Genomic DNA, 57671 nt, shown 5'->3' on the forward strand with positions numbered 1-57671 from the left:
CGCCCGTCCACGGTGTCCTTGCCGTAAAAGGTGCCTTGGCCATTCTTGAAAGATCCCTGCATCGGGTCGGTCATCAACCCGTTGGCCAGGTTTGCGAAATGCAGGGTCCATTGCCCGGTCGCGGGCTGGTACAGGCGCAGCGACACGCCCGCGATCCGTCCGCTGCTGCCGCGCACATCCAGCTCGACGAGGTTGGCCTGCCCGCCCATCACCGCCTTGACGACCGACGTGCCCGTGTACTCGACCCAATCGGCTTTGCCGCTGAGCGGCTCGCGCAAGCGTTTCAGTTGCGTATCCCAGGTGCCGATCTCCCAGTCGAAATCGTGTTGGCCGTCATGCGCCGCGGCGGACGTCTTCGTGGCGGGATTGTCCGGCCCCGCCGCGCTTGACTGCGAGAACGCGAGGACTGCAGAGATCAGGAGCGCAATAGATGATGGTTTCATGGTCGGTCCCCGTTCCAGATCATACGGGATGCAGCTGCCCGCAGCACCATTCAGCCTTCTGCAATCTAAAAACAACGAAATAAAAAAGGTTTCGAAAGCTTTCGAAAGTTGCTTGTGTTTTCAATTGCATTTTATTACTATCCTATAACAATACATAAGAGGAGAAGTAGGCATGCCAAGGAGACACGAAACAAGAGCCCGCCGCACCCTGATCGCCGCCGCGGTGGAAATGGCCCTGTGCACCACTGCGTTCGCGCAGGCCCAGCCCGATGTCGCGCCGCCGGCCACCGTATCCACGACGCCGGAACCGCAGGGCGCAGTGGTCGTGGTGACGGGTGCGCGCGCCGCGCTGGCAAAGTCGCTCGATTTGAAACGCAATGCGGACGTCATCCAGGATTCGATCTCGGCCACGGAACTGGGCCGTTTTCCTGACGATAACGTGGCCGACTCGCTGACCCATATCTCCGGCATCTCGGTATCGCGCACCCGCGGCGGGGAGGGGCAGTACATCAATGTGCGCGGCCTGGGCTCCGGCTACAACATCGTCACGCTGAACAAGCGCATCCTGGCGACCGACGGCGATGGACGCGACTTCGCTTTCGACGTGCTGCCGTCGGAAGTGATCAGCGGCGCCGACGTCATGAAGTCGGCCGAAGCGGCGCAAATGGAGGGCAGCATCGGCGGTTCGGTGAATCTGCGCTCGGCGCGCCCGCTCGATATCCCGGGCTTTCGCTCTTCCGTGCGGTTCGAAGGCGAGCATAACGACCTGTCGCGCAACAACGGCGGCAAGCTGTCGGGCGTCGTCAGCAACACGTTCAACAACAACACCATGGGCGTGCTCGTCGGCGCCGTTTTTTCCAAGCGTAAGGTGCGCACGGACTCGCTCGGCTACCAGACCTACAACGCCGACTCGCCGGGAAGCGTCGACGTCAACGGTGACGGCGCCATCGGCCCCGGCGAGAGCAACCTGCTGGCGCCATGCTGCATCTCGTTCGGCTCGGTATTCGAGGAGAAAAAGCGCTCGGCGCTGTCCGGTGCCTTCGAATGGAAGGTCACGCCGCAGTTCAAGATGATCGTCGATGGCTTGGCGACCCGCCTCGACTCGCCGCAGGTCGGCTACCAGCAGTCCTATTACGTCGAGCATGCGCCCGGCCGCTGGTCCGACATCGTCGTCAAGGACCGCCTGGTGACCGGCATGACGGTGCACGACCTGGTCCCGGAGATGTCTAACGTGACCACCGACCGCGTGGTCGACACCATGCAATTCGGCTGGCGCGGCGAATGGAAGCCGACCAGCAGGTTGAAGCTGAACGGCGACATCTACCGTTCGACGTCGAAGCGCGACTCGGGCGGCAAGGACACCTTCGTGGTTGCCGGCATCGCCGGACACAATACCGGCTATTACCGGGCCAACAATGGCGCCTTTCCCGACATCCGCGTGACGCTCGAGGATGGCCGGGACCTGGCGACCGAACTCGCCGCAGGCCGCCTGGGCAACAAGGACTACGGCATCCATTTCACCGGCCTCACCGGTAACGACATCAAGGACACCATCGACGGCGCCTCCCTCGACGGCCGGCTGGCGATGGACGGCACCTGGCACATCGACGGCATCCAGTTCGGCGCCAGCGGCACGTCGCGCAAGAAGGATCGCAATTCGATCGGCAACGAGAAGAGCGGCGGGGCCTGCCAGTACTGCGACATGTACTCGACCACTTTCGCTTCGCTCGGCGCCGACGTGGTGCGCCCGATGACGCTGCCGAACTACATGCGCAATGCGGGCGGCAGCTTTCCCGGCAGCTTCATCGCTTTCGACGTACCGGCCTATTTTCGTGCGCTGCAGAGCCTGAACGGCAAGCCCGTGCTCGACGCCGAAGGCAACCCGACCGGCGACACCTTCGACGTGGCGCGTTCCCAGCCGGTGTTCGTGCCCACCGATTCCTACTCGGTGCGTGAGAAGACCGCGACGTTGTACGGCCAGCTCGAACTGTCCGGAGACAACTGGAACGGCAACGTGGGCATGCGCGTGGTGCGTACCAGGACCACGTCGAAGAGTGCGATCGACCAGATCGTCGCGATCGACGACCCGACGCCGAACATCCCGACCAGCAGCCCGACCGTCACCTACAGCCCGGCCGTGCCGGTGTCGGAAGACGGCAGCTATACCAAGCTGCTGCCGTCCGCCAACCTGAGCTGGTGGGCGCGCGAGGACTTCGTCGTGCGGGCCGCGGTGGCCAAGGTGATGGCCAGGCCCTCGCTCGACAAGCTGGCGCCGACGCGCACCGACAACACGCTGGACCGCACCTACCTGCTGAGTATCGTCGGCGATCCCAAGCTCAAGCCGACCGAGGCGGTGCAGCAGGACATTTCGGTCGAATGGTATTACCGCCCGAAATCGGCGATCACCGCCGCGGTCTTCGCCAAGCAGATCAAGAATTTCGTGACCTACCAGACCGACGAGCACGTCGATATCGGCGTACCCGGCTACCTCTATACGGTGACGCACCCGGTCAACGGCGACAAGGCACGCGTGCGCGGCATCGAGATCGGCATCCAGCACCTGTTCGACAACGGCTTCGGCATCAACGCCAAATTTGCCAAGACCCTGACCCGGGCGTACCAGAACGGCGCCTACGTCGGCCAGCTCGAAGGCGTGGCGCCGACCGCGTCCTCGCTCGGCTTCCTGTACGAGCGGAACGGCATCAACGCATCGATCTCCTTCGATTACACCGGCGAATACACGCAGAGCACCAACGTGATCGCCGGCTTCCCGAACAAGGTCGATGCGCTGACCTGGGTGACGGCGTCGGCATCGTGGGACGTGACGCGCAACGTCACTGTCTTCGTCGAAGGCAAGAACCTGGGCGACGCGGAGATGCGCTCCAACCTTGGGCGGCCCGATGCGCTGTACGGCTTCGAGACCTGGGGCCGCACGTACGTGGCCGGCATGAGTGTGAAGTTCTGATGGAGCGCGCGATGGAACCGACGACGACGATGGAAGCGAAGGCAGGCGTACGCCCGGCCGGCTGGCTCGGCTACGCACTGGCCACCACGCTGCTGTGGGGCGTGTGGGGCGCCTTCGCCGGGCTGCCCAGCCAGCACGGCTTTCCGGAAACGCTGATCTACGTGGTGTGGGCGCTGACCATGGTGCCGCCGGCCCTGGTCGTGCTGGCGCGCGCCGGGTGGCGGATACGCCGCGATGCCCGCGCGGTCGCCTATGGGCTGTCGATCGGCCTGCTCGGCGCCGGTGGACAGATGGTCCTGTTCTACGCGGTCAAGGCCGGGCCGACCTACCTGATCTTTCCCCTCATCTCGCTGTCGCCGGTGATCACGATCGTGCTGTCCTTCCTGTTCCTGCGCGAACGCACCGGGGGCCTCGGGACGGCCGGCATCCTGCTGGCGCTCTGCGCGCTGCCGCTGTTCGACTATGCGCCGGGCGGCGCGCCCCAGTCCTACGGCCTGTGGTTCGTGCTGGCGCTGGGCGTGCTGGTCGCATGGGGTTTGCAGGCTTACCTGATCAAGCTGGCCAACGCCAGCATGGACCCCGAGAGCATCTTCTTCTACATGACGGCCAGCGCGCTGCTGGTCATACCGGTCGCGCTGGCCATGACGGATTTTTCCCAGCCGATCAACTACGGCCCGTCCGGGCCATTGCTCGCCGCGGCGACCCAGGTACTGAACGCCATCGGCGCCCTGACCCTGGTGCATGCTTTCCGCCAGGGCAAGGCGCTGGTGGTGTCGCCCCTGGTGAACGCCGGCGCACCGCTGCTGACGACCGTCATCGCGATCGCCCTGGCGGGGACGCTGCCGGGGGGCGCCAAGCTGGCGGGCATCGTGCTCTCGCTGGTGGCGGCCATGCTGCTTGCGCTGCAGCCCGACGACAACGCATCCGCGTGAAGCGGACGACTATACGGAACCTGACATGGAATATTTGTTGAACCTGGTCCAGCGCCACAAGGCGGGCACGGCGCTGGGCATGCATTCGGTGTGCTCTGCCCATCCCCTCGTCATCGAAGCCGCGATGGAGGCTTCCGCGCAGCGCGGCCTGCCGGTCCTGATCGAGGCGACCTCGAATCAGGTGAACCAGCATGGCGGCTACACCGGCATGACGCCGGCGGCCTTCCGCGATTTCGCGCACGCCATTGCCGACCGTGCCGGCATGCCGCGCGAACGCGTGCTGCTCGGCGGCGATCATCTTGGGCCGAACGCCTGGCAGGACCTGCCCGCCGATGCCGCCATGGCCAGGGCAGAGGTGCTGATCGACCAGTACGTGGCGGCGGGATTTCGCAAGATTCACCTGGATTGCTCGATGTCCTGCGCCGGCGACCCGGTGCCGCTGCCCGACGACGTGGTGGCGCAGCGCGCGGCGCGCCTGTGCGCCGTCGCCGAGCGTGCCTGGCGCGCCGCCGGCGGTCCGGCGCCGGTCTATATCGTCGGCACCGAGGTGCCGGTGCCGGGCGGTGCCCACGAAGACCTGGACGAGCTGGGCGTGACCACGCCGGGCGCCGCGCAAGCCACCATCGACGTGCACCGCGCCGCGTTTGCCCGCGCCGGGCTGGAGGGCGCGTGGCCGCGCGTGATCGGTCTCGTGGTGCAGCCGGGCGTCGAATTCGACCACCACAAGGTGATCGACTACCAGCCCGGCAAGGCCGCGGCCTTGAGTGCCTTCATCGAAGGCGTGCCGGGCATGGTCTACGAGGCGCATTCGACCGACTACCAGACGCCGGCCGGGCTGGCCGCCCTGGTGCGCGACCACTACGCGATCCTGAAGGTCGGTCCCGGGCTGACCTTTGCGCTGCGCGAGGCCTTGTGGGCACTGGCCGGGATCGAGGACGAGATGTCGGGCGCGAAGGAAGGCTCGGCATTCAAGGACACGGTGCTGGAAGTCATGCGCGCGGAACCGGGCTACTGGGCCAGGTACTACGGCGGACCGGACGCCGACGCGGCGCGCGTGCGCTTCGACCAGCAGTACAGCCTGAGCGACCGGATCCGCTATTACTGGCCGCATCCGGCCATCCAGGCGGCGCAGGCACGGCTGCTGGCCAGGCTGGAGCGCGAAGCGCCGCCGCTGACGCTGCTGAGCCAGTACCTGCCGTTCCAGTACGAGGCGGTACGCGAGGGCCGCGTGCGCAACCGGCCGGCCGATTTGCTCAAGGATGGCGTGGCCAGGGTGCTGCGCCAGTATATGGACGCCTGCACGGCGGTCCCCGCAACGAAGGAGTTGGAAACATGCTAGTAGTAAACAGGGAAATTTTTGGAATCGGCGAAGACCGCCTGGAGCAGGCAGGCGCATGCCTGACCGCGCGCGAGATCGCACAGCAGCCGGAGGTGTGGCGCGAGATCGATGCGCTGGTGGCGCAGCGGCGCGGCGCCCTGGACGCTTTCCTCGGTCCGTTGCTGGCGCGGCAGGACCTGCGCATCGTGCTGGCCGGCGCGGGTACCTCGGCCTTCATCGGCGAGTGCCTGGTCCCGTCCATGCTGCGCCAGGGACTGCGCGCCGAAGCCGTGCCGACCACCGATATCGTCTCGGGACCGCAGCGCTTCCTGCAGCCCGCGGTGCCCACGCTGCTCGTGTCGTTCGCCCGTTCGGGGAGCAGCCCCGAGAGCGTGGCAGCGGTGGCGCTGGCCGACGAGCTCCTGCCCGACGTGCACCACCTTGTCATCACCTGCAATCCCGACGGCGAGTTGTACCGCATGGCACAAGGCCGCGCCGGCGCCCTGGCTCTCCTGCTGCCGGATGCCACCCACGACCGTGGCTTCGCCATGACCACGAGTTTCACGTCGATGCTGCTCGCGGCCGCGCTGGCCTTCGGCGTGCTGGCGCCGGACGTGGTGGCGGCAACGTCCGCGGCAGCCGCGCAGGTGCGGGACAGCGCCTTGCCGCTGCTCGAAGCGCTGGTGGCGCGGCGCTTCGGGCGCGTCGTCTACCTCGGCAGCAACGAGCTGCGCGGGCTGGCCCGCGAGGCCGCGCTCAAGCTGCTCGAGCTGAGCGATGGCCGCATCGTCGCCCTGCATGACTCGCCCCTGGGTTTCCGTCATGGCCCCAAGACCGTGGTCGATGCCGACACCCTGGTCGTGGTGCTGTTGTCGAACGATGCGCATGCACGCCGGTATGACCTCGACCTGCTGCGTGAACTGCGCAGGGACGGTCATGCCGGCCGCGTGCTGGCCCTGAGCGGCCGGCCCGAGCCCGAGCTGGGCGACGACTGCCTTGCGCTGGACGGCGCCGGCGCACTCGCCGAACCGGCGCTGGCCTTGCCCTTCGTCGTGTTTTGCCAGGCCCATGCGCTGCTGCAGTCGCTGGCGCTCGGCCTGCGTCCGGATACGCCGAGCATGTCGGGCACCGTCAACCGCGTGGTGCGCGGCGTGACCATTTATCCGTTCACCCAGGGAGCGAGCGATGTTTCTCGGCGTTGATGGCGGCGGTACCAAGACGGCGTTCGCCCTCATCGACGAGCAGGGACGGGTCCTGGCTCGCCACGAAGAGGGCAGCGCCTACTACCTGGAGGTCGGTATGGATGGCACCGCCGCCATGCTCGAACGCGGCTGCCGGGCGGTGTTGCACGCGGCCGGCGCCGGGACCGGCGACGTCGCCTTCGGCTTCTTCGGGCTGCCGGCCTATGGCGAAGACCGCGCCGTCCAGCCTGTGCTCGACGCACTGCCGCGCGCGATCCTCGGATCGCAGCGCTACTTGTGCGGCAACGACATGGTGTGCAGCTGGGCCGGTTCGCTGGCCTGCCGCGACGGCATCAGCGTCATTGGCGGCACCGGTTCGATGGCGTATGGCGAATTTGCCGGCGCCAGGGCGCGGGCCGGCGGCTGGGGCGAGTTGTTCAGCGACGAAGGCTCGGCCTACTGGATCGCGCGGGCCGGCCTGGCGCTGTTCTCGCGCATGAGCGACGGCCGAGCCGTGCGCGGCCCGCTGCACGGGCTGCTGCGCGCACGCCTCGGGCTGCAGGAGGACCTGGACCTGTGCGGCGTCATCTATGGCGAAATGAACGCCGAACGCAGTCGCGTGGCCGCCCTGGCACCCGTGGTCAGCGCGGCGGCGGCAGCGGGCGACGCGCAAGCGCAGGCGATCCTCGACGCCGCGGCCGGCGAGCTCGCGGGCATGGTCGACGCCGTCCGTGCCGCCCTTGGGGTGGCGGCCGGCGTGGAGGTCGCGGTGTCGCATAGCGGCGGGCTGTTCTCCGCCGGGGGGCCGCTGCGCGAGCCGTTCGCGCGCGCGCTGGCCGCGCGCGCCTTGCCCTACCGGCTGGCGCGGCCGCGGCTGCCGCCCGTGCTCGGCGCCGCGCTGTATGCCGCGCGCTGCGCCGGCCGGCCACTCGCCGCCGTCGCCGTGGAACGGCTTGCCGGCGCGATCTGAGCGCCCCGCCGCCGCATTCATCCAAGGAGGAGATTCCCATGCATTCGATCCTGATCCGGGCGATCCTGGCGGCGCTGCTGGCGCTGCCGCCGGCATTCGCCGCCGACACGTACACGATGGCCGACTTCGACAAGGTGCCGAAGGTCGATGCCCACCTGCACCTGCACGGCGCCAGCCAGGATGCCTACCTGGCGCTGGCACGCCGGGACAACTTCCGGGCACTGACGATCAACGTCGACTATCCGGATTTCCCGCCGCTCGAACGGCAGCGCCGCATCGCCAGCGCCGCCGCCCACGCACATCCGGACCGGATCGCCTGGGTGGCGTCGTTTTCGACCCAAGGCTTCGAGCGGCCCGGCTGGACCGAAGCGACCCTGAAGGACCTCGACGGCGCGCTGGCCGACGGCGCCGTCGGCGTCAAGGTCTGGAAGAACATCGGCATGGCGTTGCGCGATGCGCGTGGACGGCTGGTCATGGTCGACGACGCGCGCCTGGCGCCCCTGTTCGACGGCCTGGCGGAGCGCGGCACGATGGTGCTTGGCCACCAGGGCGAGCCGCATAACTGCTGGCTGCCGCTGGCGCGGATGACGGTCAACAACGACCGCGAGTATTTCAAGGCGCATCCGGCCTACCACATGTACCTGCATCCGGAGATGCCCGGCTACGACCAGCAGATGGCGGCGCGCGACCGCCTGCTGGCCCGTCATCCGCGGCTGCGCTTCACCGGCGTGCACATGGCATCGATCGAATGGGACGTCGACCGGCTGGGACACTGGCTGGACGCGCATCCGGGTGCATACGTCGACGTGGCGGCCCGCATCGGCCAGGTCCAGTACCAGTCGCAGCGCCGCCGCGAGCGCGTGCGTGACTTCTTCATCCGTTACCAGGACCGCCTGATGTACGGAACCGACCTGGCGCAGTCGGACGAGCAGCCGGACGCGGGTTTCGCCAGCGATCTCGACACGGTTTGGCGACGTGACTGGCGCTACTTCAATACCGCCGACACCTTCGCGGTGCCGGAGCTGGACTCGCCTGTGCGAGGGCTGGCGTTGCCGCGCGTCGTGGTCGACAAGCTGTACCGCCTGAATGCGGAAAAGGCCTATCCGCGCGCGTGGCAACCGCCACCCGCCGGCTGAACGACGTAGCGCCGGCGGCGCGGGCGGCCGGCACCGATCTTTCGTTTCATTTCGGATGGAGCCTCCTGTATGATCTGGCTCTCCACTACGGGGCGACGACGAGGCCCGAAAGATCGGCAATGAAAGAAACAAAGAGAACGGAAGCGAAACCTTCGACGCAAAACCTTCCCGGTGCGCCGTCCGACCCCGACCTGCTGGTCGAGGAAAGGCGGCGCCGCATCCGCGAACTGGTCGGCGAACGCGGACGGATCACGGTGGCGGAGCTGGCGGACATGTTCGACATCTCGCAGGTTACCGCGCGCAACGACCTGAACGCGCTGGCGGAGATCGGCGCCGTGGTGCGTACGCGCGGCGGCGCGCTGGCCCAGCGTGACGACGAAGACCTGCCGATCGGCGTCAAGCAGACCTTGCGCCGCGCCGAGAAGATGCGCATCGCCGAAGCGGCCGTGAAACTGATCGGCGAGGGCCAGACGATCGTGCTCGATTCGGGCACGACCACGGCGGAAATCGCCAAGCAGATCCGCGGCCTGAAGCTGCAGTCGGTGAACGTGATCACGAACGCGCTCAACATCGCGGTCCTGCTGGCCGGCGCGCCCCACGTCACGCTGATCATGCTTGGCGGCGTGCTCAGGCCAAGCTCGTATTCGCTCGGCGGTCCGCAAGCGGAAAGCGCGCTGCAGGGCCTGCATGCCGACATCCTGTTCCTCGGCTTCGACGGCCTGGATCCGGAGATCGGCGTGATGACGCCGCACCTGCTGGAAGCGCGCCTGAACGGCCGCATGCTCGAGATCGCACGCCGGGTGGTCGCGGTCGGCGATTCGTCGAAGCTGGGGCGGCGCAGCCTGTCCGTGATCGCCCGGATCGAACAGGTCGATTGCATCATCACCGATACCGGCGCGGTACCGGAGACAGTCGAGGCGCTGCGGGCACGCGGCGCGCAAGTCGTGCTGGTGTAGGGACGGCAGTGCCGGCCCGGCGCCGGCCATGTAGTCCAAACATTGACATGACGAGGAGACTTATGAAACGAGCGCATGACGAACGCCGGCGTACCCTGCTGCAGTGGCTGGCAGGGACCGCCGTCGCATCGACGGTCGGACCCGCGGCGGCAGCGGGCAACGGCAGGGACGTGGCGCGGATCGGCGACGCCGCGATGGCGCTGGAATTCGACGGCGAGTTGCGCTGCCGCCTGCTGTCGAAGCGGGGAGCGCGCGCGACGGCCGTCACCGCCTTCGCGCCGAGCGAGCGCCTGCGGCTCGCGAACGGGCGCTGGATCGAGCGCTTCGCCATGTCCGGCCAGGCTGCCGACCGTGTCGACGGACCGCATGGACCGGGCCTGCGGCACCGCTTTACCGGCGTGGCGCCCGACGGCATCGAAAAGACCGTCGCCGTCACGTTCCATGACCGGCATCCCGGTTTCGCGATCATCCGGGTCTCCTACCGCAACCTGGGCAGCAAGCCGCTGGACATCACCGCCTGGGCCAACAGCGCGCATACCCTGCGTCCCGCCGCCGGCCGCAAATCGGAATTCTGGACCTTTTCCGGCGCCACGCACCAGGACCGGCGCGACTGGGTGCTGCCGATGGCGCCGGGCTTCGAGCAGCGCAACTTCATGGGCATGAACGCGTCCGACTATGGCGGCGGCACGCCGGCCGTGGACGTCTGGCAGCGGGATTGCGGCGTGGCGGTCGGGCACCTCGATACCGTGCCGCGCCTGGTCGCGTTGCCGGTGCGGGCGACGGCCGGCGGCGCCTCGCTGGCGGTCGAGTTCGAGCGCGCCGCCACGCTGGCGCCGGGCGGCACCCTCGACACGCTGGACACCTTCCTGGCCCTGCATACCGGCGATTATTTCGCGGCGCTCGACCGTTACCGCCAGGTCATGGCCGAACGCGGCGTGCGCGCGCCGGACGCGCCGTCCGAATGCTACGAGCCGATCTGGTGCGCCTGGGGCTACGAGCGCGACTTCACGATCCCGCTGATGGTCGGCACGCTGCAGAAAGCGAAGGAACTCGGGCTCGAGTGGGCGGTGCTGGACGATGGCTGGCAGAACAATGAGGGCGACTGGAAGCTCGACACCAAGAAATTTCCGAAAGGCGAGGCAGACATGCGCGGCCTGGTCGGCGCGGTGAAGGAGGCCGGATTGAAGGCGCGTCTGTGGATCACGCCGCTGGCAGCCGATCCGGGCACCGACCTGCTGCACGAGCATGCCGACATGCTCTTGCTGGACAAGGACGGCGCGCCGCAGCTGATCTCGTGGTGGAACAGCCTGTACCTGTGCCCGGCCTATGAACCGACCATCGAGATGACCCGGGCTTTCGTGCGCAAGATCCTCGGCGAGTGGGGCTATGCCGGCCTGAAGATCGACGGCCAGCATCTGAATGGCGTGGCACCCTGCTACAACCCGGCGCACAAGCATGCGCGGCCGGAGGAATCCTTCGAGAAGCTGCAGGATTTCTGGAAGATGGTCTACGACACCGCGCGCGAGGTCAATCCGCATGCGGTGGTCGAATTGTGCCCCTGCGGCACCGCCTACGCCTTCCATAATTTCCCGTACATGAACCAGGCGCCGGCCTCGGATCCGCTGTCATCCTGGCAGGTCCGGCACAAGGGCAAGACCTTGAAGGCGCTGATGGGACCGTCGGCGGCCTATGCGGGCGACCACGTCGAGCTGAGCGACGGCGGCGAGGATTTTGCCTCGACGGTCGGCATCGGGGCGGTGCTGTCGACCAAGTTCACCTGGCCCGTCGATCCCAAGCCGAAGGACAGCTTCCTGCTGACGCCGGAACGCGAGGCCAAGTGGCGCAAATGGATCGGCATCTACCGCGACAAGATGCTGGCCAACGGCGTCTACCGTGGCGAACTGTATGACATCGGCTTCGACAAGCCGGAGGCGCACGTCGTGGAAAAGGATGGCAGGTTGTACTTTGCCTTCTTTGCGCCACGCTGGGACGGGCCGGTCGAGATACGTGGCCTCGGTCCGGGCCGCTATCGCCTGCGTGACTACGTCGACGAGCGCGAGCTGGGACAGGTCCAGTCCGGCGCCAACCGGATCACCGTCCGCTTCGAGCATGCCTTGCTGCTCGAAGCCGTGCCGGCCTGAAAAACAGAAGGCCGCACGAAGCGGCCTTTGTCACGCGCGCGTCGAGATCACGCCAGCGCGTGCATCACCGCATCGACCGGAATCGCCTTGACCCAGTCCCGTCTCTGATCCGCCGTGATGACGGTGGAGTTGGCCTTGTCGACCGGGGCCCATTCCGGCGTCTTCTGGCGCATCAGCGCGACGACCGGCACGCCCACGGCATTCGCCAGGTGCATCACGGCCGTCTCGACGGACACGATCAGGTCGCACTGCGCCAGCATCGCGGGCAGCTGGAAGAAGTTTTCGTTGGCGCTGAACAGTTCCGTGCGGTCGAGCTGGCGGCGCGCCAGCATGGCTTTCACGTTGTCCACTTCCTGCGGCACCGCGTTGACGATGAAGCACGCGTCGCGCCATTCCGGCTGGGCGCGCATCGTCGTGATCAGTTCGGCCACGCGCTCGACGGGCCAGCAGCGCTTGCGCGTCTTGGCGAACGGGTTGATGAAGACGAGCTTGCCCTGGCGGCCGTCGAAGCCCCATTCGTGCAGGCGCGCCTTCGCGCCCTCGACGAACTGCCCGGGAATGTGCACGAACGGGATGCGCCCGGCCGGCGGAATGTCCACGCCGGCCAGCTGGCGGAACCAGTCAGCATGCACGTCGCTGATGTGCGGCGCGCTCGCGCGGTCGGCCACGTCCGGGTCGAGGCTGGCGTCCAGCTTGCGGTAGCTGAACCAGTGGATCAGGCCCTGCAGGCCGTGCGGCTTCTTCAGGCCGAGCACGAAGCCGTCCGGGCTGATCTCGCGCGCGAGGTCGGCGTAGAAGTGCGGACGCAGGGTGCCCAGCGAGACGACGATCGGGTAGTGCTCCTGCTGCGCTTCCCGGATGGAAGCCTGGAACAGCTCCGGCGAGTAGTTCTGCTTGTAGACCTTCTCGATGAAGTCGCAGGCGTCGAGCCAGTCGTACAGGACGTTCTTTTTCAGGTGCGGCCACTGCGAGGCGTCGCTCGTGCGGCGCACTTCGTCCACCCACAGGTGCAGTTTCAGGTGCGGGTAGGCGCGCGCGAACGCCTGGAAGCAGTTCTGCAAATAGGTGTAGTCGCCCAACGCCAGGTGGGCGATGAACAGGATCTTGTCCGATTTCTTCAGCAGATCGGTAGGAATGAGAGGTACGTTCATTGTCTCTTACGGGTCGCCTGCCAGTTGTTGTCCGACGCCGCCAGCGGTATATCAGGGTCTGCGATTCAGCAGCGCTAACCGGTCGGCTGGCTGCGCATCTGCCTGGTGAGGATGCACACTACCGCCAACTCTCGAAATCTTCAACAAATTGTCTCGAATTGTAGTCCAAACCGGGACACTGCGTTGCCCCTGACCATATTTTTAGACGCATTGTCCTGTGCGAGCAACATGAACTGAACAGGATGACAAATCCTTGTCATCCACACGGCGAAACTGGCGTATAAATTTCACATCACATCAGGATGACGTCGTACTGTTCCTGGTGATAGCCGCGCTCGACCTGCAGCGAGATCCGCTTGCCGATGAAGTCGCCGAGCATGGCCAGGTGCTGCGACTCTTCCTCGAGGAACAGGTCGACCACTTCCTGCGACGCGACGATGCGGAATTCGCGCGGGTTGAACTGCTTGGCTTCGCGCAGCAGTTCGCGCAGGATCTCGTAGCAGATCGTCCGGCTCGTCTTGACCTGGCCCTTGCCGCCGCAGGCAGGGCAGGGCTCGCACAGGATGTGGGCCAGCGATTCGCGCGTGCGTTTTCTCGTCATTTCGACGAGGCCCAGCGCCGAGAAGCCGCTCACGGACACCTTCGTGCGGTCGCGCGACAGCGTCTTCTTGAGCTCCGCGAGCACGGCGTTGCGGTGCTCGGTGTTCTCCATGTCGATGAAGTCGAGGATGATGATGCCGCCCAGGTTGCGCAGCCGCAGCTGGCGGGCGATGGCGTGTGCCGCTTCCAGGTTCGTCTTGAAGATCGTGTCGGCGAAATTGCGCCCGCCGACGAAGCCGCCCGTGTTGACGTCGATGGTCGTCATCGCTTCGGTCTGGTCGACGATCAGGTAGCCGCCCGATTTCAGGTCCACGCGCCGGCCCAGCGCGCGCAGGATCTCTTCCTCGACGCCGTACAGGTCGAACAGCGGGCGCTCGCCCGTGTAGTGCTGCAGGCGCGACAGCACGCTCGGCGTGTACACCTGGGCGAATTCGACGAGTTTCAGGTAGTTCTCGCGCGAGTCGACGAGGATCGCGGCCGTCTCGTCGTGCACGAAGTCGCGCAGCACGCGCTGGGCCAGGCTCAGGTCCTGGTACAGCAGGCTCGTCGCGGGACGCGTGCGCGCGCCCGTCATGATGGCGCCCCACGTCTTGCGCAGGTAGTCGACGTCGGCGGCGAGGTCGGCGTCGGACGCGTCCTCGGCCTGCGTGCGCACGATATAGCCGCCTTTTTCGTCCGGCGGCAACAGGCCCGCGAGGCGCGCGCGCAGGGCTTCGCGCTCGGATTCCTTCTCGATCTTCTGCGAGATGCCGATGTGTTTATCCTGCGGCAGATAGACGAGCATGCGGCCCGCGATCGAGATCTGCGTGGACAGGCGCGCGCCCTTCGTGCCGATCGGATCCTTGATCACCTGGACGGTCAGCACCTGGCCGTCGAACAGGATTTTTTCGATGGGCGTCGGTGGCGCGCTGCTGCTGCCGTTCGCGCCGTCGTGCGGCCTGGCTTCCCAGATGTCGGCCACGTGCAGGAACGCGGCGCGTTCGAGGCCGATGTCGATGAAGGCCGACTGCATGCCCGGCAGCACGCGCACGACCTTGCCCAGATAGACGTTGCCCGCGAGACCGCGGGTGAGCGTACGCTCGATGTGCAGCTCTTGTACGGCACCCTGAACCACCAGCGCGACGCGCGTTTCCTGGGGGGTGATGTTGATCAGGATGTCTTCAGTCATGAGGCCGGGTTTTAATTGTTGTCTCGGGTCACATCATACACGCAGGGTGGGGTCATTGATGCCGGGGGCATCGATTACCCCGCGCTACAGCGCGCTGACGCCCGCTTTCTGCAGTAACTGCGCCGTCTCGAACACGGGCAAGCCCATGATGCCGGAATGGCTGCCTTCGATGTGCTCGATGAACAGGGCGGCGAGGCCCTGGATGCCATAGGCGCCGGCCTTGTCGTAGGGCTCCGGCGTCGCGCAATAGGCGCGGATCGCTGCCGGCGTGAGCTGGGCGAAACGCACGTTCGACACCTGCGTCACCTGCTCGAACACGTCCGTGTAGTGCAGCGCGACCGACGTCAGCACCTGGTGCGTGCGGCCCGACAGGCGTTCCAGCATCGCATGCGCTTCCTTCGGATCGGCCGGCTTGCCGAGGATCTCGCCGTCGATGGTGACGGTCGTGTCGGCCGACAGCACGGGGCGCAGCGGCATGCGGCGCATGTGCAGCACGTTCCACGCGAACGCGCCTTTTTCGCGCGCCACGCGGGCCACGTAGTCCATGGCGGGCTCGCCCGCGAACGTGTCTTCGCTGACGTCGATGCCGCGGGCCGGATCGGAGCGCAGGCTGAGGATGTCGAAATCGATGCCGACCTGGCGCAGCAGTTCGCGGCGGCGCGGGCTCTTCGAGGCGAGGTAGATTTTCTTGTCGGGCTGTTTCATCGGCTCATACCCGATGGTAGGGGTGGTTCTGGGTGATGGACCAGGCACGATATAACTGTTCTGCCAGCATCACGCGCACGATACCGTGCGGCAGCGTCATGCTGGAGATGCGGATCAGACCGTCCGCGCGTGCCTTGAGCTCCGGATCGAGGCCGTCGGCCCCGCCGATCAGGAAGGCGATGTCGCGCCCGTCCTGCTGCCAGGCCTCCAACGCTTGCGACAGGCCCACGCTGGTGAGATCCTTGCCGCGCTCGTCGAGGGCGACGATGCGCACGCCTTTCGGCAGCACGGCCTCGATGCGCTCGCGTTCGAGCGCCATCGCGGTGGCCGCCGTCTTGCTGCCGGACCGTTCGACCGGTTTCACTTCCTTCAGCACGATGCGCAGCTCCGGCGGCATCCGCTTCGCGTATTCCGCGAAGCCGGTCTCGATCCAGGCCGGCATCTTGTGGCCGACCGCGACGATGAACAACTGCATCGCAGCTTATTCTTCGGTTTTCTTGATGCGGCGGATGACTTTCTTGGCCGGTGCGTCGCCCTCGGCTGCGGCTTTCGTCGCGCGCTTCGGTGCGGCAGCGGCCTTGGCGGCCTTGGCAGCTTTGGCGTCCGCGGCAGCGGTCTTGGACACGGCAACCTTCACGGTGGCGCCCGTCGGGATCTTCTTGGCGGCAGGTTTCCGGGCGGCCGGCTTGGCGTCAGCCGCCTTCTTCGCGGCCGGCTTGCGCTCGCGCACCGGCTTGGCGTCTTCCTGCTCCTGGTTCGCGGCGAGGTGCTTCGACTTGGTCTTCGGCGCGGCCGCGTCCTGGCCCTCGGTCGTCGACTTGCGCTTGGCGGCGCCCAGCTTCACGGGCTTGTCGCCCCAGATTTCTTCCAGGCGGTAGTACTGGCGGATGGCCGGCTGCATGATGTGCACGATCATGTCGCCCAGGTCGACGAGGACCCATTCGCCCGTGTCTTCGCCTTCCAGCCCGACCACGTCGCCGCCTGCTTCCTTGACCTTGTCGCGCACCGAGGCGGCCAGCGCCTTGGTCTGGCGATTCGACGTGCCCGACACGACCGCGATACGGTCGAACAGGCTGGTCAGGTGCGTCGTGTCGAACAGAACGATGTCCTGGCCCTTGACGTCTTCGAGGGCGTCGACGACGAGCGTTTGCAGTTTCTTGATATCCATTAGTTTTTGTACAAGTTATGTTGTTGAATATAGTCTAGCACTTGCGGCGCAACGAGCGCGCTTATGTCAGTACGGGGTTCGGCGTGCAGGGCAGCGCGCACCTGCGTGGCCGAGATGTCGATGGCCAGCGTGTGCGCCAGGCACACCTTGCCCGCCGGGCTGGCGCGCACGGCGTCGAACGACGCGCGCCGCTGCGCCAGTTCGGCTGCCACGGCGGGCGGCAGCGCGGCGTCGTCGAGCCGGTAGCCGGGGCGGGCGGCGACGCCGAAATTGGCCAGCGCGAACAGGTCGCGCCAGTCGCGCCAGGTGTCCAGCTTCTGCAACTGGTCCGCGCCCATCACGAACACGATGGACGTATCCGGCCCGAGCTCGGCGCGCAGGCCGCGCAGGGTTTCGACCGTGTACGTGGCGCCATGACGGTCGATCTCGCGGGTATCGATCGTCACGGGCGCGCTACTGCCTGCAAACGCCAGCTTCAGCATGGCCACGCGGTCGGCGTCGCCCGCTTCCAGGCCACGCTTCTTTTGCCACGGCTGGCCGGCGGGCAGCACGCGCAGTTCGTCCGGGTGGAGCTGGCGCGCGAACAACTCGGCCAGCGCGACGTGGCCGTGGTGCACCGGGTCGAAACTGCCGCCCAGCAGAGCAACACATCTGGTCACGGGGCGAGCCAATCCCGGTGCGGCAGGAAGTCGGTGGTCAGCTTGTCTTCGGGGCTGCCCGGTTCCGGATGCCAGTCGTAGCGCCATTTGACGATGGGCGGCATCGACATCAGGATCGCTTCCGTCCGGCCGCCCGACTGCAGGCCGAACAAGGTGCCGCGGTCCCACACGAGGTTGAACTCGACGTAGCGGCCGCGCCGGTACGCCTGGAAATCGCGCTCGCGTTCGCCGTACGGCTGGTCCTTGCGGCGTTGCAGGATCGGCAGGTAGGCATCGAGGAAGCCGTCGCCGACGCTCTGCACCATCGCATACGACTGCTCGAACCCGAGTTCGTTGAAGTCGTCGAAGAAGATGCCGCCGACGCCGCGCGCTTCCTTGCGGTGTTTGATATAGAAATAATCGTCGCACCAGCGCTTGAAGCGCGGGTGCAGGTCGTCGCCGAACGGCGCCAGCGCGTCGTGGCAGACCTGGTGGAAGTGGCGCGCGTCGTCCGCATTGCCGTAATAGGGCGTCAGGTCCATGCCGCCGCCGAACCACCAGACGGGTTCCTTGCCCTCGGCCGTCGCTTCGAAAAAGCGCACGTTCATATGCACGGTGGGTGCGTACGGATTGTGCGGGTGCAGCACGAGCGACACGCCCATCGCTTCCCAGGCGCGGCCCGCCAGCTCCGGGCGCGCGGCCATCGCCGAGGCCGGCAGGCTGGCGCCGCGCACGTGCGAAAAATTCACGCCGCCGCGCTCGATCACATTTCCACCTTCGATGAGGCGCGATACGCCGCCGCCACCTTCGGCCCGTTCCCACGTGTCGCGCAAGAAAGGCTTGCCGTCGACGTCTTCCAGCGCTTGCACGATGCGCGCCTGGAGGTCGAGCAGCCAAGCCTTGACGGCGGCCGGATTAATTGTAGCCATGTGGAAATGTGAGAGAAAAAAAGCGAACGGGGATTGTACACTGATGAACTGGATCGTGACAGGCACCCGCCGACACCGATTCCAGCACCCCGCCGGCGCGAATAAAAATCCTGCGCAAATCTCTACAATTTTCTGCATTTTTCTAGCTTTCGTCGTTACGAATGCAAGAAACGCGTGCGTATTACTAATAGTCTACGTCGAAAGAAACCGATTTCACGCCAGCCGCATAGGCCGGTGTCGGAACGAGTCAATAACGAAAACGACGGAGACCTTCATGGAACATACGATCCCCCCTCGGCCGCGACCTTGACGCGCCAACTTGTCCTCTCCCATCCAATGTCTTCATCGTGACGGCCCGTCCGTGGCCGTACCGACGGGGATGGTGCATTGCAGCAAACCGGTAATCCCGGTCCAACACTTTCTTGGAGTTCAAGCATGAAGAAGCAAACTCTTGCGCTTGCCTGCGCCGTGGCAGGCCTGGTGGCAGCGTGCGGCGGCAGCAGCAGCCCGTCCTCGCAATCGCCTTCTTTCGCCGCCATGATCGGCAGCGCGTCCGGCGGCGGCGCAGACGTTGCGGCCACGGGCGCCCGTTGGCAGAGCGTGAAGTACGGCGGCAGCGGCTACGTGACCGGCCTGATCTTCCACCCGACCAGCCCGGACGTGCTGTATGCGCGCACCGACATGGGCGGGGTCTACCGCAGGGATACGGCCACTTCCGGCTGGACGCCGATCACGGACGGCTTCGGCGTCCGCGAAGAATTCTATAACGGGGCCGAAAGCGTGGCCCTGGACCCGACCGACGACAAGCGCGTGTACCTCGTCACCGGCATGTACGATTGGTCGGGACAAAATGCCCGCCTGTATATCTCCACGAACCGCGGCGACAGCTGGACGCACGTGGACCTGCCGTTCCGCGCCGGTTCCAACGATCCGGGCCGTGCCATCGGCGAGCGCCTGATGGTCGATCCGAACCAGCCGTCGGTCCTGTACTACGGCTCGCGCACGTCGGGCCTGTGGAAGAGCGCCGACTACGGCCAGACCTGGAGCCAGGTCACGTCGCTGACGTCGTTCCAGTACCCGGGCGACCAGATCGGCTCCCTGCCGGGCCGCACGTCGGGCGGCATCGAGAGCGTGCTGTTCGACACCTCGACCACGGGCGCGGGTACGGCCACGCAGACCATCTACACGGCGGTGGCCCCGGATTACGCTGCCGCGGCCGGCCTGAACGCCAACCTGTACAAGTCGACCGACGGCGGCGCGACCTGGACGGGCGTGCCGACTCCCGTGACCGGCTACTACATCCCGCACATGGTCCGCGCCAAGGACGGCATCATCTACGTGGCGTTCACGAAGGACATGGGCCCGGGCGCCGGCGGCCCGGCCCGCCTGTACAAGTTCGACGGCACCAACTGGACGCTGCTGAAGAGCTACGATACGGAGCAATGGGTGAACTTCGGCATGGGCGGCCTGTCGGTCTCCGGTTCCGGCCCGACCACCCGCATCGCACTGGGCGTGTCGAACTCGTGGGGTAACTGGCAGGGCCAGCCGGTCGTGCAGGTGTCCGACGACGCCGGCCTGACCTGGCGCGAGATCGCGTCGATGACCCCGCACACCCCGTCCGACGTGGACTTCTCCGGCTGGGTGGACGACGTCGAGATCGATCCGAACAACCCCGACCACATCCTGCACGTGTTCGGCGGCGGCATCTGGGAGACGAAAACCGCATCGGCCGCCACGCCCACGTGGAACCTGGACGTGACCAACCTCGAGGAAACCGCGACGATCAGCCTGGCGACGCCGCCCAAGGGCGCCAGCTATGCGCTGCTGCGCAGCTCCGGCGACATCGGCACGCACGTGCAGACCGAGGTGCTGAAGAAGCCGACGCGCGGCCCGATCGGCTACTTCAGCAACGGCCACGCCGCCGACACGGCCTGGTCGAACCCGGCCTACATCGCGGCCGTCGGCACCGGCGGCTGGGTCCAGAACAACCCGCGCGGCGCCTACTCGACCGACTCCGGCGTGACCTGGACGCCATTCGCCAGCAAGCACCCGGACGCGGCATCGAACGACCACCAGGGCGGCGAGGAAACCATCGCCGTCACCGCGCCGGGCAAGGCCGTCTGGGCACCGTCCGGCGCGCGGCCGGCCTACACGACCGACAATGGCGCCACCTGGACGTACACGAACCTGCCGGACCTGTCCGCGGTGGGCATCGGCCGCGGCTACCGCGTCGTCGCCGACCGCAAGAACCCGAACAAGGTCTATGCGTTCAACTCGGGCGGCGCGTGGTGGAACCAGTGGGCGGACACGTCGCATTTCTGGTACTCGAACGACGGCGGCCATACCTTCACCGAGAGCACGACGTTCGTGAGCGCGGGCGCGCGCGTGGCGGCCTTCTACCAGTCGTCGATCGCCGTCAATCCGAATGCCGAAGGCGACATCTGGGTGGTCGACGGTTTCAGCATCCTGCACTCCACCGACTCGGGCGTGACCTGGACCAGGCTGGATGTGACCGCGCCGGACTGGGGCACCAACGAGACGTGGAGTTATCCGCAGGTGTACGGCGCCACCTCCATTGCGCTGGGCAAGGCGCCGGCCGGTGCGACGTACTCGTCTTCGATCTACATCGTCGGCATCATCAACAACGTGTGGGGCGTGTACCGCTCGGATGACGGTGCCAGGACGTGGCGCCGGATCAACGACGACAAGCACCAGTACGCCGGCATCAGCAACCTGGCCGCCGACCAGGCCGTGCCCGGACGCGTCTATGCCGCCGGCGCGGGCCGCGGCGTGTTCTTCACCTACTGATGATGGCAATGCCGGTGCCCGCATGGGCGCCGGCAGCAACGATTACTTCCGGAGACTTTCATGAAATTCAAATCCATTCTCGCCGCCGTCGCCTTGATGGCAGCAGGCAGCGCCGGCGCCACCGTCCTGAACTTCGATGGCCTGACCGAGATGATGTACGGCGACGGCTTTCCGCTGGCCGGCAGCATGACCTACAACGGCCTGAACCTGACCTACGTGGAGTCGGGCTTCCAGGTGACCCTGAATGCGCCGGGCGCGGACGCGGACGCGGCCCACGTCGGCGACGGCACGTACGAGCCGTCGACGTACAACTGGCACGACGGCATGGAAAACGGCTGGGACACGTTCGTCACGCTGACCCGCGTGGGCGGCGGCAAGTTCAACCTGAACAGCTTCGACTACTTCATGGATTGGAGCGACGTGTCGGCCGACGGTGTGTCGGTCGGTTCGATCCAGGACTCGGGTACGTGGAGCACGGTCCTGACCGGCATCACCGAACTGCGCATCGGCTCGGGTGCCTACAACCAGATCGACAACGTCAACGTGGAAGCGGCCGCGCCGAGCGGTTCGGTGCCGCTGCCGGGGACGCTGGCGCTGATGCTGGGTGGACTGGCCGCGGGTAGCGTGGCGCGTCGCCGGAAATAACGTCGTTCCCGCGGAGGCGGGAACCCATGCTGAGCTTCCGAAGTCAGCCCATTCAGCGCGTCACGGTGCTTTCATGTTACTGAATCCGGTTGCTTTGTATGGATTCCCGCTTGCGCGGGAATGACGAGTCATGCGAACTTTTGCAGCATCTCAGCAATAGAACGAGTCCTCCGCTGGAACATGTCACTTTTCGGGATTGAGGACTCAACCATGGAAAGATCAAGCTACGTCTATATGTTGGCGAGCGGCTTGAACGGAACACTCTACGTTGGCGTGACAAGCGACCTCGTAAAACGTGTTTGGCAGCACCGAGAAGGCCTGGCTGAAGGATTCACAAAGCGATATCGCGTCAAGATGCTGGTCTGGTGTGAGATTCACGCCGATATCATGGAAGCGATCCGGCGCGAAAAGCAGATCAAGAAGTGGGACAGGTCGTGGAAGGTGGAGCTGATTCAGAAGACCAATCCCCGGTGGCGTGACCTCTATGCTGATATTGTAGGCTAGCGAGCTCAGCATGGGTTCCCGCTTGCGCGGGAACGACGGCAGGGTAAAAAAACGGAGGCTGCGAGCCTCCGTTTTTCGTTGTTGCGAGACGCTAGGCCATCACGCCTGCTTGATCCCACGCCACCCGATGTCGCGCCGATACTGCGCCCCATTGAAGTGGATCTTCTCGACGGTCTCGTACGCCTGCTTCTGCGCCATCTTGACGCTGTCGCCCAGGCCGACGACGCACAGCACGCGGCCGCCCGATGTCTGCAGCGTGCCGCCCACGATCTGGGTGCCGGCGTGGAAGGTGACGCATTCCGGCGTTTCGGCCGGGATGCCGTCGATGATGTCGCCCTTGGCCGGCGCGTCCGGATAACCGGCCGCCGCCATCACGACGCCCACCGCCGTGCGGCGGTCCCATTCCAGTTCCACCTTGTCCAGGGTGCTGTTGCACGCGTGTTCCAGCACCGTCACGAAGTCGCTCTTCAGGCGCGTCATGATCGGCTGCGTTTCCGGGTCGCCCATGCGGCAGTTGAATTCGATGACCTTCGGCACGCCGGCCGCGTCGATCATCAGGCCCGCGTACAGGAAACCGCTGTACGGGATGCCGTCCTTGGCCATGCCCTGGATGGTCGGGTTGATAATCTCGCGCATCACGCGCGCGTGGATCGACGGCGTGACGACCGGTGCCGGCGAGTATGCGCCCATGCCGCCCGTGTTCGGGCCCTGGTCGTGGTCCTTCAGGCGCTTGTGGTCTTGCGACGTGGCCAGGGCGACGACGTTCTTGCCGTCGCACATGACGATGAAGCTGGCTTCTTCGCCGGCCAGGAATTCCTCGATGACGATGCGTGCGCCCGCGTCGCCGAAGCGGTTGCCCGACAACATGTCGTCGGCCGCCTGGTGTGCTTCTTCCAGGGTCATCGCGACGACGACGCCCTTGCCGGCGGCGAGGCCGTCGGCCTTGATGACGATCGGCGCGCCCTGGGCGTCGATGTAGGCGTGGGCCTGGGCGACGTCGGTGAATGTCTGGTACTGCGCCGTCGGGATGCCGTGGCGGTGCATGAAGGCCTTGGCGAAGTCCTTCGAGCTTTCCAGCTGGGCCGCTTCCCTGGTCGGGCCGAAGACCTTCAGGCCGCGCGCGCGGAACAGGTTGACGATGCCGGCCGCCAGCGGCTGTTCCGGGCCGACCAGCGTCAGGTTGACGTGTTCCGCGACGACGAAGTCGGCCAGCGCGGCCGGGTCGGTGATGTCGATGTTGATCAGGCGCGCATCGCGCGCGGTACCGCCATTGCCCGGTGCGACGTAGACCATCTGGACGCGATCGGATTGGGCCAGTTTCCAGGCCAGGGCATGTTCACGGCCGCCAGAGCCGACTACCAGGATTTTCATGGATTGCTTTCGCTGCTTACTCTTCAATGACTGCGTTCGTATAGACTTCCTGCACGTCGTCCAGGTTTTCCAGGGCGTCGAGCAGTTTCTGCATTTTGAGCGCGTCTTCGCCGGTGAACACCGTCTCGGTGTCCGGCTTCATGATGACTTCGGCGGAATCGGCCTTGAAGCCGGCCTTTTCCAGGGCTTCCTTGACGCCGGCGAAGGCGTTCGGGTCGCACAGCACTTCGAAGCCGCCTTCGTCGTCGGCGATCACGTCGTCGGCACCGGCTTCCAGCGCCGCTTCCATCAGCTTGTCTTCTTCGACGCCGGGTGCGAACAGGAACTGGCCCGTGTGCTTGAACATGAACGCGACGGAGCCTTCGGTCCCCATATTGCCGCCGAATTTGCTGAACGCGTGGCGGACTTCGGCCACGGTGCGCACGCGGTTGTCGGTCATGCAGTCGACGATGATCGCCGCGCCGCCGATGCCATAGCCTTCGTAGCGGATTTCTTCGTAGTTGACGCCTTCCAGGCCGCCCGAACCGCGCTGCACGGCGCGGTTGACGTTATCCTTCGGCATATTGGCGTCGGCCGCTTTTTCGATGGCGAGGCGCAGGCGCGGGTTGGTGTTGGCGTCGCCGCCGCCCATGCGGGCAGCGACGGTGATTTCCTTGATCAGTCGGGTCCAGATCTTGCCGCGCTTGGCATCAGTGGCGGCTTTCTTGTGCTTGATGTTGGCCCATTTGCTGTGTCCAGCCATGTCGAGTCTTCCTTAGACAGGGAACCTCGGCAAACTGCGATTTTCGAGGTCCCGGGTATTGATAATCCTCGACATTTTATCATAGCGCATCCGTCTAAATACTGTCAGGGAAACAACAACGCCGTGCCCAGTCCGACCAGCCCGAGCCCCGTCGCGCACGCCACCACATGCCCGCCGGGCAGCAGTTTTTCGGCGAGGATCGGCGCGATGAGCCCGGCGATGACGGGCAGGTTCAGCACGCCGGCCGGCAGCACGAGCGCGAGCAGCAGCCAGCAGCAGCCCGTGCAATACCGCGCATCCGCGACGCCCATGCGGAACGCGCCCCACATCCCCCGGCGCCAGTGCGTCAGGACGAACGCCAGCGGCGCGCGGCAATTGTCCAGGCAGACGTGCTTGGCGGGCGTCCACTGGTAGACCCCGGCCGCGACGAGGGCGAGGGCGCCGACCGTCGGGTGCACGATGGCCATCGTCTCGTCGAGCCCGCCGGCGTCGTGCAGCTGCCAGTCGGCCAGCGTGGCGGCGAGGGCGCAGCAGGTCCAGACGAACAGATAGCCCAGCATGAACAGGAACGTGGACGGATAGACCCAGCGCTCGCGCACGAGCCGCTTCACGCGGGCGTACAGCAGCACGGACGGCGCGGCCGCCGGCAGCATCATCGCGGCGATGACGACGGTCCACAGCGCCAGCAGGCGCGCGAGGTCGTCCGCGTGGTACGGCCCGACCCGGAAATGGCCCGCGTTACCCGTCCCCAGCGGCGACAGGCGGCCGACGCGAAACAGCAGATACGCCCAGCACAGCGCCGCGAGCAGCACGAGCAGGGTGAGGACGACGGTGCGGTCGGCACCGGGGCGGCCGACGCCGCTGGCGCGGCTCATCGGGCGCGCGCTCCGGCCGGTTGCATCGTTGCGCTGTGTGCCATGGACATCTCCCGAAAAGTTGAGCTGTGATGCGGTTGAGTATCGACAGCGATTGGACCGCACCCGGCCGGCTGCGTTCGGAGGCGTCCTCAGCCGGCTATGCGGATTCCCCGTACAATCGTCGGATGAGTAAAACTGCAGCCGACTTACCTGTTGTACCGACCACACGCCCGGCCGCGCTGGGCGGCCTGGCGATCGCCATCGGCGGTGCCGTTCTGTTCTCCACGAAGGCCATCGTTGCCAAACTGCTGTACCGCTACCACATCGACGCCGTCACATTGATCGCGTTCAGAATGCTGTTCTCGCTTCCGGTGTTTGCGGCCGTGGCGGTGTGGAAGATGCGGACCGAGCCGCCGCTCGCCGTACGCGACCGCTGGCGTCTCGCCGGACTGGGCCTGATCGGCTACTACCTGTCGAGCTACCTCGATTTCCTCGGCCTGCAATACATCTCGGTGGGCCTGGAACGCCTGATCCTGTTCCTCACGCCCACGTTCGTCCTCCTGATCACGGCGCTCGTCTTCAAGCGCCGCATCGGCCGCGCGGAGTGGATCGCGCTGGCGCTGTCGTACTGCGGCATCGTGCTCGTGTTCGCGCACGACCTGAAGGGCGGCGGGGGGAGCACGGTCACGGGCTCGCTGCTGGTGCTCGGTTCGGCGGCGTGCTACGCGGCCTATCTGCTCGGCACGGGCGAGATGGTGCGCCGCATCGGCTCGCTGCGCCTCGTCGCGTACGCGATGTGCGTGTCGAGCGCCGCGTGCATCGCGCAGTTCTTCATCCTGCGGCCCGCCAGCATGCTGGTGCAGCCGCTGCCGGTTTACGGGCTCTCGCTCGTGAATGGGATATTCTGTACCATCTTCCCCGTCTTCATGACGATGGCGGCGGTCCAGCGCATCGGTGCGACGACGGCATCCCAGGCCGGCATGATCGGTCCGGTGTCGACGCTGTTCCTGGGCTGGGCGCTGCTGGGAGAACCGATCACGACCGTGCAACTGGCCGGAACGGGCCTGGTGCTGGGCGGGATCTATTTGCTGTCGAAGAAAAAAACACCCTGACAAACCGAAATGGAACGGAACATGAAACCTCGCATCGCCCTGATCGCCCACGACAAGAAAAAAGACGACATGATCGCCCTCGCCGCCGAGTACGTGGATTTCCTGCGCGGCTGCACGCTGTCGGCCACCGGCACCACGGGCGGCCGCCTGATCAACGAGCTGGGCCTGGAAGTGACGCGCATGCATTCCGGTCCCGTCGGCGGCGACCTGCAGATCGGCGCCCAGCTGGTCGAGGGCGAGATCGATTGCGTGATCTTCCTGCGCGACCCGATGACCCCGCAGCCGCACGAACCGGACATCAACGCGCTGGTCCGCGCCTGCGACGTGCACAACATCCCGTGCGCGACGAACGTGGCGAGCGCCCACCTGGTGCTGTCGCAACTGCAGTCGAAGGCCGACTGATTCCCGGGGAGAACGGTCATGACGACGGCAAAGGCGATCCGCTTCGCGCGCACCGGCGGGCCCGAGGTGCTGGAATACGTCGACGTCGAGGTCGGCGATCCCGGCCCCGGTGAGGCGCGCGTGCGCAACCACGCGATCGGCGTGAATTTCATCGATACGTATTTCCGCTCGGGCCTGTACCCGCTCGACCTGCCGAACGGCCTCGGCCAGGAAGGGGCGGGCGTCGTCGAGGCGGTGGGCGAGGGCGTCACGCACGTCAAGCCGGGCGACCGCGTCGCGTACGCGGCCCGTCCGAACGGCGCCTACAGCCAGCTGCGCGTGATGCCGGCCGACGTGCTCGTGCACCTGCCGGACGCCATCTCGTTCGAGACGGGCGCCGCGATGATGCTGCAGGGGCTGACCGTGCAATACCTCCTCAAGCAGACCCATGCCGTGCAGCCGGGCGAGACGATCCTGTTCCATGCGGCGGCCGGCGGCGTCGGGCTGATCGCGTGCCAATGGGCGCGGGCGCTGGGCGTGAACCTCATCGGCACGGTGGGGTCAAACGAGAAAGCGGCGCTGGCGCGGCAGCGCGGGGCGGCGCATGTCATCAACTATCGTGACGAGGATGTCGTGCAGCGCGTACTGGAGATCACGAACGGCGCAAAGGTGCCGGTCGTCTACGATTCGGTCGGCAAGGACATGTTCACGCGCTCGCTGGACTGCCTGCGGCCGCGCGGGCTGATGGTCAGCTTCGGCAATTCGTCGGGGCCGGTGCCGCCGTTCGCGCTGAACGAACTGGCATCGCGCGGCTCGCTGTACATCACGCGGCCCACACTGCAGTCGTATGCTGCCACGCGGGCGCAGCGGGACGCGATGGCGGCCGACCTGTTCGACGTCGTGGCGAGCGGTAAAGTGAGCATCGACATCCACCAGCGTTTTCCCCTCGCCGACGCGGCCCAGGCCCACATCGCCCTCGAAGGGCGCCGCACGACGGGCAAGACCATTTTGCTGCCATGAGAGAATTTAGCGACGACAACGAACCGCCGATCGATCCGCAACCTGCGGCGGAACCGCACTTCGGGCGCCTGCTCGTGGTGTTGATGCTGGCGGTGCTGCTGATTATCGGGATTACGTTCCTGTCCGAGGCGTATCTCGGCTAAGGTGTCAGCACGTCATTCCGGCGAAAGCGGGAATCCATGCTCCCGAAGTCGCGATTTCTGAGGCTCAGTATGGGTCCCCGCTTTCGCGGGGACGACGGTAGTGTCAGCCGTTCTGCCGCGGCTCCTGCTTCAACTCGATCACGCGCGACCCGCCATTCGGCCCCGGGAACCCCTCGAACGCACTCTGCACGAGGGCCGGCATCACGACCGGCGTCGACATCTGCCGGCTCACGTTACGCACCGTGACGTCGAACAGGCGCTTGCCATCCGCGGCCGACGCGATCGACAGCTGCAACTGGCGGTGGTAGCGGTGTTCTTCCTGCACGTCATAGGCCGGCACCGGACCCCAGAACGGATCGTAGAACGGGCTGTACCAGCCGCCCCAGTAGCGCCGGCGCCAGCCCATGTAGGCGAAGCGGGGCGAGTAGTACGTCGGCGCGAAGGTCGGGTACAGCACCTGCGTGGGCACGTCGATGGTCGAGAAGCGCATCGACACCTTCAGCGCGGGCGACCCCTGCGCCTCGTGGAAGCCGAGGCGGGCGAGCTGGGCGCGCACGAGGTTTTCGTAGCTCTGCAGCTCCAGCGTGTTGTCCTGCGGAGGCGGCGTCTCGAACGCATAGCTCTTGTCGGGCAGCTGGGCGGGCCACTGGTTGAAGGTGGTGACGTCACTGCGGATCGTCGTCGCGCAGCCGCCCAGCAACAGGCTCAGCGATGCGACCGCCGTGATCATGGTACGTTTCATGACGAGCTCCATCTATTCGGTTCCCGATGTGTCGGGTTTCAATTCCTGTAATCGGTCTTGTTCAGGAGACCATATTATTCCTGATGCGTGTTGTACGTCGATACATTTACGCGTGGTTACTACCTGTACATGGCGATACATTCGAAAGGTACGGATCGTGGTGTAAAGCTGTTGGTAAAATAAGCATCCCACCAACGGCTTTGCGGACTCCCGACCATGCGCACCGATACGCCCCAGACTATCTACCGGAAGGATTACACTGCCCCCAGCTACCTGGTCGATACCGTTGAACTCGGCTTCGACCTCGACCCCGCCCGTACCGTCGTCGCCAACCGGATGACGGTGCGCCGCAACCCTGCCAGCGCGCAGCGCGAAATCGAGCTGTACGGCGAAGACATCGAACTGGTGACCTTGCGCCTGAACGGCCGCACGCTGGGCGAGGGCGATTACGTGATCGAAGGCACCCTGCTGCGCATCCCCAACGCCCCGGAAGAAGCGACGCTGGAAATCGAGACTATCTGCGTTCCGGAGAGCAATACTACCCTCAGCGGCCTGTACACGTCCAATGGCAGCTTCTATACGCAGTGCGAAGCCGAAGGTTTTCGTCGGATCACCTACTTTCCAGACCGCCCGGACGTGATGGCGCGCTTCACCGTCATGCTGCGCGCCGACAAGGACAAGTACCCGGTGCTGCTGTCGAACGGTAACCTGATCGAAGAAGGCGACCTCGACAATGGCCGCCACTACGCGCTGTGGGAAGACCCGTTCAAGAAACCGTCGTACCTGTTCGCCCTCGTCGCTGCGCGCCTCGTCTGCCAGGAAGAGAACTTCGAACTGGCCGACGGCCGCACCGCGCTGCTGCAGGTCTGGGTGGAAGAGGGCAATCTCGACAAGACGGACTACGCGATGCAGTCGCTGAAGCACAGCATCCGCTGGGACGAGGAACGCTGGAACCTGGAACTCGACCTGGACCGCTTCATGATCGTCGCCGTGGGCGACTTCAACATGGGCGCGATGGAAAACAAGGGCCTGAACATCTTCAACACGAAGTTCGTGCTGGCCAATCCGCGCGTCGCGACGGACGTCGACTTCCAGGGCATCGAGGCCGTCGTCGGCCACGAATACTTCCACAACTGGACGGGCAACCGCGTCACCTGCCGCGACTGGTTCCAGCTGTCGCTGAAGGAAGGCCTGACCGTGTTCCGCGACCAGGAATTTTCGGCCGACATGATCGGCACGAACACGGGCCGCGCCGTCACCCGCATCGACCAGGTGCGCACCCTGCGCCAGGCCCAGTTTCCGGAAGACGCGGGCCCGATGGCCCACCCGGTCCGCCCCGACTCCTTCGTCGAGATCAATAATTTTTATACCGTCACCGTCTACGAGAAGGGCGCCGAAGTCGTGCGCATGGTCCAGACCCTGCTGGGCCGCGAGGCTTTTCGCAAGGGCATGGACCTGTACTTCCAGCGCCACGACGAGCAGGCCGTCACGTGCGACGATTTCCGCCTGGCGATGGCCGATGCCAACGGCCGCGACCTGACGCAGTTCGAGCGCTGGTACAGCCAGGCCGGCACGCCGGTCGTGCAGGCCGAGACGCGTTGGGACGAGCAGGCGCAGACGTACACGCTGCGCTTGATCCAGTCGTGCCCGTCGACGCCGGGCCAGCCGGAAAAGCTGCCGTTCCACATCCCGGTCGCCGTCGGCCTGCTGGGCCGCGACGGCCGCGACCTGCCGCTGACCGTGGATGGCAAGAACCTCGGCACGACGGCCGTGCTGGAGCTGACGGACAGCGACCAGACCTTCGTCTTCACGGGCGTGACGGAACAGCCGACGCCGTCGATCCTGCGCGACTTTTCCGCGCCCGTGATTCTGAAGCACGGCTACAGCGATGCCGAACTGGTGCACCTGTTCAGCCACGACAGCGACCCCGTCAACCGCTGGGAAGCGGGCCAGCGCCTCGCGATGAGCCGTCTGCTGAAGCTGACCGGGCAGGTGGCCGGCGCCGGCAACGTCGTCGACAGGCTCGACCTGGACGACACGTTCGTCGACGCCATGCGCAAGATCCTCGTGGACGACACGCTCGATCCGTCCTTCCGCGAGCAGGCGCTGCTGCTGCCGACGGAATCGATGATCGCCGACCAGCTGGACGTCGTCGACCCGCTCGCCATCCACCTGGCGCGCCAGTTCGTCCGCGCCGACATCGGCGCGCGCCTGCGCACCGAGCTGCTGGCCCAGTACGACGCCAACCAGACGCCGGGCGAGTACAGCCCGGACGCGGAATCGATCGGCAAGCGCGCCCTGAAAAACCTCGCGCTGGCCTATCTGAATGCCGCGCCGGACGAGGCCAGCCTGGCCCTCGCGCAAAAACAGTTCGACGGCGCCACGAACATGACGGACCGCGTGGCGGCACTGTCGGCACTCGTGCATGCGCGCGCGCCCGCGGCCGCCGATGCGCTGCAACGCTTCTACGACGAATTCCAGGGTGAAGCGCTGGTCGTGGACAAATGGTTCGCGATGCAGGCCGCGGCCCCCACCACGGACGTCGCTCGCGTACGCGAATTGATGACGCACAAGGCCTTCACCTTGAGGAACCCGAACCGTGCGCGCAGCCTGGTGTCTACCTTCTGTGCCGGCAATGCGGTGGGCTTCCACGCGCCGGACGGCAGCGGCTACGGCTTCTGGGCCGAGCAGGTGATCGCGCTGGACGCGCTGAACCCGCAGGTCGCCAGCCGCCTGGCCCGCGCGATGGACCGCTGGCGCCGCTACACGCCGGACCTGCAGGCCCACATGAAGCGGGCGCTGCAGCAGGTCGCGGGGCAGGCGAAGCTGTCGAACGACGTGCGCGAAGTGGTCAGCAAGGCCCTCGCCAACTAAGAATTCATTTACATAACCAAAGGAAGTCCATGAAACGTGTCAGCCTGACGCAATACCTCGTCGAGGAACAGCGTCTCCACAACAATATCCCGGCATCGCTGCGCCTCCTGATCGAGGTGGTGGCCCGCGCCTGCAAGACCATTTCCCACTCGGTCGGCAAGGGTGCGCTCGGCGACATCCTCGGCAGCGCGAACACGGAAAACATCCAGGGCGAGGTGCAGAAGAAGCTCGACGTGATCTCCAACGAGATCCTGCTCGAAGCCAATGAATGGGGCGGCCACCTGGCGGCGATGGCATCGGAAGAAATGGAATCCATCCACCCGATCCCGAACCGCTATCCGATGGGCGAATACATGCTGCTGTTCGATCCGCTGGACGGCTCGTCGAACATCGACGTCAACGTTTCCATCGGCACCATCTTCTCCGTGCTGAAGGCGCCGGAAGGGATGACGGCCCCGACCGAAGCCGACTTCATGCAACCGGGCAGCCAGCAGGTCGCGGCCGGCTATGCCGTGTACGGCCCGCAGACGATGCTGGTGCTGACCACGGGCGCGGGCGTCAACTGCTTCACCCTGGACCGCGAGATGGGTTCGTGGGTGCTCACGCAGAAGGACCTGCAGATCCCGGAAGAGACGAAGGAATTCGCCATCAACATGTCGAACCAGCGCCACTGGTATCCGCCGGTCACGCGCTATGTCGATGAAATGTTGGCCGGCAAAACCGGTCCGCGCGGCAAGGATTTCAATATGCGCTGGATCGCCTCGATGGTGGCCGACGTGCACCGCATCCTGAACCGCGGCGGCATCTTCATGTACCCGGCCGACCAGCGCGACCCGTCGCAGCCGGGCAAGCTGCGCCTGATGTACGAAGCGAACCCGATGGCGTTCATCGTCGAGCAGGCGGGTGGCGCCGCGACGGACGGCCGCCAGCGCATCCTCGACATCGCGCCGCAGAAACTGCACCAGCGCGTGCCCGTGTTCCTGGGCTCGAAGAGCGAGGTGGAGCGCGTGACGAGCTACCACCAGGAATAATTTTCAGCGTGTCCGCATAAAATTGCCGAGTCGGACTAGCAAGTTTGGGAAGTTGTTGTTAGAATGCGGGCTCCTTCGCGCTGCAGCTCATCTGATGAGCGAAGCACGCGAGACCTCGGGTCGCCAACAGTCTGATGGCAGGTAGCACGGACACAGGTTAAACGGTTGTTCCGGTTTAGCCGCTGTAGCTCAGTCGGTAGAGCAGCGCATTCGTAATGCGAAGGTCACCAGTTCGATTCCGGTCAGCGGCACCAACACAGTGAGAAGGGCCACCCAAGCGGGTGGCCCTTTTTGCTTTTGGTTCTAGTCATAAATTCTTCCCTGCATCCTCCTCTCGGGCCGGTTCGCGCCTCGTCTTGTTGTCGTCATGCTGAAAATTGCGTCTAAAACAAATGGTCGGTGCAAGAAATGATGTTATATTTGCAGGATTGTTAAGTATTTGGTGCGTATTTTTTGGTGAATTTTGCTATTGTTACTACAACGGTTTTCCTGTGGTAACGCGCATGGACCGGCATCCGCGCTCCGTGCGGTAACCCAGCCCCGACCGGTCGCCATGCTCTTCAATTCCTTCACCTTCCTGTTCCTGTTCCTGCCTGTCACCGCCATCGGCTACTTCCTGCTGGCACGCCGGAGCCACGTCCAGGCTGCCGGTTGGCTGGCGCTCGCGTCGCTGACGTTCTATGGCTGGTGGAGCTATTACTACATTCCGCTGCTGCTGGGCTCCATCGTCTTCAACTACTGGATGGGGCAGCGCATCGGGCATGCGGCCGGTCCCGCGCGCAAGCGGTGGCTGACGGCGGCCGTGGCCACCGACCTGGGCCTGCTCGCCTATTACAAATACGCCGACTTCTTCATCTCGGGCGCGAACCGGTTGGCCCACGCCGACATCCCGCTGCTGCACGTCGTGCTGCCGATCGGTATTTCCTTCTTCACGTTCACCCAGATCGCCTATCTCGTCGACACCTGCCAGGGCAAGGTCAAGGAAGCGCGCTTCCTGCACTACGTGCTGTTCATCACCTATTTCCCGCACCTGATCGCGGGCCCCGTGCTGCACCACGCGGAGATGATGCCGCAGTTCGACAAGCCTGCCAGCTACCGCTTTTCGTTCCAGGACTTCGCGGTCGGCCTCAGCATTTTCGCGATCGGCCTCGCCAAGAAAGTCCTCATCGCGGACAACCTGGCGCCGCATGCCAACTTCCTGTTCGACATGGCGGACATCTTCTCGCTCGCGAACGCGTGGGGCGGCGTGCTGGCGTATGCGTTCCAGCTGTACTTCGACTTTTCCGGCTACTCCGACATGGCGATCGGCATCTCGCTGATGTTCGGCATCCGCCTGCCGCTGAACTTCGATTCGCCCTATAAAGCCGCCAATATCGTCGATTTCTGGCGCCGCTGGCACATGACCCTGTCGCGCTTCCTGCGCGACTACCTGTACGTGCCGCTGGGCGGCAACCGCAAGGGGCCCGTGCGCCGCTACGTCAACCTGCTGGCGACGATGCTGCTGGGCGGCCTGTGGCATGGCGCCGGCATGAACTTCGTCATCTGGGGCGCGCTGCACGGGATCTACCTCGTCATCAACCACGGCTGGAACGCGGTGGCGGGCAGGCTGCGCCTGCCGCGCGGCCGCGCCTGGGCCGTGTTCAGCTGGGCGCTGACGTTCGCGGCGGTGTGCGTGGCGTGGGTGTTCTTCCGCGCCACCAGCTTCGACAAGGCGATGACGATCCTGCACGGCATGGCCGGCCTGGACGGCATCGGCCTGCCGGCGTCGATCGGCCAGCAGCTCGGACCGCTGAAGGCACTGCTCGAGCAATGGGGCGTGACGTTCTACCTGGGCGGCGGGTCGCGCTTCATCGAGACGTGGCAATGGGTCGTCATCGGCGGCTTCATCGCGTTCTGCCTGCCCAATACCCAGCAGATCATGGGCCGCTACGAAGCGGCGCTCGGCACGATGGCCGGGCCGCGGCTGGCCGCCCGCTGGCAGATCTGGCAGCCGTCGCGGCGCTGGAGCTTCTACATCGGGGCGATCCTGCTCGGCAGCCTGCTGTCGCTCAGCCGCCCCGCCGAATTCCTGTATTTCCAGTTCTGATGCGGGGCGCCCATGGAACAGATCCGACGCTATGACGACGACACCGGGGTGACGGCCGGCGCGGCCGCGCCGGCCGCCGCCGCGGTACAACCCCAGGCGTCCTACCGGCGCTTTACCGCGTGGTGCGGCGCGGTCGTCGGCGCCGGCGTGCTGCTGGTCACGGGCTTCGTGGCCGTCATCGACCCGTACCACCTGTACGGGTTCGTCGACAGTCCGGCACTGAACCATGTGAAGCCGCTGCCGGAACAATACCGCGAGCAGATCAAGCTGGCCCAGGCCACGGCCGTGCGGCCCGACCTGATCCTGCTGGGGAATTCGCGCGTCGAAGTCGGCCTCGATCCGGACAGCCCGCAGGTGAGCGCGCATGGCCGCACGGCCTACAATATGGGGCTGTCGGGCACGAGCCTGACCGTCTCCCAGCGCATGTACGCGCGACTGCGCGGGAGCGCCGCGCCGGCCGCGATGGCCGTGATCGGCGTCGAGTTCCTGGACTTCCTCGTCAAGCCGGACGAGGCCCCGGCCCCGGCCCCGCCCGCGTCCGGAGCACCGTTGTCGTGGCAATGGCGGTTCGATACGCTGTTCTCGATCAAGTCCGTGTCCGACGCGCTGCGCACCGTGCGCCTGCAGAACGCGGCGGATCCGGAAACCATGACGGGGCGCGGCCAGACGCCGCTGCGCAACTACAATCAGTTCGCGCGCCAGGAAGGTTATTACGCGATCTTCCAGCAAAAGGCCGGGGACAACGCGAAAAACCTCGTGCGCAAGCCGCACAACCTGTTCGTTGCTGGCACGAACCGTTCGGAAAGCATCGATCGCCTGCGCACGCTGCTGGACACGATGGCGCGCGACCGCACCGAGGTGCACCTGGTGATCTACCCGTACCACGCGCAGCTGATGGCCATGTTCGAGGAAGCGGGCATGCAATCCACGATGGACGACTGGAGGCAGTTGCTGGTGCGCGAGGCGGACGCCGTGCGCGCCCGCTATCCGAATGCCCGCATCGACGTGTGGGACTTCAGCGGCTATGGCGGCGTGCGCTGCGAACGCATCCCCGCCCCCGGCGACACGCGCACGGCGACGCGCTGGTACTGGGAAGCCGGCCATTTCAAGTCGACCCTGGGCGAGCGCATCCTGCAGCGCGTCCTCGGCGGCGAAACGGCGTTCGGCTTCCGCCTCGGCGCGGACACCTTGGCCGCCAACCGCCAGCGCATCGCCGCCGAGCGCGCGCAATGCGCCGGTGACTATCCGCAAGTCTTTGCCGGTGCGCGCGACCTGGTCGCGAACGCCCGCGCGTCCGCGCCCTGAGCGTCCCGCTCGCTTCCGTCCTGCGCTTTGTTATGCAGCGCACAGTCCGGATCGACTAAAAGTTATATTTTTTTTATTGAGACACCGCATTGCGTCGGTGTCGCTCCGACATCGCGCTTGGGCGCGACGTGAAGGACCGCCTATCGGTCGAACTTTTGAACGGATGCACGGTCAAGAAGATCGGTTATCTCCGCATTGGTCAAAAATCTTACAAGAGGAATTCATCATGGATAATCAGAAGTCGAGCGAAGCAAAAGGCAGCAACCTGGGTTTGGGCAACCAGGGCAAGGACAGCAACCTGCCGAACGCCAGCGGCTCGGGCAATATGGGCAGCACGGCCGGTTCGGGCAGCCTGAACAAGAGCAGCCAACAGAACCAGGGCAAGGATCAGCAGAGCTCGACAACCGGCAGCAGCACCGGCGGCGCCACCGCATCCAGCACCGGCGCCGTGGGCGGCACCAGCAATGCCGGCAACGCATCGTCGTCGGGTCCGGGTTCCATGGGGTCGATGAGCGCCTCGGGCTCCAGCGCCAGCGGCACGAACTCGAGCATCGGCGGCAGCTCGCTGGGTTCGAGCGGCAGCGGCAGCCAGAACAGCCAGAGCACCGGCGCCGCCACCGGCTCGGGTGTGGGTGGCGATTCGAAGGACCTGGGTGCGCAAGTGAATGCCCGCGCACAGGGCCTGCACGAGTCGATCGACAAGGCCGCCGACGCCGCGAAGCCGATGGTCGACAAGGCAGTCAACAGCGTGCAGCCGGTCGTCGACCGCCTGGCATCCAGCGCCCACGCCGGCGTCGACAAGCTGCAGGGCGTGCTGAGCGGCGCCTCGCTGAACCTGGGCCAGCGCCAGCAACAGCTGACCGACGCCTACGGCCAGTGGAAGGAAGCCAGCTTCGAGTACGTGCGCCAGAAACCGGGCACGGCCATCGCCATCGCCGCGGCCGCCGGCTTCGTGCTGGCCAAGCTGCTGGGTGGCCGCAACCGCGACTATTAATTACACCGTCGTCCCCGTGCAATTACGCCGTCGTTCCCGCGCAAGCGGGAATCCATGCTGAGTGTCCTATCAAGCTCGGTATGGGTTCCCGCCTCCGCGGGAACGACGGGAGAAGGCCGCAAGTGCCAATAGCCCACCCCCCAGCATCATCCACGCCCCCGGCTCCGGCACGGGCGGCCCCGGCGTGATGATCAGCATCGTCCCCGCGCCGAACAAGTAGTAATCGTCCACCGGGTAGTCGTGCCCGTAACTCGACCTGGCCACGTAGCGGTCGCCGCTCACGAACTCTTCCGTGTGATATTCCAGCTGGGTCGCGTCGTTGTCGCGCCAGCTCGCGGTGATGTCGAGGGTGTCGCTGGCGGGGCGGAAAGCAAAGACGTCGAGCTGGCAATCATGGTCGACGGTCCCGCCGCCGCATCTGGCGAAGTCGCCGGACCACAGCCGCATGGTCATCCACAGCGAATCCAGCTCGGATTCATGGATGACGCCGTCCCCGTCGGCGTCCTCGCCGACGATCCTGCCCGTCACGGCCACGTCGGTGCGCAGCATGCCGGGATCGTGATAGTCGTAGAAACCGCGGTATTCGAAGTCCCACGCCGACGGTGCGGCGTGGGCGGCGGAGCACAGCAGCAGGGCACCGCCCAGCAGGGTTGGGATCTTCATCGCGCAAGGCTAGACCGATGGCGCCGCCCGCGGCGCCACCTTGCCTGCGTTCATTTCACCACGGTTTCCCGGCTCGGCACCGGCGGATGCGGATGCCGCCGCAGCCGCTGCGCCTGGCGTCCGAACCAGTGCTCGATGTCGTCGACGTACGTGAACACGGCCGGCACCACCAGCAGGCTCAGCAAGGTCGACGTGATCAGGCCGCCGATCACCGCGACCGCCATCGGCGAGCGGAAGCTCGGATCGCCCGACAGGCCCAGCGCCAGCGGCAGCATGCCGGCGCCCATCGCGATCGTCGTCATGACGATCGGGCGGCTCCGCTTGTGGCAGGCGTCGACGAGCGCGTCGAAGCGGTTCATGCCGGCCTTGCGCGCGAGGATCGCGTAGTCGACGAGCAGGATCGAGTTCTTCGTCACGATCCCCATCAGCATGATCAGGCCGATCATCGTCGGCATCGACAGCGCGTTACGCGTGAGCAGCAGCGCGACGAATGCGCCGCCGATCGACAGCGGCAGCGCCGCGAGGATCGTCACCGGCTGCAGGAAGTCCGTGAACAGCAGCACCAGCACGCCGTAGATGCACAGCACGCCGATCAGCATCGCGAGGCCGAAGCTGGCGAACAGGTTCTGCATCTCCTGCGCGTCGCCCAGCTCCGCGATCGACACGTTCGGCGGCAGGTTCTTCAGCGCGGGCAGGGCGCGCGCTTCCGCGTTCACCTCGCCCAGCGAGCGGCCATTGAGCTCCACTTCCAGCGTCACGTTGCGGCTGCGGTTCAGGCGGTCGATCTGCGCCGGGCCGCTTTCCATCGTGATGGTCGCCACGTTCGCCAGCAGCACGGGGCCGTTCTTGCCGGGCACCGTCAGGCGGCCGATGGCGTCGAGGTCCGCGCGCACCGTGTCCGGCAGTTTCACGCGGATGGGTACCTGGCGCTCCGACACGTTCATCTTCGACAGCACCTGGTCGTAGTCGCCGGCGGTCGCCACGCGCACGGTCTCGCCGATGCTGGCGGCCGTCACGCCCAGGTCCGCGGCGCGCGCAAAATCGGGACGCACGATGATCTCCGGGCGCACGAGCGACGCGCTGGAACTGACGTTGCCGACGCCGTGCAGCGTGCGCAGTTCGCGCTCGGCGCGGCGGGCGGCGGCCGTCAGCGCGACCGGATCCTCGCTGCGCAGCACGAGCTGCATCTTGACGCCCGTGTCGGGCGGGCCGACCGTGAAGCGGGCGCCGGGGACGTCGGCCAGGCGCGCGCGCAGCGCCGATTCGACGGCCGACAGCTTTTCCTTGCGGTCCGCGCGCGCGACGGTGGTCACCGTCAGCACGGCGCGCCGCGCTTCGGCCGCCGCGCCGGGCGCGAACGCGTCGCCGCTGGAACCGCCGCCGATGGAGCTGAACACGCCCTTGACGTTCGGCGTGCCCATCGCCACCTGGCGCACGCGCTCCGCGACGGCGCGTGTCTCCGCCAGCGTGGAGCCGGGCGGCAGCTCGACGTTGATCTGCGTTTGCGAGCGGTCGGCGGGCGGCACGAAGCCGGTCGGCAGCAGCGGCACGAGCGAGATCGAGCCGACGAAGAACAGCGCGGCCGCGATCATCGTCAGGCCGCGGTGGCGCAGGCACCACTGCATCGTGCGCATGTAGCGGCGCATGATCGCGCCGTCGCGCTCCTCCGCGTGCGGCAGCGGTTTCAGGAGATACGCGGCCATCATCGGCGTCAGCAGGCGCGCGACGAGCAGCGACGCGAGGATCGCCAGCACGGCCGTCCAGCCGAACTGCTTGAAGAACTTGCCGGGGATGCCGCTCATGAACGCGGTCGGCAGGAACACGGCGACAAGCGAGAACGTCGTCGCGATCACGGCCATGCCGATTTCGTCGGCCGCTTCCAGCGCGGCCTGCATCGGCGTTTTCCCCATGCGCAGGTGGCGCGAGATGTTCTCGATCTCGACGATCGCATCGTCCACGAGCACGCCGACGACGAGCGCCAGCGACAGCAGCGTGACCATGTTCAGCGTGTAGCCGAACAGGTACTGGCCGAGGAACGCGGGAATCACGGACAGCGGCAGCGCGGCCGCCGCGACGAGCGTGGCGCGCCAGTCGCGCAGGAACCACCACACGACGAGCACCGCGAGCACGGCGCCTTCGTACAGCATTTCCATCGACGCGTCGAAGTTGTCCTCGACGGGCGCCGCGTTGTCGATCGTTTCGCGCAGCACGACGTTGCCGTGCTTTTGCCGCAGCTCGGCGACCGCCTTGCGCACGCCGTTCGCGACGTCCATCTCGCCGGCGCCGCGCGTGCGGAAGATTTCGAAGGCGACGACCGGCTTGCCGTCCTGCTCGGCGATGGCGCGCGGTTCCGCGACCGTGTCGGACACCGCCGCGATCTCGTCCAGGCGCACGTGGCGGCCGTCCGGCAGCGGGATCTCCATGCGCGCCAGTTCCTGCGCCGTCTGCACGGTCGCCAGGGTGCGCACGGATTGCTCGGCGCCGCTGACGTCCCCGCGGCCGCCCGGTTCCTCGCGCTGCACGTTGCGCAGCAGGCGCGAGACGTCCAGCGCCGACACGCGCAGCGCGGCCATCTTTTGATCGTCGAGCTCCACGCGCACTTCGCGGTAGACGCCACCCACGCGCTTGACCGCGCCCACGCCCGGCACGCTGAGCAGGCGCTTGGACACCGTGTTGTCGACGAACCAGCTCAGGTCGGGCGCATCGAGCGCCGGCTTGCCGTGCGCGTCGGCCGCCTGCGCCGTGAACGTGAGCACGACGCGGCCCGCGGTCGTCGTCTTGGTCACGCTCGGGTCGCGCATCTCCGCGGGCAGGTCGGCGCGCACGCGCGAGACGGCGTCGCGCACGTCGTTGACGGCGTCCGACAGGTCTTTCTCGAGGATGAACTCGACGGTGATCGTGGCCACGCCGTCCAGCACGCGCGCATAGATGTTCTTGACGCCCTGGAGTGTAGCGACCGAGTCCTCGATCTTGCGCGCCACCTCCGTCTCCAGCTGCGCCGGTGCGGCGCCGTCGAGCGTCGCGACGACGGTGACGATGGGCAGTTCGATGTCCGGGAAGTCCTGCACCTTGTTCGCCTTGAACGCCAGCACGCCGGCGAACGTGAGGAGGGCGAACAGCATGATCGCCGGGATCGGGTTGCGGATCGAGAGCGCGGAAAAATTCATGACCGTGCCCTCAACGCGCCGCCAGCGTCGGCACGTTGCGTACCAGGTCGCCGTCGTTGAGGAAGCCGGCGCCGCTCGTGACGACCAGCGCGTCCGCGGGCAGGCCGTCCGTCACTTCGACGCGGTCGCCGAGGCGGCGGCCCGTCGTGACTTTCAACTGGCTCACGCGGCCGTCCGCATTCAGGCGGAATACGTACGCGAAGCCGTCGCGCACGGCGACGGCCTGCTGCGGCACCGTCAGCGCGGAAGACTCTCCCAGCGCGAACTGGCCGCTGGCGAACATGCCGGCCTTCAGCGGCGCATTGGCCGACAGCGCCGGCGGCAGGTCGACGTAGACGAGGGCGACGCGGCTCTGCGCATCGACGGTCGGCGCGACGGTGCGCACGCGGCCCTGCACCTTCGTGCCGCCGGCCGCCTGCACGACGGCCTTCTGGCCCGGCTTGACGCGCGGGAGCTCGGCGGCCGTCACCTCGGCGCGCCATTCCAGGCGGCCCTGGCGGATCATGCGGAACATCTCCGCGCCCACGCCGGCGACGGCGCCCACGGTGGCGTTGCGCGCGGAAATCACGCCGGCATCCGGCGCCACGACCTTCGTGTACTTCAGGCGCAGCTGTTGCTGGGCCAGCGTCGCCTTCGCCGATGCGACGCGCGCGGCGGCCGTGCGCTCGGTCGTCATGTATTGCGTGATCTGCTGTTCGCTGAGCGCGCCCGAGCTTTGCAGGGCGCGCGCCCGCTTCGCATCGGCGCGGGCGGCGGACGCATTCGCCTCCGCTTCCTGGAGGGCGGCTTTCGCTTGCGCGACGTCCGCCTCGACCGGCGCCGAATCGAACACGGCGAGCACCTCGCCCTTCTTGACGACGTCGCCCACGTTGACCTTCACCTCCTGCAAGCGCAGGCCGTTCGACTCGCTGCCGATCACCGCTTCCTGCCACGCGGCGACGTTGCCGTTGGCGGCGAAGCTGAGCGGCAGGCGTGACTGCTCCGGCTTCGCCGTCGTGACGGTCAGCGCGGGGCGCGGCGCCGCCGCCTTCTTGTCGTCGGCGGCATTGCTGGAGACGAGGACGCCCACGGTGCTGGCCAGGATGGCGGCGATGGAGACGGCGAGGGCGGGCCGGGACATGCGGCGGAGTTGGGCGGGAGTCATGGCGTTCAAAGTAGATGGATGCCGAAGCGTTTCAGCAGAAGGGCGAACAGGAGCAGGCTGGCCACCGTGATCGCGACCCCGGCGCCCAGCGCGGGCCAGAAGCCGAAGCGGGCCAGCAGCCAGGGGAAGGCGGCGAACATGGGGAGCGTCGGTACCACGTACCACAGCGTGTACCACGCGTGATTGGCGATCTTTTCCTCGGGCTGGTGCTCGACGTGCAGCCAGATCAGGGTCAGCACGGTCACGAGCGGCAGGGACGCGACCAGGCCCCCGAGGCGATCGGAGCGCGCGGCAGCTTCCGACACCAGGACGACAACGGCGGCGGTGATGAGGTATTTCAGCACGATCCAGAGCATGGCGAAACCAGAAGTCAAACTGCGACAGTGTAACAAAGCACACTCGAGGACGCCTGTTCCGTATGGTCCCGGCTGTCATGTTCCGTTACAAATCCTTACCACTGAAACGTCGCGTCGATATTCCCGCTCATCCATTCGCGGTTAAATGGCGGTCAACATGAAGCTCAACACGATCCGACGCGCATCGCTTGCCCTGCTGGCCGCCGCCTTGATGGCGACGAATGCCGCATCGGCCGCTGATGCCGCATCTGCTCCGGATGTACAGGCGCTGCACGTGCTGAACCGCCTCGCATACGGACCGCGTCCCGGCGACGTCGAGCGCGTGGCGCAGATGGGCGTGCAGCGCTGGATCGACCAGCAGCTGCACCCGGAGACGATCCCGCTGCCGGCCGACCTGAACGCACGCCTGGCGGCACTGCACACCGTGAATCGCAGCGCGGGCGCATCGCTGGCCGAGTTCCTGGAACTGCGGCGCGACGTGCGGATGGACGACGCGGGGGCGAAACAGCGCCGGCGCGAGGCCGGGATGCGCGTGGCGCGCCAGGCCGCGGAAGCCCGGCTGCTGCGCGCCGTCGAGAGCCCGCGCCAGCTGGAAGAGGTCATGGTCGACTTCTGGTACAACCATTTCAACGTCTTCGCCGGCAAGGGCATGGCCCGCGCGCTGGTGACGAGCTACGAACGCGACGCGATCCGACCATACGCGCTGGGTTCCTTCCGTGCGCTGCTGGGCGCGACGGCGAAGCATCCGGCGATGCTGTTCTACCTCGATAACGTCGTGTCGTCGGCGCCGCGCCCGGATGCGAAGGGAAAAGCGCGTGGCCTGAACGAGAACTATGCGCGCGAGCTGATGGAGCTGCACACGCTGGGCGCGGACGGCGGTTACACGCAGCGCGACGTGACGGAGCTGGCGCGCATGCTGACCGGGTGGACGTTCGACCAGAAGCGTCTCGCGCGCACGGGCGAGACATTCCGCTTCGACGCCGGCCGCCACGATGCCGGCGCCAAGACGTGGCTGGGCCGCGCGATCGCGCCCGCCGGCGAGCAGGAAGGGGAGTTTGCGCTGGACGTGCTGGCCATGCATCCCGCCACGGCGCGCCACGTGAGCCGCGAGCTGGCGCAGTACTTCGTCAGCGACGAGCCGCCACCAAGCCTCGTCGACCGCATGGCGGCCACGTGGCAGGCGTCGCAGGGCGATATCCGCGCCGTGCTGGCGACGCTGTTCGCGAGCCCCGAATTCATGGACGCGGGGAGCGTCGGCGCGAAGTTCAAGACGCCTTACCAGTACGTGGTCTCGGCCCTGCGGGCAAGCGGTGTGCAGGTGGCGAACGTGGGGCCGCTCGTGAACACGATGAACCAGTTGGGCATGCCGTTGTACGGCTGCCAGACGCCGGACGGGTACAAGAACACGCAGGACGCGTGGCTGAACCCGGACGCGCTGACGCGGCGCATCGCCTTCGCGAGCGCGCTGGCGGGCGGCAGGCTGCCGCTGGCGACGGTGCCGGCCGATGCGCCGGCGGGGCCCCTCGATCCGGCCCGGCTGCAGGCGACGCTGGCCGGATCGATCTCGCCGCGCACGCTGGGCATCGTCCAGCGCAACCCGGACAACCTGCGGGCCGCCATGCTGCTCGGCAGCCCCGATTTCATGCAGCGCTGATTCCATCGGAGGATCTCATGCGACGCAGGCATTTTCTCAACGCGGTGGGCGCCGGCCTCCTGCTGCCTGTCGGCCGCGGCGCCTGGGCCGTGAGCGCAGCGGCCGCCGGCCCCACGAACAGGAAGCTCGTCGTCGTGATGCTGCGCGGCGCCGTCGACGGCCTGAACGTCGTGGCGCCCGTCGGCGACGAGAACTATCTGCGCCTGCGGCCCACGATCGGCCTCGCGGCACCCGGGATGGAGGGCGGGGCGCTGGACCTGGACGGCTACTTCGGCCTGCACCCCGCGCTGGCCAGCCTGCAGCCGCTGTGGGCCGCGCGCAAGCTCGCGTTCGTGCACGCCAGCGGTTCGCCGGACGCGACGCGTTCCCACTTCGACGCGCAGGACTACATGGAATCCGCGACGCCGGGCCGCAAGAACACGCCGGACGGCTGGATGAACCGTCTCGTGGCCGCGCTGCCCGGCCCGCAGTCGCCGAGCCGGCTGCTGGGCATCGGCCCCGTGCTGCCGCGCATCCTGTCCGGCCAGGCCGCGGCCGTGAACCTGCCGAACGTCGCCGCCGCCGCGCGCGCTGACCTGCTCGACCGGCCGGCCGTCAAGGCCGCGTTCGACGAACTGTATGCGAACCACCCCCGCTTCGGGCGCGCGTACGCGGACGGGCGCGCGGCCCACCGCGAAGTCATGGACGCCCTTGAGAGTCGCGAGATGCTGGCGGCCGACCGCGGCGCGCCGCTGCCGAACGGTTTCCCCGACGATGCCGCCCGCCTGGCGGGCCTGATGCGCAACGATCCGAAGATCCAGCTGGCGTTCGTCGCGCTGGGCGGCTGGGACACGCACGCGAACCAGGGCGCCGCGACCGGCCAGCTCGCGAACCGTCTCGCACCGCTGGGGCAGGGCCTGGCCGTGCTGGCCGAGCGCCTTGGTCCATTGTTCGACGACACGGTGGTCGTCGTGATGTCGGAATTCGGCCGCACGGCACGCGAGAACGGCAACGGCGGCACCGACCATGGTCACGGCAATGCGATGTGGGTCATGGGCGGCAAGGTGCGCGGCGGCAGGGTTTATGGCGACTGGGAAGGCGTCGGCGATGCGAAACTGAACGAGGGCCGCGATTTGCCGGTCTTTACCGACTTTCGTTCGGTGTTAGCGCAAATATCGGAAGAACATTTAATGTTAGGCGACAAGCGTCTGGAACAGGTCTTTCCCGCAATGCCGCAAAAACGTGCTGGATTCCGTATCGTTGGTGCGTAAGTCTCTACTCTAGAGGCCGCCCTCTACATATAGTAGTTCTACCGTATTGCGGTGCACAAAAATTGGGACTATAGTTGTACCTGTCTCCTCCAGATTTTCTCCGAAAACCTGGATTCAGCCCGCACCGCAAGGTCGCGGGCTTTTTTTTTTATCAGAAATTGTCCGACGCTAACATTTGTAGACGCATGCGATGCCGCATGCCTTTCTTTTGTTCAGTCGGGGACGCGCGGCGCAAACGGCCGCGCGGAGGGCAGTCTCAGGCGCCGGTCGTTTCGGCGTCGTCGCCCTGGAAAGCACCGGCGCGCCAGGTCAGCACGAGCGTGTCGCGGTGACCATCGGCGCCGATGGGCTGGATCGGCGTCGATTCGTGGATGACGGACGCGTCGTCCAGCAGCAGCAGCGTCCACGGTTCCGTCATCGTGAAGCGCTGGCCTTTCGGGCCGTTCGCCTCGAACACGCGCGTCTCGCCACCCTTGATGTTCGCGCGCCCGATCAGGATGACGGCAACGAAGTCGACGCCGTCGCGGTGCGCGCCTTCGGGCGTGGGGCGGCCGATGCCGTCGGCGGTATCGATGCGGAACTGGTGCGCCTCGACGTACCAGGTCTGCCGGCCCTTCACCTGCGAGCACACGGCGCCCAGCGCGCGCAGCAACTTGGGCCAGGCCGGCTGCTCGACGGTGGACGGCTCGATGGGCACGAACAGGCGGTGCATGCCGCCGTGCAGGGCGTTGTACTCGACCGGCTGCCAGTGCGCGCGGTGCGGGCTCTGCGCGAGGGTCGCGCCGCTGTCGACGAAGCACGAATGCCGGCGCCGGCGATAGCGGCCGCCGTCCTTCAGGTAGTTGTCGAGTTCCAGGCGGTCCCAGCTCGGCGCCAGCGCCGCCAGCTCAGCGAGCGAACAGCCGGCCAGTTGCGCCACGTCGGCCGGACGCAGCAGCGCATAGCCGTCACCGCGCAGCGCGTCGGCGATGCGGGCCGGATCGGTATAAGGTGGTTGCGGTGTTGTCATCCCGGTAGCCTAGCACTTTTTGCAGGCGGCCGTGCCGGCCATCACCAGTTCCTGACGAGCGTCAGCCGGAACGAGCGCGCCTCGATCGGGTGGAAATGCACGTCCTCGCGCGGCGCCGTTTCGCCGCGCAGCTGCGACGCATAGTAGTAGTCGATCGCGGACGCGCGCCGGTTCGCCAGGTTGAACCCTTCCAGTTCCAGCCGCAGGTCGCGGCTCACGCGGTAGCCGAGGCGGCCGTTCAGGGTCGTGCTGGCGCGCGAGCGCACGCTGTCGTCTTCGACGAGCGGACGCGGTCCGAAGTACCGCAGGCGCAGCGCGCCTTCCCACGGGCCGACCTGGCTCACCGTCAGCGCGAGCTGGGCGACGCCCTCGATCGCTTCCGGGATGCGGTCCTGCCCCGGCGCGACGCCGCGCGAGCGCGCATGCGCGTAGGCGGCATCGAAGTCGACCGACAACCATTTATACGGTTTGTAGTAATTCGAGAACTCGATGCCGATGCGGCGGCTGGGCGGGCCGGCCTCGGTCGTCCCTTCGTCGCCGACGTACGTCAGCTCGGAATCGAAGTCCAGGCGGTACAGGGAGATGGCCGTCTGCATCGCCGGGATGGCTTCGGTGCGCAGGCCCAGCTCCATGCCGCGCGAGCGCACGAGGCCGGGCGCCGTGAGGGTCCCGCGCGCATCGTTGCTGTGGAAGCCTGCGCCGTAGTTCACGTAGAACTCGGTCCGGCGCCATGGGCCGAACACGATGTTGGCGGACGGGCTGGCCAGCGAGTCGCTGCCGTCGATGCCGCCGGTGCGCACGCGGAAGCGATAATCGTCCGCGCGCACGCCCACCGTCGAGCGCAGCCACGGGTTCCAGCGCGTCGCGTTCTCGATGAAGGCGCCAAGGCTCGTCTCGACGATGTGGTCCGCGCGCGTCACGGACAAGGTCTTGCGCGCGGCCGTGCGATACAGGCCGTTGAAGATGTTGTCGTTCTGCGCCTCCACGCCGACGGTGATGTCCGACGTCGACGTCTCGCCGCGGTGCACGTGCCAGCTGCGCGTGGCGTTGACGCCGCTCGTCACGCGCCGGTCCGGCTGCGCGAACTGGTCGCCGTTGACCGGGTCGTTCATGAAGTACGTGAAGTCGGACCACAGGTCGAGCTGGTTGCGGATGACGTAGGCGCTCACCTTCGACGCCGAATCCTGGCCCGTGCGGCGCCATGCGCCAGACAGGCTGAAGCGCTTCGCTGCGCCGCCGTCGGTGGTGTCGATCGCGTCGAAGCGGCCCAGCAGGCCGGCGGCCACGGCGCGTTCGGGAATCTGGTCCGTCGCATTCCAGCGGCCGCGGTACGCCATCGCGGTCACGCTCCAGCCGTTGTTCGCATAGCCGCGGCTGTAGCGCAGCACGCCGTTCAGCTTCTGGTAATCGTCCGGGTGCGCGTACGGGCCGTCGTTGTGCAGGGCTTCCAGCGCATACGTCAGCACGCCGTCGTCGATCTCCTTCGATGCGGCCAGCGCCGTGCGCGCGTAGCCGTCCTGGCCGATGCTGGCGGTGGCCACGTTGCGCGCGAGGCGGTTCGCATAGGTGATGGCAGCGCTGCCGGCGGACGCGAAATCGCCTTCGCTGGCGGAGTACGGCCCCTTCTTGTAGTCGAGGCGCGCCGTCAGTTCGGGGATCAGGAAGTTCAAGTCGGTCCAGCCCTGGCCGTGCGCGTGGCTGCGCTGGTTGACGGGCATGTCGTCCAGGTACGTGGCCAGGTCGGTGCCGTGGTCCAGGTTGAAACCGCGCAGGAAGAACTGGTTCGCCTTGCCTTCGCCGCTGTGCTGGCTGACGATCAGGCCCGGCGCCGCTTCCAGCAGTTCGCCGGGCCGGTACACGGTGCGCATCGCCAGTTCCTTCTGGTTGACGGTGCCGGCGCTGGCGGCATCCGCGATGCCCAGCTGGCTCGTGCGCGCGCCCTCGACGAGCACGCGCTGGATCACGGGATCGTCCGCCCACGCGCAGGCGGGCACGAACAGCGTGGCGAGCAGCAGGGCGATCGGGCGCATCAGTGGACGGGGAGTTCGGTGCGGCTGCTGGTAAAGCCGAACGTGCGCAGGCTGCCGTTCGCCGTCAGGTTCACGGTGTTCTGCTGGTCGGGCAGGAAGTCGCTCAGCACGGCGTCGTGGATCGTCTCGACGTGCGCGACGGGCGTGCGCACGGCCTCCTGGAACACGACGACGCTGTCCGTGTCGACCGTCACCCCCACCCAGTTCAGCGGCAGGCGGCGGCCGTCCTTGTCGGCCAGCCAGAACTGCTTTTCAACGTACTTGCGCAGCACGGCCTGGTCCTCGGGATCGGACAGGTCGAACTGGCGCTGGTACAGTGCCGTCAGCAGCGCCTCCACGTCGTGCGCCATGTACGTGTGCACGACTTCCGTGCTGCCCGTGCGCTCGTTGTAGCTGATGTCGGCGATGCCGGCGTGGAAGCGGTGCGCGGAGGCGTGGATGCTCACGCAGGCGCACAGCAACATCGCGATGCGCTGCAGCTTCACTTGTCCACCTTTTTCAGCTTCTCGTTGAAATCTCTCATCAGGTTGTCCTTGTCACGCTCGGTCTTGTACAACTCCAGCCGCGACGGCACCGCCTTGCGTGGCCAGCTGTTGTTGCTGGTGTCCGTGTCCGCCGTCTCCCAGTTCGGGTCCTGCGTCAGCGCGACCATCGGTTCGTCCGTGACGATCAGCTTCGTGATCTTCTTCGGATTGTAGCGCCACACCTCGGCCGGAATCCGCTCGACGTATGTCTTGCCGCTCGCAAGCGTGATCTCGAGGATCAGCGGCGTCACGAGTCCACCGACGTTGCCGAAGTCGACGAGGTACAGATGCTTGCCTTCCTTCAGCAGGTTCCGTTCCCAGTCGTCGAGGTCGCCCAGCGCCTCATTGTACTTGTTGCGGTCGCGGTTCGTGACCGTGAACGCGTCGTGCTCGTTGTAGAAGTCCTTCAGTTCCGGATGGGAGTCCACGCGACGGGGCAGCGTGCCCTGGTTGCGCTGGTCCGTGACCGAGACCGGTTCGAGGTCGTGCTGCGCCTTCTTCCACGCCTTTTCGATCTCCGGATCCTTCGTACCGACCGTGTATTCGCTGATGCCGTCCACGCTCACGTCGACATGGTCCGTCGTGTAGAACCAGCCGCGCCAGAACCAGTCGAGGTTCGTGCCCGACGCGTCTTCCATCGTGCGGAAGAAATCGGCCGGCGTGGGGCGCTTGAATTTCCAGCGCTGCGCGTATGCGCGGAAGGCGAAGTCGAACAGGTCGCGGCCGAGGACCGTCTCGCGCAGGACGTTCAGCGCGGTCGCCGGTTTCGCGTACGCGTTGTTGCCGCGCTGCGTGACGGATTCCGAGTTCGTCATCACCGGCACCTGGTTACGGCTCTTCATGTAGTCGACGATGTTGCGCGCTTCGCCGCGGCGCGACGGGTAGTGGTCTTCCCATGCCTGCTCGGCCAGGAACTGCATGAACGAGTTCAGGCCCTCGTCCATCCACGTCCATTGGCGCTCGTCGGAGTTGACGATCATCGGGAAGTAGTTGTGGCCCACCTCGTGGATGATTACGCTGATCAGGCCATATTTCGTGTTCTTCGAGTACGTCAGCTCGCCCGTCTTCTTGTCCTTCACCGGCCGGCCGCCGTTAAAGGAGATCATCGGGTATTCCATGCCGCCCACCGGACCGTTCACGGAGATGGCGACGGGGTACGGGTAATCGAACGCGTACTTGTTGTACTCGGCGATGGTGTGGATGATGGCCTGCGTGGAGTACCGTTCCCACAGCGGGTTGCCTTCCTTCGGGTAGAACGACATGGCGAGGACGTTCGTCCCGTCCTTCCTGAAACCCTGCGCGTCCCAGATGAATTTGCGGCTCGATGCCCACGCGAAGTCGCGCACATTGGACGCCTTGAAGCGCCACGTCTTCATTGTCGTGGCGCGCTGCTTCTCGTTCGCTTCCGCTTCCTGCTGCGTGACGATGACGACGGGTTTGCCGGCCGTGCGCGCCCGCGCGAGGCGTTCGCGTTGCGCGGCAGTCAGCACGGCGCCGGCGTTCTGCAGCTCGCCCGTCGCGGCGACGATGTGGTCGGCGGGGACCGTCAGCTCGACGTCGTAGTCGCCGAATTCCAGCGTGAACTCGCCGTCGCCCACGTACTGCTTGTTCTGCCAGCCGTGCGCGTCGTAGTACGCGGCCATGCGCGGGAACCACTGGGCGATCTCGAACAGGTCGTTCTTGTCCTCCTTGTCGAAGCGCTCGAAGCCCATGCGCCGTCCGAGCACGGTCGTCTCGGGCACGTTGAAGCGCCACGCGATGTCGAACGCAACGCGCGCGCCGGGCTTCAGCGGCTCGGCCAGGTCGATGCGCATCATCGTCTTGTTGATCGTGGTGCGCAGCGGGTGGCCGCTGCGGTCCGTCACCGACGCGATCTTGAAGCCGCCGTCGAATTTCGCGCTCTCGACGAGGAAGCGCGCCGACTCGAACGGCGTGCCGCCCGACCGCCACGCGTCGCGCGACGGATGGCTGGCGATGCGGCGGTTGTCCGAATCGGCGCGGAACATGTTCTGGTCCAGCTGCACCCACAGATAGGCCAGCGTGTCCGGCGAGTCGTTGTGGTAGGTGATGGTTTCCGAACCGGTGACGGCGCGCCTGGCTTCGTCGAGCGTCGCGCGGATGCGGTAGTCGGCGCGCTGCTGCCAGTACGCGTGGCCCGGCGCGCCGGACGCGGTGCGGGTGTCGCTGGGTGTCGGCAGCAGTTCGTCCAGCTGGCGGAATTTGTCGTCGAACGCCTGGGCGTGGGTGGCCGGCGCCAGGACGAGGAGGGCGATGAGGGGTAGGCGTTTCATGGCGGTGTCAAAAGTGAAAACGGCAACGGCACCTCGTGGGCGCCGTTGCCGCGGGTAGACGTCGGGCGTGTTATTCCGCCTTGTCGTCCTTGGTCTTCAGCTTCTCGTTGAAGTCCCTCATGAGGTTGTCCTTGTCATGCTCGGTCTTGTACAACTCGAGCCGCGACGGCATCGCCTTGCGCGGCCAGCTGTTGTTGCCGGTGTCCGTGTCGGCCGTCTCCCAGTTCGGGTCCTGCGTCAGCGCGACCATCGGCTCGTCCGTGATGATCAGCTTCGTGATCTTCCTGGGCGTGTAGCGCCACACCTCGGCCGGAATGCGCTCGATGTATTTCTTGCCGCTCGCAAGCGTGATCTCGAGGATCAGCGGCGTCACGAGGCCACCGAGGTTGCTGAAGTCGACGAGGTACAGATGCTTGCCTTCCTTGAGCAGGTTCTTCTCCCAGTCTTCCAGGTCGCCGAGCGCTTCGTTGTACTTGTTGCGGTCGCGGTTCGTGACCGTGAACGCGTCGTGCTCGTTGTAGAAATCCTTCAGCTCCGGATGGGAGTCCACGCGGCGCGGCAGGGTACCCTTGTTGCGCTGGTCCGTGATCGAGATCGGCTCGGCATCGCGTTGCGCCTTCTTCCACGCCTTCTCGATCTCGGGATCCTTCGTGCCGACCGTGTATTCGCTGATGCCGTCGACGCTCACGTCCACGTGGTCGGTCGTGTAGAACCAGCCGCGCCAGAACCAGTCGAGGTCCGTGCCGGAGGCGTCTTCCATCGTGCGGAAGAAGTCGGACGGCGTCGGGCGCTTGAACTTCCAGCGCTGCGCGTATTCGCGGAAGGCGAAGTCGAACAGCTCGCGGCCCAGCACCGTCTCGCGCAGGACGATCAGCGCGGCCGTCGGCTTCGCGTACGCGTTGTAGCCGAGGGCGGCGATGGATTCCGAGTTCGTCATGATCGGCACCTGGTTGGTGCTCCTCATGTAGTCGACGATGGCGCGCGGTTCGCCGCGCGATTGCGGATAGTGCTCTTCCCACGCCTGTTCGGCCAGGTATTGCAGGAAGCTGTTCAGGCCTTCGTCCATCCACGTCCACTGGCGCTCGTCGGAGTTGACGATCATCGGGAAGTAGTTGTGGCCCACCTCGTGGATCACGACGCTGATCAGGCCATACTTGGTGCGGCTGGAGTACGTGAGCTCGCCCGTCTTCTTGTCCTTCGTCGGGCGCGGGCCGTTAAAGCAGATCATCGGGTATTCCATCCCGCCCACCGGACCGTTCACTGAAATCGCGACGGGATACGGGTAGTCGAACGAATACTTGTTGTACTCGGCGATCGTGTGGATCACGGCGGCCGTCGAGTATTTTTCCCACAGCGGATTGCCTTCCTTCGGGTAGAACGACTGCGCCAGCACATTGGTCGCGTCCTTCTTGAAGCCTTGCGCGTCCCAGATGAACTTGCGGCTCGACGCCCACGCGAAATCGCGCACGTTCTTCGCGCGGAAGCGCCACGTCTTCGTGCCGCCGGCGCGGGTCTTTTCGCGCGCCTCGGCCTCGGCCTGGGTGGCGATGATGACCGGTTTGCCGGCCGTGCGCGCCTGCTCCAGGCGCTGGCGTTGGGCGGCGGTCAGCACGTCGCCAGGATTCTGCAGCTCGCCGGTGGCGGCCACGATATGGTCGGCGGGGACGGTCAGCTGCACGTCGTAGTCACCGAATTCCAGGGTGAATTCGCCGGTGCCGAGGAACTGCTTGTGCTGCCAGCCCGTCACGTCGTAGTACGCGGCCATGCGCGGGAACCACTGGGCGATCTCGAACAGGTCGTTCTTGTCCTCATCGAACTTCTCGTAGCCGGAGCGGCCGCCGAGCACCTTCTGCTCGTTGATGTTGTAGCTCCAGTCGATCGAGAACGCGACCTTCGCGCCCGGCTTCAGGGGCTGCGGCAGGTCGATGCGCATCATCGTGCGGTTGATCGCGACGTGCAGCGGACGGCCGCCCGCATCCTTCACGGCGGCGATCCTGAAGCCGCCGTCGAACGTGCTCTTTTCCAGCACGGAGCGCAGCGCGTCGAATTTATAGCCGTCTTCCGGCCCGCGCGCCTTGGCCCAGGCGTCGCGCGAGGGCACGGTCGCCGTCATGCGCGCGTCGGAATCGCGCTTGTAGATGTTCTGGTCGAGCTGGATCCACAGGTAGGACAGCGTGTCGGGCGAATTGTTGTGATACGTGATCGTCTCGGTACCGCTGATGGCGCGCCTGCTTTCGTCCAGCGTGGCGCGGATCGTGTAGTCGGCGCGCTGCTGCCAGTAGGCGTGTCCCGGGGCGCCGGAAGCGGTGCGGATCGTGGTCGGGGTGGGCAGCAATTCGTCGAGCTGGCGGAATTTGTCATCGAAAGGTTCCGCCGCGATTGCCGCCATGCTGAGGCATAGCGCCGCCAGGCCGATCGGGAAACGTATCATATTTACCCTGCATTCATGGTTGAAAGAAGGAAAATATTCTAGTCTTGACGTTCAGCCATTACCTTATTTGATGTGTAACAAGACTGATACATACGGATGGGCGTGGCGCGTGCGATACGGTCGGACACGCGGACACATGAACGGACACCGGGCGGACACCGCCGGCGGACACTTCAGTCGATGCGCGGCGCCGCCATCCCGCGCAAGACCAGCGTGACGAGCACGATCAGGAGGCCCAGCAGCACGAGCACGGTATCGAGCCGCAGCTGCGCCTGCAGGGCGAGCGCATAGGTGGACGTCATCGCGAGGATGGCGAGGTTTTCGTTGAAGTTCTGCACGGCGATCGACTGGCCGGCAGGCATCAGGCGGTGGCCGCGGTGCTGCAGGATCGCGTTCATCGGCACGACGAACAGGCCGGCCAGGATGCCGATCGCGAGCAGCAGCGGCAGCGCCACCGCGACGGAATGCACCCACACCATCGCGCACAGCCCGCCGCCCATCACGGCCCCCAGCGGCATCACGGACAGCGAGCGCACGAGCGGCACGGCCTTGCCGGCGACGACGGCGCCCACCGCGACGCCGAGTGCGAACACGCCCTGCAGCGCCGCGGCACGGTCCAGCGTGAGACCGAGCACGTTCTGCGCCCACGTCAGCAAGAGCACCTGCAGCACCATGCCGCTGCCCCAGAACAGCGACGTGACCCCCAGCGAGATGCGGCCTTCGGGGTCCTGCCACAGCGTCCGGTTGCAGCGATAGAAATCGGCGAGCAGCGCGGGCAAAGGGCGGCGCGCGTCGTCCGGGCGGGCGCCGGCGTGCATCACGGGCAGGTTCAACAGCGTCGCCAGAAAATACGTCATGACGATCACGGCGACCGCCATGCCGATGGGCGTGGCCCGCCATGGCACGGTCAGGTGCAGCAGCCACGCGATCGCCTGCGGATTGGCGGAAAGGACGCCGCCCAGCACCGTGCCGAGGATCATGGCGAGCACGGTCGTGCCCTCGATCCAGCCGTTGGCCGCCACGAGGCGGCGCGGCGGCAGCACCTCGGCCAGGATGCCGTACTTGGCGGGCGAGTATGCGGAGGCGCCGAGCCCCACGATGCCGTAGGCGAGCAGGGGATTGGCCTTGGCCAGGATCAGCGAGCAGCCGAGCATCTTGACGGTGTTCGTCAGCAGCATCACGCGGCCCTTGGGAAAACGGTCGGCGAAGGCGCCGGCGAATGGCGCCAGCACGATGTACGACAGGACGAAGCCCATCTTGAGCATCGGCGTCATCCACTGCGGGAACGACAGCGTGGCGACCAGCGACACGCACAGGATGAACAGCGCGCTGTCCGCCAGCGACGAAAAGAACTGGGCACCGACGATGGCGAAGAATGCGGCATTCATGGGAAACGGTATATCACAGCCGTCCCGGACGCCGGTTTCGCTTGCTGTAAATACAGAAACTTTGTGATTGCGACAATTGGTTAGATTTGCATATGAACAATAGTTTTATACTTATGGAATTATCTATACAGGTTGGATGGCGTTTGGACGCTTTCACACTCATCGTGGCCGCCGCGCTGGCGGCGTTGACCATGGCCGCCAGCATGGGGCTGCTGTACCTCGCCAGCGCGCGCCAGGCCTGCCTCGTCGACTGGACGGTCGCCGCTGCGTTATTCGCACTGAGCAACGGGCTGGGCGCCATTGGCCTGCACCAGCAGGCGGGCCCCATCCTGTTCATCGCCTGCGTCAACGCGCTCCACATCGGCGGCCATTTCGGCATGCTGGCCGGGGTGCGGCGCCACCTGCACCTGGCGCCCGGCTGGCGCTGGGGCGTGCTGCTGATGGCCGCCGTGCTGGCGGCGCATGCGCTGATGTTCGCGCGCGGCGCCCCGCTGTACCGGCTCGCGCTGTTCACACCGTTCGTCGGCGCGCTCAATCTCGGCGCCGCGTGGCTGCTGTGGCGCCGCAGCGAGCGCGAGGCGTGCGCGGCGCATACGCCGCTGATCGTGCTGCAGGTACTGTCCGCGCTGCAGCAGGCCGCGCGCATGGCGATCATGCTCGCGTACGACGGCCGCCCGCCGGGTTTCCTGGGCGGCGATTTCTTCCGCACGTCGGGCGCGCTGGCGATGCTCGTGTACATGTCGCTGGCGACGATGTGCTGCGCGTTGATCGTCAGCCACCAGCAGACATTGGCGTTGCGCCGAGCCTCGCTGACCGACGTGCTGACCGGCTGGCTGAACCGGCGCGCCCTGCACGACGTGGCCACGCGCGACTTCCGCCGCTGCCGCCGCAACGGTTCGGCCATGTTTTTCATCACGTTCGACATCGACCACTTCAAGCCCATCAACGACCGCTACGGCCACGGGGTGGGGGATGCGGCGATCTGCCACGTGACGGCACTGTCGGCGCGGGTGCTGCGCGGGTACGATGCGCTGTTCCGCATCGGCGGGGAAGAGTTCGCGGTACTGGTCGTCGGCGAACATGCGGGGAACGTGTGCGCCATGGCCGAACGCCTGCGCGAGGCCGTGGTGGCGACGCCGCTGACCGTCGAGGGGAAGCCGGTAGCGATGACCGTCAGCGTGGGCGTGGCCGCGCTGGATGCGCACGACCAGAAATGGGAAGACATCCTGAGCCGCGCGGACGTGGCGCTGTACCACGCCAAGCAGAACGGCCGCAACCGTGTCAGCGTGCATGGCAGCGACGTCATCGGCCGCGGCCAGGCGGCGCGGCTGCAGGCGGTGGGGGCCTGAGCCGCTTCGTGCGCTTTTACTTCATCCAGACGGCGTAGTTGTTACCCGACGTCTGCAACGTCCAGCCGGCGCCCGGGCTCCAGCTGTTCGGGCCGATCTTCATCGCCAGCTGATGCGTCGTGCCGGTGATGATGGCCGCGTACAGGCCTTGCGTCGCTTGCTGGATCGCGACCGCCGACGTCGAATTCACGCCCGCGTTCTTGCGCGCCGCCATCAGCGCCGCGATCTGCGTCTTGAGGTTCCAGTTGTAGATGTGCGGGTAGAACACGGTCGGGATGCCCGGGTGCGACAGGATATAGGCATAGCCTTCCAGCACCGAACCGCACGGCACCGGCCACAGGTTCTGCCCCGTGCCGCAGCTTTCGGCCGGGCCGGTGTCGTGGTTGTCGACGAACGTCACCGACATCGCCGGCCACCAGCCGATGGCGCCCTGCGGCTTGCCGTCCGTCGCCTTCAGGCGCCAGTAATTGCCGTTGGCGAGGGCGTCGTTGAGGATGCCCTTGGTCGTGAAGTCGAACGCGCCGCAGCTGTTGCTGGTGCCGTTGATCCAGTCCATGATCGCCTGGCGGTTCGCGTTCAGGTTGTTCAGGTCGAACGAATCCGGCCACATCTCGCCGACGCAGAAATCGGGCGCGAACGCGTTCGAATACTGGCCCGCGTAGCTCGCCGAAAAGCCTTTCACGTAGTCGAAACGCAGGCCCGAGAAGCCCACCGGCTTCAGCGTGTAATTCAGCCAGTTGATGATGCCGTTCTGGACTTCACCCACGTTCTTGTGGTCGAGGTCGCGCCCGGCGGAAAAACCCTGGCCCGTGTCGGCGTTGCCGAGGCCGCAGTTGCACTCGTCGCCGTTGACGATGGAATACGTGGTCCAGTTCGGATTCGTGAAATCGGACCAGCCCGTGGTGCCGACGCGGTGGTTGACGACGACGTCGACGATGGATTTGACGCCCTTGCTGTTGAACGCGCTCACGACGTTCGTCAGCTCGGCCGCGCTGCCGTACTTGGAATCGAGCTTGTTCAGCTGGCGCGGCAGATAGCCTTCCTTGGCGCTCGAATCCGACGGCGGCGGGAACCACACGTGGGTGAATCCCATCGCGCTCAGGTCGCCGACGTTGTTCAGCAGGGTGTTGTACCAGTCCGGGCCGGTGTAATTGGCCGAGTTCCAGTGGAAACCCTGCAGGACGATGGCCGTGCTGCCGCCCGCCTGCTGGGCGGGGGTGGCGGCCCCTGCCGGGGCCATGGACGTGATCATGCCCGCCGCCAGCAGGGCGACGATGGTGCTCTTCTTCATGCTTCTCCTCCGATGTGATACGGGTAAGGTCCCGGCGAACAACGGAGGGCGTGCAAAAGTCCGTTGCTCAGCCAGGTACTTTTACTACGTATCGGGCAATCATTCTGT

At 66.3% G+C, this 57671-nt stretch carries 46 protein-coding genes and 1 tRNA gene (1 of these 47 running past the window's edge); 24 read left to right on the forward strand and 23 right to left on the reverse strand.

Going from position 1 to position 57671, the window contains the following annotated elements:
* Positions 1-443 carry the 5' portion of a hypothetical protein gene (locus QPK29_RS12795; RefSeq protein ID WP_371763868.1) on the reverse strand. 133 nt of this gene lie to the left of the window's left edge, so 443 of the gene's 576 nt are visible here — the first part of the coding sequence; it begins with the start codon at positions 441-443; its stop codon lies beyond the left edge, outside the window.
* Positions 444-615: 172 nt separating this feature from the next.
* On the opposite strand from QPK29_RS12795, the gene QPK29_RS12800 reads away from it, so the two are divergent.
* The 8 genes from QPK29_RS12800 (at position 616) to QPK29_RS12835 (ending at position 12042) form a co-directional block, all read left to right on the forward strand.
* On the forward strand, positions 616-3408 hold the full coding sequence (locus QPK29_RS12800; RefSeq protein ID WP_371769038.1) for a TonB-dependent receptor: 2793 nt from the start codon (positions 616-618) through the stop codon (positions 3406-3408).
* A gap of 11 nt (positions 3409-3419) precedes the next feature.
* Positions 3420-4340: a DMT family transporter gene (locus QPK29_RS12805; protein ID WP_056130325.1), complete on the forward strand. Its 921-nt coding sequence runs from the start codon at positions 3420-3422 to the stop codon at positions 4338-4340.
* Between the two features lie 25 nt (positions 4341-4365).
* Positions 4366-5679, forward strand: coding sequence for a D-tagatose-bisphosphate aldolase, class II, non-catalytic subunit (locus QPK29_RS12810; protein WP_160409330.1), 1314 nt, complete (start codon positions 4366-4368; stop codon positions 5677-5679).
* Positions 5673-6860 carry an SIS domain-containing protein gene (locus QPK29_RS12815; RefSeq protein WP_082577131.1) on the forward strand — a complete coding sequence of 396 codons (1188 nt, stop codon included), beginning with the start codon at positions 5673-5675 and terminating at the stop codon, positions 6858-6860. Before QPK29_RS12810 ends, QPK29_RS12815 begins: the two co-directional genes overlap by 7 nt.
* Complete coding sequence (locus QPK29_RS12820) at positions 6844-7809, forward strand: BadF/BadG/BcrA/BcrD ATPase family protein (RefSeq protein ID WP_371769039.1); 966 nt, start codon at positions 6844-6846, stop codon at positions 7807-7809. Before QPK29_RS12815 ends, QPK29_RS12820 begins: the two co-directional genes overlap by 17 nt.
* Before the next feature lie 38 nt (positions 7810-7847).
* Positions 7848-8945, forward strand: a complete 1098-nt coding sequence (locus tag QPK29_RS12825) for an amidohydrolase family protein (protein WP_371769040.1) — start codon at positions 7848-7850, stop codon at positions 8943-8945.
* Between the two features lie 119 nt (positions 8946-9064).
* Positions 9065-9901, forward strand: a complete 837-nt coding sequence (locus QPK29_RS12830) for a DeoR/GlpR family DNA-binding transcription regulator (RefSeq protein WP_371763875.1) — start codon at positions 9065-9067, stop codon at positions 9899-9901.
* A gap of 62 nt (positions 9902-9963) precedes the next feature.
* Positions 9964-12042, forward strand: a complete 2079-nt coding sequence (locus QPK29_RS12835) for a glycoside hydrolase family 36 protein (protein ID WP_371769041.1) — start codon at positions 9964-9966, stop codon at positions 12040-12042.
* Between the two features lie 47 nt (positions 12043-12089).
* On the opposite strand, the gene QPK29_RS12840 is transcribed toward QPK29_RS12835, so the two are convergent.
* From QPK29_RS12840 to hemF, 7 genes are all read right to left on the reverse strand, one after another.
* Positions 12090-13193 carry a glycosyltransferase family 9 protein gene (locus tag QPK29_RS12840; protein WP_371763877.1) on the reverse strand — a complete coding sequence of 368 codons (1104 nt, stop codon included), beginning with the start codon at positions 13191-13193 and terminating at the stop codon, positions 12090-12092.
* 292 nt (positions 13194-13485) lie between these two features.
* Positions 13486-14961: a ribonuclease G gene (gene rng, locus QPK29_RS12845; protein WP_056328307.1), complete on the reverse strand. Its 1476-nt coding sequence runs from the start codon at positions 14959-14961 to the stop codon at positions 13486-13488.
* Between the two features lie 84 nt (positions 14962-15045).
* Positions 15046-15666: a Maf family protein gene (locus QPK29_RS12850; RefSeq protein WP_056328309.1), complete on the reverse strand. Its 621-nt coding sequence runs from the start codon at positions 15664-15666 to the stop codon at positions 15046-15048.
* Between the two features lie 4 nt (positions 15667-15670).
* The gene (rlmH, locus tag QPK29_RS12855; RefSeq protein WP_056130354.1) at positions 15671-16141 is read right to left on the reverse strand and encodes a 23S rRNA (pseudouridine(1915)-N(3))-methyltransferase RlmH; all 471 of its coding nucleotides are present in this window, start codon (positions 16139-16141) and stop codon (positions 15671-15673) included.
* 6 nt (positions 16142-16147) lie between these two features.
* On the reverse strand, positions 16148-16834 hold the full coding sequence (gene rsfS / locus QPK29_RS12860) for a ribosome silencing factor (protein ID WP_056130358.1): 687 nt from the start codon (positions 16832-16834) through the stop codon (positions 16148-16150).
* Positions 16834-17493, reverse strand: coding sequence for a nicotinate-nucleotide adenylyltransferase (locus QPK29_RS12865; RefSeq protein WP_371769042.1), 660 nt, complete (start codon positions 17491-17493; stop codon positions 16834-16836). The genes rsfS and QPK29_RS12865 overlap by 1 nt, the downstream gene beginning before the upstream one ends.
* Entirely contained in the window at positions 17490-18401 is a 912-nt protein-coding gene (gene hemF, locus QPK29_RS12870; protein WP_371769043.1) for an oxygen-dependent coproporphyrinogen oxidase, read from the reverse strand. The genes QPK29_RS12865 and hemF overlap by 4 nt, the downstream gene beginning before the upstream one ends.
* A gap of 435 nt (positions 18402-18836) precedes the next feature.
* Between hemF and QPK29_RS12875 the strand changes: the two genes are divergently transcribed.
* The 3 genes from QPK29_RS12875 (at position 18837) to QPK29_RS12885 (ending at position 22358) form a co-directional block, all read left to right on the forward strand.
* Positions 18837-21209 (forward strand): dockerin, encoded by a 2373-nt coding sequence (locus QPK29_RS12875; protein ID WP_371769044.1) that lies wholly within the window; start codon positions 18837-18839, stop codon positions 21207-21209.
* A 60-nt stretch (positions 21210-21269) separates the two neighbouring features.
* Positions 21270-21854: a PEP-CTERM sorting domain-containing protein gene (locus tag QPK29_RS12880; protein WP_160409314.1), complete on the forward strand. Its 585-nt coding sequence runs from the start codon at positions 21270-21272 to the stop codon at positions 21852-21854.
* Positions 21855-22064: 210 nt separating this feature from the next.
* Entirely contained in the window at positions 22065-22358 is a 294-nt protein-coding gene (locus QPK29_RS12885) for a GIY-YIG nuclease family protein (RefSeq protein WP_371769045.1), read from the forward strand.
* Positions 22359-22457: 99 nt separating this feature from the next.
* Here the strand turns inward: QPK29_RS12885 and purD are convergent, their stop codons facing one another.
* From purD to QPK29_RS12900, 3 genes are all read right to left on the reverse strand, one after another.
* A complete protein-coding gene (gene purD / locus QPK29_RS12890; protein WP_056130372.1) occupies positions 22458-23729 on the reverse strand; it encodes a phosphoribosylamine--glycine ligase in 1272 nt (423 codons plus the stop codon).
* Between the two features lie 16 nt (positions 23730-23745).
* Positions 23746-24471 carry a YebC/PmpR family DNA-binding transcriptional regulator gene (locus tag QPK29_RS12895; protein ID WP_056130386.1) on the reverse strand — a complete coding sequence of 242 codons (726 nt, stop codon included), beginning with the start codon at positions 24469-24471 and terminating at the stop codon, positions 23746-23748.
* Positions 24472-24575: 104 nt separating this feature from the next.
* Entirely contained in the window at positions 24576-25346 is a 771-nt protein-coding gene (locus tag QPK29_RS12900; RefSeq protein WP_371769046.1) for a DUF2182 domain-containing protein, read from the reverse strand.
* A gap of 167 nt (positions 25347-25513) precedes the next feature.
* On the opposite strand from QPK29_RS12900, the gene QPK29_RS12905 reads away from it, so the two are divergent.
* Genes QPK29_RS12905 through QPK29_RS12920 form a run of 4 tightly spaced genes read left to right on the forward strand, consistent with a single transcriptional unit; the run spans position 25514 to position 27984 of the window.
* Positions 25514-26440: a DMT family transporter gene (locus QPK29_RS12905; RefSeq protein ID WP_056130392.1), complete on the forward strand. Its 927-nt coding sequence runs from the start codon at positions 25514-25516 to the stop codon at positions 26438-26440.
* A 21-nt stretch (positions 26441-26461) separates the two neighbouring features.
* On the forward strand, positions 26462-26842 hold the full coding sequence (locus QPK29_RS12910) for a methylglyoxal synthase (protein ID WP_056130395.1): 381 nt from the start codon (positions 26462-26464) through the stop codon (positions 26840-26842).
* An 18-nt stretch (positions 26843-26860) separates the two neighbouring features.
* Complete coding sequence (locus QPK29_RS12915) at positions 26861-27841, forward strand: quinone oxidoreductase family protein (protein ID WP_056328319.1); 981 nt, start codon at positions 26861-26863, stop codon at positions 27839-27841.
* Positions 27838-27984 carry a hypothetical protein gene (locus QPK29_RS12920; RefSeq protein ID WP_200948778.1) on the forward strand — a complete coding sequence of 49 codons (147 nt, stop codon included), beginning with the start codon at positions 27838-27840 and terminating at the stop codon, positions 27982-27984. Before QPK29_RS12915 ends, QPK29_RS12920 begins: the two co-directional genes overlap by 4 nt.
* A 103-nt stretch (positions 27985-28087) precedes the next feature.
* Here QPK29_RS12920 and QPK29_RS12925 read toward each other — a convergent pair whose 3' ends face one another.
* Positions 28088-28726 (reverse strand): DUF4136 domain-containing protein, encoded by a 639-nt coding sequence (locus tag QPK29_RS12925; protein ID WP_056130917.1) that lies wholly within the window; start codon positions 28724-28726, stop codon positions 28088-28090.
* Positions 28727-28942: 216 nt separating this feature from the next.
* On the opposite strand from QPK29_RS12925, the gene pepN reads away from it, so the two are divergent.
* The 6 genes from pepN (at position 28943) to QPK29_RS12955 (ending at position 37016) form a co-directional block, all read left to right on the forward strand.
* A complete protein-coding gene (gene pepN / locus QPK29_RS12930; RefSeq protein WP_371769047.1) occupies positions 28943-31600 on the forward strand; it encodes an aminopeptidase N in 2658 nt (885 codons plus the stop codon).
* 29 nt (positions 31601-31629) lie between these two features.
* Positions 31630-32631 (forward strand): class 1 fructose-bisphosphatase, encoded by a 1002-nt coding sequence (locus tag QPK29_RS12935; RefSeq protein WP_056130402.1) that lies wholly within the window; start codon positions 31630-31632, stop codon positions 32629-32631.
* Between the two features lie 178 nt (positions 32632-32809).
* Positions 32810-32885, forward strand: a tRNA-Thr gene (locus tag QPK29_RS12940).
* Between the two features lie 299 nt (positions 32886-33184).
* The gene (locus QPK29_RS12945) at positions 33185-34717 is read left to right on the forward strand and encodes an MBOAT family O-acyltransferase (protein ID WP_371769048.1); all 1533 of its coding nucleotides are present in this window, start codon (positions 33185-33187) and stop codon (positions 34715-34717) included.
* A 12-nt stretch (positions 34718-34729) separates the two neighbouring features.
* The gene (locus QPK29_RS12950) at positions 34730-36022 is read left to right on the forward strand and encodes a hypothetical protein (RefSeq protein WP_371769049.1); all 1293 of its coding nucleotides are present in this window, start codon (positions 34730-34732) and stop codon (positions 36020-36022) included.
* Between the two features lie 226 nt (positions 36023-36248).
* Positions 36249-37016, forward strand: coding sequence for a hypothetical protein (locus tag QPK29_RS12955; RefSeq protein WP_371769050.1), 768 nt, complete (start codon positions 36249-36251; stop codon positions 37014-37016).
* Between the two features lie 69 nt (positions 37017-37085).
* Here QPK29_RS12955 and QPK29_RS12960 read toward each other — a convergent pair whose 3' ends face one another.
* Genes QPK29_RS12960 through QPK29_RS12975 form a run of 4 tightly spaced genes read right to left on the reverse strand, consistent with a single transcriptional unit; the run spans position 37086 to position 42346 of the window.
* A complete protein-coding gene (locus QPK29_RS12960) occupies positions 37086-37679 on the reverse strand; it encodes a PEP-CTERM sorting domain-containing protein (protein WP_371769051.1) in 594 nt (197 codons plus the stop codon).
* Between the two features lie 50 nt (positions 37680-37729).
* Positions 37730-40846 (reverse strand): efflux RND transporter permease subunit, encoded by a 3117-nt coding sequence (locus QPK29_RS12965; protein ID WP_371769052.1) that lies wholly within the window; start codon positions 40844-40846, stop codon positions 37730-37732.
* 10 nt (positions 40847-40856) lie between these two features.
* Complete coding sequence (locus tag QPK29_RS12970; protein ID WP_400189769.1) at positions 40857-41966, reverse strand: efflux RND transporter periplasmic adaptor subunit; 1110 nt, start codon at positions 41964-41966, stop codon at positions 40857-40859.
* Positions 41967-41995: 29 nt separating this feature from the next.
* Entirely contained in the window at positions 41996-42346 is a 351-nt protein-coding gene (locus QPK29_RS12975) for a DUF3147 family protein (protein WP_371769054.1), read from the reverse strand.
* A gap of 157 nt (positions 42347-42503) precedes the next feature.
* Between QPK29_RS12975 and QPK29_RS12980 the strand changes: the two genes are divergently transcribed.
* Both QPK29_RS12980 and QPK29_RS12985 read left to right on the forward strand, forming a co-directional pair.
* Positions 42504-44000, forward strand: coding sequence for a DUF1800 domain-containing protein (locus QPK29_RS12980; protein ID WP_371769055.1), 1497 nt, complete (start codon positions 42504-42506; stop codon positions 43998-44000).
* Between the two features lie 17 nt (positions 44001-44017).
* Positions 44018-45250 carry a DUF1501 domain-containing protein gene (locus QPK29_RS12985; protein WP_371769056.1) on the forward strand — a complete coding sequence of 411 codons (1233 nt, stop codon included), beginning with the start codon at positions 44018-44020 and terminating at the stop codon, positions 45248-45250.
* A 256-nt stretch (positions 45251-45506) separates the two neighbouring features.
* Here QPK29_RS12985 and QPK29_RS12990 read toward each other — a convergent pair whose 3' ends face one another.
* The 6 genes from QPK29_RS12990 to lplT all read right to left on the reverse strand — a co-directional run bounded on the left by QPK29_RS12990 (position 45507) and on the right by lplT (position 54923).
* Positions 45507-46259 (reverse strand): 2OG-Fe dioxygenase family protein, encoded by a 753-nt coding sequence (locus QPK29_RS12990; RefSeq protein ID WP_371769057.1) that lies wholly within the window; start codon positions 46257-46259, stop codon positions 45507-45509.
* A gap of 41 nt (positions 46260-46300) precedes the next feature.
* Positions 46301-48289, reverse strand: coding sequence for a TonB-dependent receptor (locus tag QPK29_RS12995; protein WP_371769058.1), 1989 nt, complete (start codon positions 48287-48289; stop codon positions 46301-46303).
* Positions 48289-48774 (reverse strand): DUF6702 family protein, encoded by a 486-nt coding sequence (locus tag QPK29_RS13000; RefSeq protein ID WP_371769059.1) that lies wholly within the window; start codon positions 48772-48774, stop codon positions 48289-48291. Before QPK29_RS13000 ends, QPK29_RS12995 begins: the two co-directional genes overlap by 1 nt.
* Positions 48771-51104, reverse strand: a complete 2334-nt coding sequence (locus QPK29_RS13005) for a M1 family metallopeptidase (RefSeq protein ID WP_371769060.1) — start codon at positions 51102-51104, stop codon at positions 48771-48773. Before QPK29_RS13005 ends, QPK29_RS13000 begins: the two co-directional genes overlap by 4 nt.
* A gap of 70 nt (positions 51105-51174) precedes the next feature.
* Positions 51175-53535, reverse strand: a complete 2361-nt coding sequence (locus QPK29_RS13010; RefSeq protein ID WP_371769061.1) for a M1 family metallopeptidase — start codon at positions 53533-53535, stop codon at positions 51175-51177.
* Between the two features lie 173 nt (positions 53536-53708).
* On the reverse strand, positions 53709-54923 hold the full coding sequence (lplT, locus tag QPK29_RS13015) for a lysophospholipid transporter LplT (protein WP_371769062.1): 1215 nt from the start codon (positions 54921-54923) through the stop codon (positions 53709-53711).
* Positions 54924-55066: 143 nt separating this feature from the next.
* Between lplT and QPK29_RS13020 the strand changes: the two genes are divergently transcribed.
* The gene (locus QPK29_RS13020; RefSeq protein WP_371769063.1) at positions 55067-56272 is read left to right on the forward strand and encodes a GGDEF domain-containing protein; all 1206 of its coding nucleotides are present in this window, start codon (positions 55067-55069) and stop codon (positions 56270-56272) included.
* Positions 56273-56288: 16 nt separating this feature from the next.
* Here QPK29_RS13020 and QPK29_RS13025 read toward each other — a convergent pair whose 3' ends face one another.
* Positions 56289-57563, reverse strand: a complete 1275-nt coding sequence (locus tag QPK29_RS13025; protein WP_371769064.1) for a glucan 1,4-alpha-maltotetraohydrolase domain-containing protein — start codon at positions 57561-57563, stop codon at positions 56289-56291.
* Positions 57564-57671 lie beyond the last annotated feature (108 nt).

It is taken from the genome of Massilia orientalis (assembly GCF_030411975.2).
Taxonomy (GTDB): domain Bacteria; phylum Pseudomonadota; class Gammaproteobacteria; order Burkholderiales; family Burkholderiaceae_D; genus Telluria; species Telluria orientalis.

Bases quoted from the DNA above. Each gene is read 5' to 3' on its own strand.
- QPK29_RS12910 (WP_056130395.1), top strand. From the start codon at position 26,462: ATGAAACCTCGCATCGCCCTGATCGCCCACGACAAGAAAAAAGACGAC.
- QPK29_RS12900 (WP_371769046.1), bottom strand. From the start codon at position 25,346: ATGAGCCGCGCCAGCGGCGTCGGCCGCCCCGGTGCCGACCGCACCGTC.
- QPK29_RS12980 (WP_371769055.1), top strand. From the start codon at position 42,504: ATGAAGCTCAACACGATCCGACGCGCATCGCTTGCCCTGCTGGCCGCC.
- QPK29_RS12945 (WP_371769048.1), top strand. From the start codon at position 33,185: ATGCTCTTCAATTCCTTCACCTTCCTGTTCCTGTTCCTGCCTGTCACC.
- QPK29_RS12835 (WP_371769041.1), top strand. From the start codon at position 9,964: ATGAAACGAGCGCATGACGAACGCCGGCGTACCCTGCTGCAGTGGCTG.
- QPK29_RS12955 (WP_371769050.1), top strand. From the start codon at position 36,249: ATGGATAATCAGAAGTCGAGCGAAGCAAAAGGCAGCAACCTGGGTTTG.
- QPK29_RS12840 (WP_371763877.1), bottom strand. From the start codon at position 13,193: ATGAACGTACCTCTCATTCCTACCGATCTGCTGAAGAAATCGGACAAG.
- QPK29_RS12950 (WP_371769049.1), top strand. From the start codon at position 34,730: ATGGAACAGATCCGACGCTATGACGACGACACCGGGGTGACGGCCGGC.
- QPK29_RS12885 (WP_371769045.1), top strand. From the start codon at position 22,065: ATGGAAAGATCAAGCTACGTCTATATGTTGGCGAGCGGCTTGAACGGA.
- QPK29_RS12880 (WP_160409314.1), top strand. From the start codon at position 21,270: ATGAAATTCAAATCCATTCTCGCCGCCGTCGCCTTGATGGCAGCAGGC.
- QPK29_RS12805 (WP_056130325.1), top strand. From the start codon at position 3,420: ATGGAACCGACGACGACGATGGAAGCGAAGGCAGGCGTACGCCCGGCC.
- rsfS (WP_056130358.1), bottom strand. From the start codon at position 16,834: ATGGATATCAAGAAACTGCAAACGCTCGTCGTCGACGCCCTCGAAGAC.
- QPK29_RS12815 (WP_082577131.1), top strand. From the start codon at position 5,673: ATGCTAGTAGTAAACAGGGAAATTTTTGGAATCGGCGAAGACCGCCTG.
- QPK29_RS12920 (WP_200948778.1), top strand. From the start codon at position 27,838: ATGAGAGAATTTAGCGACGACAACGAACCGCCGATCGATCCGCAACCT.
- QPK29_RS12995 (WP_371769058.1), bottom strand. From the start codon at position 48,289: ATGCGCCCGATCGCCCTGCTGCTCGCCACGCTGTTCGTGCCCGCCTGC.
- QPK29_RS12875 (WP_371769044.1), top strand. From the start codon at position 18,837: ATGAAGAAGCAAACTCTTGCGCTTGCCTGCGCCGTGGCAGGCCTGGTG.
- QPK29_RS12985 (WP_371769056.1), top strand. From the start codon at position 44,018: ATGCGACGCAGGCATTTTCTCAACGCGGTGGGCGCCGGCCTCCTGCTG.
- rlmH (WP_056130354.1), bottom strand. From the start codon at position 16,141: ATGCAGTTGTTCATCGTCGCGGTCGGCCACAAGATGCCGGCCTGGATC.
- QPK29_RS12970 (WP_400189769.1), bottom strand. From the start codon at position 41,966: ATGTCCCGGCCCGCCCTCGCCGTCTCCATCGCCGCCATCCTGGCCAGC.
- QPK29_RS12820 (WP_371769039.1), top strand. From the start codon at position 6,844: ATGTTTCTCGGCGTTGATGGCGGCGGTACCAAGACGGCGTTCGCCCTC.
- QPK29_RS12965 (WP_371769052.1), bottom strand. From the start codon at position 40,846: ATGAATTTTTCCGCGCTCTCGATCCGCAACCCGATCCCGGCGATCATG.
- QPK29_RS13005 (WP_371769060.1), bottom strand. From the start codon at position 51,104: ATGAAACGCCTACCCCTCATCGCCCTCCTCGTCCTGGCGCCGGCCACC.
- QPK29_RS12990 (WP_371769057.1), bottom strand. From the start codon at position 46,259: ATGACAACACCGCAACCACCTTATACCGATCCGGCCCGCATCGCCGAC.
- QPK29_RS13025 (WP_371769064.1), bottom strand. From the start codon at position 57,563: ATGAAGAAGAGCACCATCGTCGCCCTGCTGGCGGCGGGCATGATCACG.
- QPK29_RS12905 (WP_056130392.1), top strand. From the start codon at position 25,514: ATGAGTAAAACTGCAGCCGACTTACCTGTTGTACCGACCACACGCCCG.
- QPK29_RS12895 (WP_056130386.1), bottom strand. From the start codon at position 24,471: ATGGCTGGACACAGCAAATGGGCCAACATCAAGCACAAGAAAGCCGCC.
- QPK29_RS12960 (WP_371769051.1), bottom strand. From the start codon at position 37,679: ATGAAGATCCCAACCCTGCTGGGCGGTGCCCTGCTGCTGTGCTCCGCC.
- pepN (WP_371769047.1), top strand. From the start codon at position 28,943: ATGCGCACCGATACGCCCCAGACTATCTACCGGAAGGATTACACTGCC.
- purD (WP_056130372.1), bottom strand. From the start codon at position 23,729: ATGAAAATCCTGGTAGTCGGCTCTGGCGGCCGTGAACATGCCCTGGCC.
- hemF (WP_371769043.1), bottom strand. From the start codon at position 18,401: ATGGCTACAATTAATCCGGCCGCCGTCAAGGCTTGGCTGCTCGACCTC.
- lplT (WP_371769062.1), bottom strand. From the start codon at position 54,923: ATGAATGCCGCATTCTTCGCCATCGTCGGTGCCCAGTTCTTTTCGTCG.
- QPK29_RS12925 (WP_056130917.1), bottom strand. From the start codon at position 28,726: ATGAAACGTACCATGATCACGGCGGTCGCATCGCTGAGCCTGTTGCTG.
- QPK29_RS12810 (WP_160409330.1), top strand. From the start codon at position 4,366: ATGGAATATTTGTTGAACCTGGTCCAGCGCCACAAGGCGGGCACGGCG.
- QPK29_RS12830 (WP_371763875.1), top strand. From the start codon at position 9,065: ATGAAAGAAACAAAGAGAACGGAAGCGAAACCTTCGACGCAAAACCTT.
- QPK29_RS12975 (WP_371769054.1), bottom strand. From the start codon at position 42,346: ATGCTCTGGATCGTGCTGAAATACCTCATCACCGCCGCCGTTGTCGTC.
- QPK29_RS12825 (WP_371769040.1), top strand. From the start codon at position 7,848: ATGCATTCGATCCTGATCCGGGCGATCCTGGCGGCGCTGCTGGCGCTG.
- QPK29_RS12915 (WP_056328319.1), top strand. From the start codon at position 26,861: ATGACGACGGCAAAGGCGATCCGCTTCGCGCGCACCGGCGGGCCCGAG.
- QPK29_RS12800 (WP_371769038.1), top strand. From the start codon at position 616: ATGCCAAGGAGACACGAAACAAGAGCCCGCCGCACCCTGATCGCCGCC.
- QPK29_RS12850 (WP_056328309.1), bottom strand. From the start codon at position 15,666: ATGAAACAGCCCGACAAGAAAATCTACCTCGCCTCGAAGAGCCCGCGC.
- rng (WP_056328307.1), bottom strand. From the start codon at position 14,961: ATGACTGAAGACATCCTGATCAACATCACCCCCCAGGAAACGCGCGTC.
- QPK29_RS13010 (WP_371769061.1), bottom strand. From the start codon at position 53,535: ATGATACGTTTCCCGATCGGCCTGGCGGCGCTATGCCTCAGCATGGCG.
- QPK29_RS12935 (WP_056130402.1), top strand. From the start codon at position 31,630: ATGAAACGTGTCAGCCTGACGCAATACCTCGTCGAGGAACAGCGTCTC.